Below are 42,272 nucleotides of genomic sequence, written 5' to 3'. Positions count from 1 at the left end.
CACTCAGCACTCAGCACTCAGCACTCAGCACTCAGCACTCAGCACTCAGCACTCAACACTCAGCACTCAACACTCCCCAATTCAATTATGAAGAAGTGCTTCGGGAGAATTTACTGTATCTTCTGGTATGGAAGTTTCGCCTTCCAATCCATTGATTCGACGGTAAAAATCTTGGAGGTAATTTAAATCTTGGGAAAAAAAGTTTTCCACGATTGCAGGAGTCACTTCTGATAAAGCACCCAAGTGGGTAATCACTCGCGACAATATAATAATTGTGGCATAAACGGGATTTGCTTTAACACGTGGGTCACGCAAGGGTGCAATCTCGTCTATCGCCGTTGATAACCGCATTACACCTTTGCGATGGAGGTTGCCTTCAGAGTCTAGATACCCCTTTGGCAGTGTAAATTCAAACTCTGTGGGAAACATAATCCTCCTAATTATTTCACGCGTTTAAATTCCTCAAAAGCAACCTCCACTTCCTCAATTTCGATGTCATGGCTGCGGGCGTTGACATCGGCAATCTTGTAACTTGCAGGCCAAGCACCGGCTAATTCAAATCTAGCTACTTCTTCATTTGCCTGATTATAAATAGACAAAGCAACAAGTCTACGTTGCTCAGACCAATTACCCTGTTGGACTTTTTCAAACCACTTCCAAAAATCCATAGATTTAGTGGTACCTCTACGCAGAATGAGATTACCACTCTTGGGGTTGCTAGGAAGTTTAGTTCTCACCACCTGACCTTTTGACTGCCCTTTTGTACCCCAGGTTTGAGAAGTGACTTCAGTAATTTCAATTACCTCTTGTGTTCTTTTGAAGCCTTGACACTCCAAAAAGAAACAATTGGCATCGTTTTGACCTTCTAGTGTCAGTTCTAAATAGAACCGATGGGCCGTAAGAACTTCTGGAATTCGACTTGCGGATTGTACCACTGTTATACCAATTCAAAATTCACGCATTCAAAATTCACACATTCAAAATTAAGAAAGCCAGACAGAAGAAAGGTTTGAGAGTATGTATCTGTCGCATTCTTTTTTCAAATTGGTGTTAATTACTGCAAATGCTAATTATTTGATCCGTTTAATTCCTTCGTGAACCAATTCAACAGTTTCATTTGCCATATCTCCACCAGAGGCTGTTAAGGTAGGCCCGGTGTATTTACAGGGATAACAATTGACAATGTTCCACCGTGCCTTTTCAGAGCCTTGTTGGTCGTAAGCAACCACCGAACCAGTCTTACGATTCTGTGCCCACTTCCGAGGGTCTCCCATATCTTCGTTACAGTCTTGATACCATTTATAAAGGTCTATATCATCAGTGGCGATGACTTTTACTGTGATATTAGTAAATTTAACAACAGTTGGTGTAGCTTGACGCATTAGTTTTGCGCCCTTAGATGAACCGTGAACTTCTTGCGCTGGTGTATTCTCAACGCCTAGTCCGCTAATTTCTTTAATGAACTTATCAGTAATTCCATCAGCCTCGAAGTAAAATTTACAAGAGGTTAAAAATTCGCCTGCCATACTTTTAGACTCCTTTATGTGTAATTAATTTGGGAATGGGGATGAGAGAGATGAGGGGGATGAGGGAGGCAAAGAAAATAACCATGCCCAATGCCCAATCCCCCATGCCCTATTCGCTATCTTCAATGCCATTCCATTGGCTGATGCGGAAAACAACAAATTCAGCTGGTCTGACGGGACAAACTCCGACTTCAATATATAAACGTCCTAAAATTCTGGTTTCTGGTGGGTTCAATTCTTCGTCACACTTGACATAAAATGCTTGTGCTGGAGATGCCCCAAACAAAGCACCTTCACGCCAGATACGTTCTAAGAAGTTACTGACGGTGCGGGTAACACGCGCCCATAAATCTTGGTCGTTCGGTTCAAAAACTACCCACTGAGTTCCTAATTCTAGAGATTTTTCGATATAGCTAATTAGCCGACGCACACTGATGTAACGCCACTCTGTTTTATCTGGCTCAACTAGAGTGCGTGCGCCCCAAATGCGGATACCTCGATTGGGGAAGCTGCGAATACAATTTATCCCCAAGGGGTTTAATAGTTCTTGTTCGCGGAAGTTAGTGTCATAACCCAAACCAATTACGCCTCTGGGAACTTCATTTGCTGGGGCTTTATAAACTCCTCTAGTTTCGTCGGTACGGGCCCAAACACCCATCACATGACCACAAGGAGGTACTAAAATTGGATTACCGCGATCGCGTGGATTCGGTACTTTGATCCAAGGATAATAAAGGGCCGCAAACATCGAACGACGGTTAAATCTGTTCAACCATTCCACTACTTGCTGCGGTTTAACGGCTTCCGGTGGTGCATCCAGTACAACCATGCGGTTGGGCGGATTGGGAATATCGCCACTGGCAGAACCCTCGCACATACTAATCATCAGTTCGATGATGCCGTGGACTTGATCTAAATTAAGCACTTGCTCTTGATAAGCCCGCATGACATCAGGACAGGCCAGCATCGTGATTTCATCAACTTCAAAGATACCGCGTACCCCGGTGCGATCGTCTCGAACCCCTTCTAAATTTTGTGAAAATCTATCGGGTGGAGTGGCGACAATAGGCGGCGCTAGTTCATATTGACCATTAACCGGACGACGAGCTAAAGGCTGTCCGCTTTGAGTAATATCTTCTACAGTGACATACATAGAATTTCTCAATGCCGCCACCGCATAAGTTGCGGCTTGAGCACCAGGCTCGCGGTTCATGGTCAAATTCTCATATTCCTCTAAAACTTCATCTCCCCGACGAATCTCAATTGTGAAGTATTCCCCTGTATTTGGAGGAGCTTCTCCTTCAGTACCTTCAGGTAGGGCACGTGGCGAACCTTCAATAATGACAATATTTACTAATCCACCTGCTGCTTGCTCAGGGCGCAGAGTAAAGCGCAGGGCTGGACGATTACCTCGAGCGTTGATTCTTAGAATAGCCGGTTCTGCAGTCGCGGGTTTGGGTGCGCCTGGTAATTGAGTACCGATGCTTGTCACCCAGCAGCGACCACCACCATTCATAAAGTAGCCGTAAACTGAAAAGGGTAAATAGGCGTTGAAGTCGGTGAACCCATCAGAGTTGGGACGGGCAAAGTAGTTGAGATATTGCATCCAAGTGGTCACCAACACGGGCTTGTATAACTCAGCCCCACCGCGAACGTCCTCTGTAAAGCCGACAAATCCGGCAACTGCCGTGCTAACACCTTCAATTGGTCGGCTACCGCGGTCAATTTCTTCAATATAGACACCAGGAGCAAAGTAATCAAGTCTAGCCATGAAAGTCTCTCCAAGTTATTAAAAATCTAATTATTCAGGAGTTAGAAATATTTCTTTGAAAGTATTACTTTGGTTATCTACCAATGCATTGACGTTTTGGGGTAAATAGCCAGGATGATTCAGAGTCAAAACATAATTACCTAAATGAAGGTCTTCAAAGAAGAACAACCCTTCTTGGGTGGTTAATATGGACTTTTCAGTTCCTCTCACAGCCACTTCTGTCGCTACCAGCGGCAAATTTGTCACCGCACTTTTGACAATACCCGCGATCGCAACTCGCCTGGTTAATACTAGACTGTCACTATCGCGAGACGATTGATTTCGCAAATTGAAAATTCGCTCCCAAACCAAAGGTACTGGAGTAGGTTGTGGCTCGAAGGGTATTGTAACTGTCAAATATAAGGCTGAACGCAATGGCACATTGAGAGCGCTCCATAAAGAGCCAATCTCAATTGGCGGCTCTAAGGCAACTGTCAGGTTCAAATTCCCATAGCCCCGCAATTCAGGAACCAAAAACTCCTCTTCCAAGGTGCGATGGCGTAACAGCACAGTCAACGCCTCACTAATAAAGTGATGCTCACCTAAAGCTGTTCTATCCCAGGCTGTTAATAGCAGCGAAACATCAAACCAAGCGGGTGCCCAATTTACAGTAGCAGGTTGTAGAGCGCGTGTTAGCTTGCGTTCAACTTGCCTGCCAGAATGTTGTACCTGCTTACTCTCACGTATATCAAAAATGTATAAATTGAGAGTCGGGCCTGCTCCCTCTTCCCTTCGATTACCAGGATGGCTAAAGTCAATTTGCTCTGTACTGGTAAGTGAGGTTCCTCCAGCTAGAATTTCGGCTAAAGTTTGAAGAACGAAGATAAGCATCAGGGTGTTCTGCTGGTAGCTAATCCAGATGCATCTACAGTATATGTATTAGGCTTTTAAAGTTAATTAGACTTTTGTCGATATTTTTGGATTAGGCATTGGGCAAAACAGTTCCGTTAGCGTCAGCGGGGCGTTTAGCCCGTTTCGAGTTCCTCGGCAAGCGAGTAAAGAAGTGAGATTTCCCACTCAGCACTCAGCACTCAGCACTCAGCACTCAGCACTCAGCACTCCTGAAGGGCATTGGCAGAGGGTAAATACTTACTGCAACTTCTCCCTTACTCCCCATCTCCCCCAGAATGATGATTGAGGAGCTGGAAAATATTAGTTTCTCAAGAATCCGAAAAGCAGCAACTTCAGTTTGTAGATTAGTCTGGAGCGGTTCTTAATTGATACATTACATTTTTTTATTGTCGGGTGGGCATCTTGCCTTCCCTAGTTAGAGTGAAACGCCCATCCCAGAAGATTTATCGAAGTGTTACAAATGATAACTACTACGTACCAATCTATACTTATAAAAGTGAGATCCGCTGTGAATATAAACTTAAAAATTCTTGTTTGTATGAATTATCTTAAAAGAGAACTTAACAAAAAAATAAACTTTCTTGAGACTGCATAATTTTATACTGGTCAGCAGAAGAGTAAAAACATTTAGTTGCAAAAAGCGAGTGAAGCTATGACACTAGGCTTTTCTGTACAAAAACTAGAAAGTGGCTCTAATTATTTGAGTTCCTCAGACATCCAAAGCTTTTGTCAGCTAGAGTCTGAGCAGTTAACTAGTCAATATCCAATTTTTTTCGCTCGGATTGTCTATCATGATTCATTGTTAAAAGCTCATCAAGAAGTTATAAATTATGGTCAAGACCAAGCTCCTTTTTCCCCAAAAACTTTAGCTTATTTGCGGTCAGAATCATGGCTTACAGATTTTCCGCCTGCTTTGACTTTACATGAATTTAGACTTAAAGACTTTTCATCCATTTCTTACATTTGCCCTATAGGCTATAGAAATCAAAAACCTGAATACATTCAAATCATTACTCATGAACCTCTCTCAGAGAGTTTGCAATTGTACGTAAAACGCTTTGCTATGCTTCTGAATAAGTATGTAGATATTTCCTTGGACTATGGAAGACAAAAAACTGAAATTAAACTACTAGAAGATATCCTGCATCGAGTCGGACATCAATTGCGTAACTCTTTAGGACTCATCGGATTATATGCACACAATCTATGCTTAGGGTTAAAGGATAGCCCTTGGCAAGAGCAAGCAACAATCATTGGCGAAAGCATACAAGATTTAGATACTAATTTAAGCGAACTGATTGATTGCGGTCAAAGTGTAAAATTAAGGGTAAAATTTCAAGATTTAAGAAGTTTAGTAGTTGAAAGTATCACAAGTTTACAACCTCTAATTAATCAAAAACAACTTAAAATATCGATTCCAGATACATCGACAATACTGAAGATAGACAGATTACAAATGAAACAAGTGTTTGACAATATTCTTAGTAATGCTGTTCATTTCAGCCCAAATTTAGGAACTATTACCTGTAGCTGGCAAATTTTTCAAGATGAAGTTTTAATTAAAATCTCCGATCAAGGCCCAGGATTGTCTCAAGAAGATTCACAAAAAGTATTTACCCCATTTTATTCCCGGCGTAAAGGAGGCACAGGACTGGGGTTAACTATTGCTAAAAAAATCATTTTGGATCATCAAGGAAGTATCTGGGCACAAGTTTTATCAGAAAGTGGTGCACAATTTTCTGTAATTTTACCTCGACCAAGGAATGGATAAATAATTCGTAATTTAAAGATATGGCTAATGATAATAAAAAACTTTCAGTTTTGCTGGTAGATGACGAAGAACGCTTCCGTCAAGGGTTACGTACTCTCCTAAATTTTTATAGTATTAATTCTGCATTACCTATAGAAGTTATGGGTGATGCAGATTCTGTTGAGCAGGTTTTGAAGTTTACAACCCAGAAGTGTCCAGATTTAATTTTGCTGGATATGCAATTGAAAGGATGTGATGGAATTACAGTTTTGGCACGTCTTAAAGAAGCTGCTTTTACTGGCAAGGTTTTAGTATTGTCGGCTCATCAAGAAGACGACTGGATTTTTAGAGCAATGCAGGCGGGAGCCGCAGGTTATGTGTTTAAAAATCGTGTGGCAACCCAATTGTGTGAGGCTATTGACACTGTAACAAGATCGGAAATTTATCTACCTTCAGAAGTTGCTAGTCGATTTTTTCGGTTTTTTCAGGCTTATTCAGATTCTTGTGTAAAAGCATGTCATGAGGTACATTTAACCGAAAGAGAACAAGAAGTTTTATACTGGTTAACTCAAGGTGCTTCTAATGAAGAAATCGCTAAACATTTATATGTAACAGTTGCTACTGTTAAGGCGCATCTCACCAGTATTTTTGAAAAATTGAAGGTTACTAGTCGGACTCAAGCGATTGTGGCTGCCATCAAGCTAGGATTAGTTCACACTTGAGCACGACGGAAGTAATCGGCGCAATTTACGAAACTCTTTGTATATGCCTTCATTTGAATCTTTATATCAAGAATACCCCTGCTCGTACAATTCTCCCTTAAGTTGCGATCGCCCCTTCCAAACGGCGCAGCAAATCAAGGGTGCTAAGTTTTGCTTGGAATGTGGTTTTCCAGCAACTTTACCACAGGAGGCTGAAATTAAAGGAAGTCAGGGAACTTATCAAATAGCTAGTTTTGTCGGTGTGCGGGGTTTAGGCCGTTTATACTCAGCTGTTCAACTTAAAGACAAACAACCTGTAATCATCAAAGAATACCTGCTCCCCAATCGTTCTTTTAATGAAAGTGAGACTCAAAAGCGGAAAGAGACTTTTAAACGGGTGGGTGGGGTAAGTTTAGCCGATAGTCGAGTTCAAAACTTCCGTCTTGTGGAAACTAAAGAAGCAATCGCAGATGCAAAAGGAGAACGCTGCTATTTAATTACTCAAGGCATAGAGTCATCCCAAACTTTAGGTAAGTATCTCATAGAGAAGGGAGCCATGACATCTTCTGATGTGCGTGAAGTACTAAATCAAGGTTTACAAACTCTCCAGTTTTTCCACACCCAAAAGCTGCGTTTTCCATCCAATCAAACACAACTGGGTATCACTCATGGCAATATCAATTTAGATAGTACTTTAATTAAAGTAGAAAATAATCAAAAGTTTTCTATATACTTTTGTGATTTAGCTATCTGGGAAAACTTATTTATTCCACCGATTATTCCTCAACCTGCTCCCGCCAGGACTGGCCAAGATTTAGAATCATTAGGATTGCTAGCCTTTTCTTTATGGGTAGGGCGGACAACTAATTTTTCATCCAACCAGCCTCTCGATCCTAGAGATAATCAACAATGGCCGGATACCGATAGCCATTTAAAGCAATTTATTTATCGTTTAATCGGGCTGGAAACTCCTTTCGAGAGTGCAGAAGCGGCTCGTCAAGCACTGCTAGAACTTCCTCAAGAAGATCGTGCTAAAAGTTCAATTTCAGTGCGATCGCCAGGTTCTCAAGAAATAAAAAAGCCTTTGCCAATCCCCTTACTTTTGCTATTAATCCTGGCTTTATTACTACTTGGTGGGGGAATTTGGTATTGGCTTTGGGGTAGGAAAACAGTTAGTCCTAATCAATATATACAATGGTCTAGACTTGTGCGGAATTTTTCAGAAGTTCCCAACGTTCCTTCTGGACAATTTACTTACACAGGAGAAAAAGATAGTACATGGAGTTTTGTTTTGACGCAATTAGTGGACAACAGTCGTTTAGGAGATTTATTGACCCGACCAAAGTTAGATGCAACAGCAACATTTGACTATAAATCTGTTTTGTCATCAAATATAAATAATCCGATTAAAAGTCTCGAAGAAGTCCAAACAAACAAAAAAGATTTTGCAATTACTAGTTTGGTAGACAACATTACAGATAAACTTAATAAAGAACCAGTAGCTTATGATGGGTTACTTGTTTTTGTAGCATTTAATAAAAGAGACTCAAATCTTGCTAATGCTCTTGGGGGGCAAATCAATCTTGAGCAATTGCGTCAAATTTACACAGGCAAAATTACTAATTGGCAGCAGATTAGTCCCAAACTTCCAAATCTGTCTGTGAAACCTTTTGCCCCAACTGAACCGGAAGCAATCAGTAAATTTCAAGAAATAGTTCTGAAAAATGCCCCTCAAGACGAAGCTTTATTTGCAGCAAAAGTTACTAAACTTGATACAACAAAAACTCAAAACCTGATACGTAGTGAGATTTTAGAAGGGCGAAGCACTGGTATTATCAGTTTTGGCATTATCAGTAAAACTTCGACTCAGTGTACTGGCTATCCGCTAGCGATCGCAGATGGCAAAAAATCGGCTATTCAACCTCTGTTTCAAAAGCGCGATCGGCGCTCAATTAATCCCTCAGATGACTTGTGTCAGCATGATGATTATTATGCTGATGTCACAACTTTCCAAAGCTACCCTCTGGGATACCCTATTTTTGTAGTGTACTCTAAAGACAGCAACCGCCTGCCTGGTGGTTCTACATTTGCCCAGATGCTAACTACTCGTCAGGGTCAGTGTTTACTTAGTAAAGTAGGTCTTGTAGCTTTACAACCTATGCCTGATGATATAAAATCTTATGCCTGCAAATCGGTGCCCTAATCCCAGTTGCGAATATTTTAACCGCGCCCTGCCTAACAATGCTAAGGTTTGTCCCTGGTGTTCTACTCCTGTGGGTAATGTAGTTGCCCCTACATCACAACCGCCTAGTCAACCACCGCCCAATCAACAACCGCCTGTTCAGTATCAGCGCCCAGCCACAGACCAACCTAACTACCAGGTTCCCCAACAAGCCCCCGTTGATTATTCAACAGTCTATCAGCCAAGAGTTTCCTATCAACCAACACCGCCTGTTTATACCCCTCCCTCTCAAAGAGCGCCAGCTTTAAAGCTGATTCATAGCACCGGCAGAGAATTTCATCTCGTTGGGGAAGGAGGTTATATTGGTCGCCGCAGTCAGAGTCCAGGAATAGCGCCACCAGAAATTGACTTGACTGGTATTCCCAGTGAGGGAATAGTCTCTCGTCGTCATGCGCGAGTCGATTGGGACTGGTCGCAAAATTCTTACATGATTGTTGATATGAGTACAAATGGTATTTATTTAAACAACAATCCTCTAACTCCTGGTATGCAGTATCGCCTACTTAACGGTGATTCACTGAGATTTGGTCAGGACAACCTAGTTAATTTCACTGTATATATTGTGTAGTATAAAGCTGATTTTATAACTTTTAATTAACAAGATTTGGGGCTTAACAACAAGCTTAAGCCCTTTGTTAAAGGTAGACAAACTTCTGGGCTAAATAATTTATTGACATACTCCCCCGAATTGAATTCGGGGGATTCTGGGGTCAAACAGCAATAGCAGTCTCCGACCGTCTGACATCACCTAAGCGATCGCGCAGAAATAAGTTACCTATTTGCTGAAGGAGAAGAAAGATTAAAATCCTTTTGAGGTATAATCCGGTAATTCCAGTCCCCATCAAACTCAGACTTTTCTAGGCAAACGCTGCATAGTTGCTTGTCGCAGAGGTGATTCTGGATCTCCACGAGTTACTGGGTCAATTAATGCCTCCAGGTCTGGAATTAAGGTCTTATCAATATCTTGCAGACGTTTCCTTCCACCAATACCACGAATCCTTTTCTGAAACCGGGTGTGTTTGAGCGGAGTATCTACCTCAATTTCAAGCTCACGAATTCCAACTCTAATCGTTTTTGCCGATAAACCCGTCGCTTCTGAAACTTGGCTAATGCCCCCTCTGCCTAATGCAATGGCTTCTGTGGCTGCCCTTCATACGTGTTAGCCTCTCATTCAAATGAGGTGAAAGGCAATCAAACTTAGCTTTGAGAGACTCGTTGTTGGCATAGCAGATGCTTACCAGATTAATCTTGTCTTGTCAAATCATCAGGTAAGTTATTCTTGCGCGATTCCTAACCCAATGGGTAAACCTGCTGTTGACAACTCATTTTTACCTTCTTAAATCTAAAATTCGGTCATTAGTCATTTTCGGTTATCACAAAGGACAAAGGACAATGGACAAATGACGGTGGACAAAGGACAAAGGAAAAATGAGCAATGTATTTCGGGAATTTCTGCAAAAAGTAGGCAGTGGAAACCACACAGCCGAGAATTTAACTCGCGCCCAAGCAGCCACCGCTACTAAAATGATGCTGCTGGGTGAAGCGACACCAGCCCAAATTGGAGCCTTTTTGATTGCTCACCGAATCAAGCGTCCTACGGGAGAAGAGTTAGCCGGAATGTTGGATGCTTATGAGGAACTGGGGCCAAAACTGCAACCCATAGCCTCTGGGCGCCCAGCGATCGCTCTTGGCATACCATACGATGGTAGAACACGCACAGCACCAATTAGTCCGGTAACAGCTTTACTACTCGCCGCAGTAGGACAACCAGTGGTAATGCATGGTGGCGATCGCCTACCAACTAAGTACGGCTTACCCCTGATAGATATTTGGCAGGGTTTAAGAGTCGATTGGACTACCTTACCCCTAGCACAAACTCAGCAAGTGTTTGAGCAAACGGGAATCGGCTTTATTTATTTACCTCAGCATTTTCCCTTAACTACAAGTATTTGGGAGTACCGCGACCAACTTGGCAAACGTCCGCCGTTGGCGACAATGGAACTAATTTGGTGTCCTTATGCTGGGTATGTTCACCTAATTGCTGGGTTTGTCCATCCGCCGACAGAAGGGATGTTTCAAATAGCTTTAAGACTACGGGGAGTAACAAAATTTACTTTAGTTAAAGGATTGGAAGGGAGTTGCGACTTACCGCGCGATCGCACTGCAATCATCAGCTTATCTGCATCTATAGCATCCCACGAGGTAGAACGATTGCACCTCGTACCACGTGATTACGGCTTTACTACCAAGAACGTACCCCTTGGAACTACTGAAGAACTGGTGGCAGATATTCAAGAGGTTTTGGCAGGTAAACCAGGTGAATTGATGCAAACAGCCTTGTGGAATGGCGGATTTTATCTATGGCGGAGTGGTATTTGTCCAGATATGGCAAAGGGTTTAGCGAAAGCAGAAGAATTATTAACCAATGGTGTAGTAGCAGCTAAACTCCAAGAACTGAGCCAGGTAGTAAATTCAGTATCAGCAGATATACCCTTTAGGGTGTCAACGACTTCTCCAAAATAGATTTTTGTTCCAACCAATCCTGACCCACTTGGATACTGATATCCGAGCCAAGGTTGCCAGTGCTTTCCACGCGCACTTCTCCAAATCCTAAAGTGCTGCGAATTGATTCAGCACTGTCACCATCACCTTGTTGGGCGACAATATGAGTTACATCTAAAGGTTCACCCCATGCTTTGGCCACATAGATATTGCGGTATCCAGATTTTTCCAAAGCTCTAATTAATGGTTGGAGGTTAGAGCGATCGCCACCTGTACTATCTTGAATTGCTACACGTAAAGAGCGGGGGTCAGTCGCAGTCGCCAGCTGTTCCTGTTCTGACTCCAAACCAAAGTGTTGAGCCATGAGTTTGGCAATACCATCTTTGTTGGGCAACCAATAACTAGCATCAAACTCGCCTTTCTCGCTAAAGCGACCTGGCAGCATTAACATTTGCATATTAGAGCGATTTGTCCGCACCCCAAAACCCACTAACGCCACTAACTCTTCAACCGTCAAGTTAGTATCAATGTGTTCTTTCACGACATCAAGAACTTTAGGTAATTGAGCAACAGTAGCTGGGTTGAGTGTTTGCTCCATCAAAGCGCGGATGACCATTTGCTGGCGCTGAATCCGACCAATATCACCGAGTTCGTCATGGCGAAAACGCAGCAATTGTAGTACCTGATCGCCATTGAGATGCTGCTTACCCGCCTTCAAATTGATGTACAAATGCTGAGAATCATCTTGGTATTTCATATCTTTAGGGACGTAGACAGTCACGCCACCCAAAGCATCAATCAGCTTGGCAACTCCCAAAACATTAATTCGCACATAGCGATCAATTCCTGCCCCTCCTAAGAGATTACTGACAGTTCTGGCAGTCAAAGCTGGCCCACCTTCAACGTTGGCGGAGTTAATTTTTTTTACTCCATAACCCTCTATTTCCGTGCGGGTATCTCTGGGAATGGAGAGCATATTTATTTTTTTCGTCTCTGGATCAAATTTGACCAAGAGCATCACATCAGAAAGACCATCAAAGGAGTTGACTTGGGGCAGGTATTTGAGATTTTTGGTATCTTCAGGAGGGTTTTGGATATCTGGGGGAAGTACGCTCATTCCCATCACCAAAAGATTCACTGGACGAGTTAATTCTGAAAATCGCAGCACACCTCCAGAAATGCGATCGCTATCAAAAGCCGCCTCATCCTTGGGAGTTAGCTGCGCTTGTTGCAAAGGCGTACTGGTCAAAGACACTGCTAAAAGTGCCCCCGCAGTTGCTGATACCATCGCAATACCACTCATACCTACCCAAAACCACAGCCAACGTCCTGATGTCGAGTTTTGGGAAATTTTTTTATTGGACTTTGAGGCTTTTCCCGACTGGTTTTCTTCCGCCGAACTTCTTTGAATGGTCACAGACTTCCTCACACTTACTCACTAATCAAATTCAGTAATTTTGCAGACTAAAAACATCCAAACAAATCAACCCATAATAGCTAACTCTTAATTATCGGTGCTAACTTTTTAATGTAGTGTCAACCACAACACTTATAGCAGCATTTATTCTTTTTTTGGGACAACCGGGAGATGTTTTACTGAAGTATGGTAATAATAAACTGGATTTGACTAGATATATAAATAAATCAGCCATAAATTTCCCAAAAATCAGTAAAAATACCGACAAATTTTCACCATAAAAAATTAAGATAAATACTTGCCAAGCACTCGTTCAGCTAAACTACTAAACCCTGGTAAACGACCAGATTTGCCCTGCATTAGGCGCAAAATCAACCAAACACTTACTAAAAAGTAACCTGATGTGAGAAAGCTATTGAGGATAAATAGACGTAGCGGAAAAAAATCTGAAGTTGCTGCTCCGGTGGCCAATAATAGATAACTCAACAGCCAAGTAAGTGCCAAAGTAATAGACAGACGACTAATAGCAAGTTGTTCCCGACTACCCTGGCCCCGATAGAGCGTCCACAAGGATGGGAAAAAGCCGACGATCGGAACTAAATGTAAAAGCAACTGTATTTTGGGCATTGGGGATGGAGCATTATTATTCTTCTCCTGCTCCCCTGCTCCCCTGCTCCCCTGCTCCCCCGCTCCCCACTCCCTATTCTCTTTTGGTTCAAAATTCTCCATTGGGGTTAGTCTAACTCCTAAACTAGAAGGATGAACAAGACTCATATAGTTAGAGATAATAAGCTGTAAAGGAAAATTTCATTTAGTTCTATTCCGCAATCAGCTCAAAATGCAGACACGTAAGCTACTCGACTGGTGGCAAAGATTCACTCCAATAGCGCGAATCGGGGCGATCGCGTTATTCCTTCCGCTGCTAGTTCTCAATGGTTGGGCACTTTCGGTATTTTTCAATTATTTCCATTCTCTCATAGTCATTTTAGTCGCAGCCTCAGTGCTAGCATTTCTGCTCAACTACCCCGTGAGCTGGATGGAGCATCATGGTGCAAAGCGAGAGCAAGTCGCTATCTTAGTATTTCTCTTGGCTTTATCGATTTTATTGGCGTTGGGTGTGACACTTTTTCCCCTGGCTCTTACCCAAGCTCAACAACTGGTGGCGCGTTTGCCAGAGTTAATCGACTCTGGACGCTCTCAGTTAATGATATTAAACGGAAAAGCTGAGACTTTTGGCTTACCGATTAACCTCGATGCTCTGGTGGTGCAAATCAACGATCGCGTCAAAGGACAATTACAAGCGATCGCAGGACAAGTTTTAAATCTGGCTGTACTCACAGTTACTAGTCTGCTAGATATTCTCTTGACGATGGTTTTGACTTTTTATCTTTTACAGCACGGGGGTGAACTCTGGGAAAGTTTAGTCGAATGGCTACCTAATAAATTTCGCGATCCTTTCTCTAAAACAGTCCGCTTAAGCTTCCAAAATTTCTTCATCACCCAGTTGATTTTATCTACCTGTATGGCTTCAGCCCTTATTCCTACCTTTTTGTGGCTGAAAGTGCCATTTGGATTGCTATTCGGACTAACTATTGGTCTGATGGCTCTCGTCCCCTTTGGTGGTTCTGTAGGCATCGCCCTGACTACACTATTGGTAGCGTTGCAAGATTTTTCAATGGGTGTGAGAGTGTTGATCGCAGCGGTAATTGTACAGCAAATTCTCGAAAATTTAATTGCCCCCCGAATTTTAGGCAGTTTTACTGGTTTAAATCCAGTTTGGATTTTAATTTCAGTCTTAACAGGGGCAAGAATTGGTGGACTGTTGGGTGTAATTGTGGCAGTACCTACAGCTGTTGTGATTAAGACTGCTTTAAGTGCCTTGCGTCCTGGTAGCGGGACAAACGACAGCACCATTGGGGAGATAACTGCATCTGTTCCAGCAAATGAGTCCTCGAAAGCTGACGCCAACAACACTTTGAGCATTTCTGAAGCGACATTGCCCTAATAGTTGTCTTTGCTCTCGATATACATAGGATTCACATGAGTACAATCACTACCAAAGAGGGTATGCAGATATACTATAAGGACTGGGGAACAGGGCCCACAGTTATTCTCTCGCACGGCTGGCCGCTTAATGCTGATAGCTGGGAAATCCAAGCGCTGTTCCTGGCATCGCAGGGCGATCGCGTCATCACCCACGATCATCGTGGGCATGGCAGATCGAGTCAGCCCTGGAACACCAATACTCATGCAGACAGGCTCAACGCCGACCTGCTGTCGTTCTGCAAGGGGTGACACCGAGCCACTGATTTAAAACATTGATGTTGAAGACCCAAACGGGTGCGTTCTCGTTTTTTCGCAACCCGTTTCGGACAACTCTTTCAAACTCAACAACTACAGCACTCATAATCATAAAAAAACTAGCAAGAAAAATTGCAGTTTTTACGGGTGCATCCAAAAGAATCGATGCCTCTATTGCCAAACATCTTGCAGCCGAAGGTGCAATCGCAGTACAGGCAAATGTTGCAAAAAAGGCAGAGATCGAACATCTTTTGGAATTATTTTTTACATAAATCTAAATTTAAGGTCATAAAGAATTTGTCAATCAGCATATTTGGCAAGAATACACCTGGTTGGGCATTGATGATGTAGGTAGATGTAGAGCCGATTTCTTCGTTAAAAATGACTTTTCTTAGCACTGACATAATTCACGCCTTGAGAGTACAGCCTGAAATGGACTCTGCAAAAATTGCTATTTGCTGAGTAAATTGGGATATAGATGCAGAAAAATTTTCTGTGTAAACTTGACCAGCAAATGGTAATGAAAAACTATTATCAAGATTTTTTAATTCGTAATTGGGTGGAAAGCGATCGCACAAGAGCCGCTGAAGTGATCAGTTATGTATTATCAGAATACGGTCTGGGTTGGGAACCAAAGGGTGCTGACCAAGATGTGCTGCGCGTAGAGGAATGTTATTTAGCTACTGGGGGAGAGTTTTGGGTAATTGAACACCAAAGTCAGTTAGTAGGTACTGGAGCATACTACCCCATACACCGAGGCGAAAAAGCTGTAGAAATCCGCAAAATGTATCTTTTGCCCAGCATCAGGGGTTTGGGATTAGGGAAATATTTGTTACAACAGCTAGAAGCAGCGATCGCAAAACGTGGTTTTCAACAAATTTGGATTGAAACCGCCAGCGTTTTGGTGGAAGCAGTCAAGCTGTATGAAAGCAATGGCTACACTCCAGCAACGGGAGTAGAAACAACAAGGTGCGATCGCGTGTATGTTAAGTCATTGGTCATTGGTCATTAGTCATTGGTCATTGGTCATTGGTCATTGGGCACTTGTACTAAGCTTTGTCGTTGACGCAGCCTCTCCAAGAGTTGTATTGGTCAATGGTCATTAGTCAAGAGTTACTAGCTAAATAATAAAAATGACAAAGGACAAAGGACAAAGGACAAATGACAAAGGACAAATGACAAATGACAAATGACAAATGACAAAGGACGATTCTAAATGCACGCTTGGATTAAAAATCTCACAGGCTTACTCAATCTTTTTCTCCAATCCCATTGCCCCCTATGTCAACGCGCAACTTCCCAAGAATTCTGTCAGAACTGCACCAGACAACTGCAAAAATGTCAACGTAAAGACCCGATTTCTTTATGGCAAGAGCCTATACCTGTGTTTGGCTGGGGGGAATATGGTGGCCCAGTGAAACGAGCGATCGCAGCAATGAAATACGAAAATCAACCCCAAATAGCTCGTCCTTTGGGTCAATGGTTAGGAGAAGCATGGTTGTTAAATTCACCAAGGCGAGATAGCCAGCCTGTAGTAGTTCCTATCCCACTCCACGCTAGCAAACAAAAACAACGTAAATACAATCAAGCCGCACTGATAGCCCAAAGCTTCTGCGAAATTACTGGATTAAAATTGAAACTAAACGGTTTAGCAAGAGTGCGAGAAACTGAAGCGCAGTTTGGTTTGTCGGTATCTAAACGAGAAAAAAACTTGGACAAAGCTTTTGCTATTGGGCAAGAATTTCGCCATCGTCCTCCAAATGTCCCTGTCCTGTTAGTGGACGACATTTATACTACTGGTGCTACTGCCAGGTCTGCTGTGCAAACACTTCGTCAGTATGGAATTGTGGTTTTAGGATTAGTAGCTGTAGCCACTGCCGTCAAAGACGGGTAAATCAAGAATTAACGCGCAAGCTTCGACTAATAAGTGGATACATTGACCGAATTAACCTATTTTTGTAGAAAAATTGCTTAAAATGTATGAATAAAGTTTTTGCGGCAGGTTTAAAACAACTCATCATCATTCCTGCCACATTGCTGGCAATAGGCATTAGTACAAATGCAGCTTTTGCTCAAAATAAATTATATAGTCCAATTCCTTTATCTAACAGTACTGAACTTTCCGATAGCCTGTCCGACAAAGACATTCCCACAGGTCAAGGCGGGTTTGCCCGTGATTACACTGTGAAGTTGCAGAAGGGCGATAATTTAGCAGTTGACCTATCATCGGAAAACTTTGACAGTATCATTACACTGCTGGCACCTGATGGTTCGACTCTGGCAGAAAATGATGATGGTCCTGATGGTAGTAGCAATTCCTTACTCTTTACTCGCATCGTAGAGACAGGGAATTATGTTATTCGTGTGCGGTCTTTTGGGGAAACTGGGGTTGGGACTTTTAAACTCAAAGTGACGAAGTTGCAACCGATTAAATGAAGTGGGCATTGGCCAAACAGGGCATGGAGAAGAGATGAGGGAAACAAGGAAGAGGGGGGAGATAAGGGAGAGATTTATTCAATAATTCCCCCTTGTCTCCCTATCCCCCTCATCTCCCCCTGCTCCCCTGCCTCCCCCACTCCCCATTTCTTAAAAAACGGTTAATACACAGAGAAATAAGGCTTCAGTCCACTCAACGACTGCGCCGTAGGTATCTCCAGTGTGTCCACCTAATTTGTGGTTGAACCATGCACCAGTTAAAGTGGCGATCGCACTTCCAACAACTATGATTGTCAGTGCGAAAAATAGCTGCTGTTTATCTATTAGCCAAAGTAAACCACTCAAACTAAACAACAACAACAATCCCGGTAACAAATCTTTGTAAGAACGAATGGCTTGTTTGTGAAATGCGCCTTTACCAGTTGCTTTCAGATAAGGATATCGGGCGATCGCTAGTTGCTGTCCCCAACGTCCCCAGCCACAAGCAGCCATCAGCAATAACCAACGGTTTTCTGGTATATCCGCTAAAGCTGTTATTTTCAGTATCACCAAGGCGATCGCAGCCATTGCTCCAAAGGCTCCTGTAGCACTATCTGCCATCACCTCCAGTCGCCGATCTGGGTCACCCACTGCTAAACCATCGGCAGTATCCATTGCCCCATCTAAGTGCAATCCTCCAGTTATGGCAATCCAAACACTTACTACCAAAGTACTACGAGTTAGCACGGGCATACCAATATAATCTATTCCCGTATCCAGTAACCCTAAAATTCCCCCAATCATCAACCCGACAAGGGAAGCAAGACGTGCCACTCCCCGAAAATCCAATCCGTTTAAAAAAGGTAGTGGAATAATTGTGTAAAATATAATACTAGCTGCCAGCTTTAACAGCAGCTTTTTCCACCACTGTTGCTGTTTCGTCATCTAAATTACATTATTTTTTGGTAAATTGCTAGATAATAGTCTTTATTTCGGTACAACCAACATCAGTAGACTTTAAAACTTTAGATAAGATTTACTTCCATTAAACATTCTCGTTAAAAATTTTGTTATGCTGGTCTAAGTGGCAATTAAATAATTGGAGTAATTCCTTATACATAAACAAGTATTTAGGAAGTTAAAATTCCATTAGGGAGTAAAATTTGTGTTTTGTATTCGTCAACTAAAAACTTACTCCAAATTATTAGACGATTGTCCCATAAAATTGATATTTTTTTAAATGTAGGGAGTAAACAAGCTATTCAATTATGACAGTTTAGCTATGTTGTTGCTCTTTTTAGCTCAATCGCAATTTTCCTATGAGTCACCATCTACCCGACACCAGGATACCAGCTCCGTGCATTATTAACACGGGCATCATTGTGAATAAGCTCGACATCCGGCGATTGCTGGCAGATTTAGGTCGAGTCCACTACATCTACACCCAAGAAGATAAGGTACTGAGCGAGGGTGAAGGGGATGTGATGGAAGTTTTTGCCAATCCGCAAAGGTCTACCTTAGTGGCTAACCGCGCGCTATATCTGAATGTTTGTAGTTTTGATTACTTGGAACTAAAACAGTCGTCGCAACAAGAAACCTACTTCGATTTGATGCAAGAAGGAGTGTGTCTGCGGTTAATTCCCCGATCGACACCTTTACAAGAGCGACGAGAGCGAAGCTTCAATGTCAGCGCTATAGAAGCGATGATGGAACAAGTACTCTCAGCCAGGTGGGATGCAGAAATTGACGATGACTGTTCTGATTCTTTCTAAATAACAATTATTTAGACTATATACTCGTAAAGTTGGTAACTAGGTTAGTAATGAATGCTTAAGTGTTCGCTAAAACTCAATTACCAATTTTGATATTTGTCGATAATTTAGCCAAATAATATTAATCTTGCCCTAATACCATTTGGTTTTATGGCTGCTAGTTATGGATTTCTGAAACTCTTTACCGATTAGTGTTTCACAATCCAAAATCTAAAATCTAAAATTCTAAATGGCATGAGTGCGAATTTTTCTTTTCAATGTCTTGCTTGCTGTAGTCAGACAAAAGCTAGAGCAGGAGTGTTTTTCACCCCTCACGGTCTTGTAGAAACCCCCAGATTTATGCCAGTGGGAACGCTGGCAAATGTCAAAACTATTACTCCATCTCAGCTACGAGATACTGGGGCGCAAATGATCTTATCCAATACTTATCATCTTCACCTACAACCAGGAGAAGCGATCGTGGCTGGGGGTGGTGGGTTGCATAAATTTATGGGTTGGAACGGCCCAATGCTCACAGATTCGGGTGGGTTTCAGGTCTTCAGCTTAAGTGAGATGCGAAAAATTACTGAAGAAGGCGTAACTTTTCGCTCGCCCCATGATGGACAAATTATTAACTTAACACCAGAGCGCTCCATTGAGATTCAAAATACTTTGGGGGCCGATGTGATTATGGCCTTTGATGAGTGTCCGCCCTACCCAGCGACTCGCCAAGAGGTAGAAACTGCAACTGAGCGCACTTACCGCTGGTTAGAACGCTGTATAACAGCTCATCAACGCAGCGATCAGGCGTTGTTTGGGATTGTCCAAGGGGGCGTGTATTTGGATTTGCGTTGCCGTGCGGCGGAAGCTTTGGCTAAGTTGGATTTGCCCGGATATGCCATTGGTGGCGTGAGTGTGGGCGAACCGCCAGAATTGATGGCTGAGATTGTCAAAGTGACAGCACCGCTTCTACCCCCTGAAAAACCGCGTTACTTGATGGGTGTGGGTACTTATCGGGAAATGGCGATCGCGATCGCATCTGGTATAGATTTATTTGATTGCGTCATTCCCACTCGCTGGGCAAGACATGGTACAGCGATAGTCCAAGGCGGACGCTGGAATTTAAAAAATGCTAAGTTTCGTGACGATTTTACGCCATTAGATGAAACTTGTCCGTGCTACACTTGTCAAAATTTTAGCCGTGCTTACATATCTCATTTAGTGCGATCGCAAGAAATTTTGGCTTATACCTTGTTGAGCATTCACAACATTACTGAACTAATTCGCTTTACGCAAAAAATTAGAGAAGCAATATTGATCGATCGCTTTGCCGCAGAATTTGGTCACTGGCTCAACGAAGAAAGGGGAGATGAGATAATCGAGAGCGGAAGAGCAGAGGATTAATCACAAATGACAAATGACCAATGACCAATGACCAATGACCAAACCATGTTAAGATACTTCTCAATTATGAAAGCTATGTTGGATAGGTGGATTTAAACAAACATGGAAGCAGCACTTTTATTAGCAAAACTGCCAGAAGCTTACCAAATCTTCGATCCTTTGGTAGACGTTCTCCCAGTTATCCCCGTATTCTTCTTGTTACTTGCTTTCGTTTGGCAAGCAGCTGTGGGATTTAGATAAGTTAATCTATTGTTCAATTTATAGGACAGGTAGAGTACCTGTCCTATTTTTTTTGCAGCGCCGTGTTTGATAAAGTTAATATTTATTAATATTTTGCAACAAATTATTATAATAAATAAGATGTTAATCAAGCTATGTCAATATCAAGCCTTGAAAGCCAAGCTTATAGTTAAGGAGGAATTAGTTGTGGGTAATATCAAATTCATCAAAGAAAATAAAGAAGTAGTGGCGGCAGATGGTGCTAATCTCCGCCTCAAGGCGATACAAAATGGCATTGACATATATAAATTGATTGGCAAGATGACTAATTGTGGTGGTAACGGTCAGTGTAGTACTTGTGTTGTGGAAATAGTCGAAGGACTAGAAAATCTTTCCCCCCGCACAGACGTAGAAAACCGAAAATTCAAGAAAAAGCCGGAAAATTACCGCCTTGCCTGTCAAACTTTAGTGAATGGCTCAGTCAGCGTAGTCACGAAGCCTTAAGTTCTCAAATCTGTCATGTATCCAGTCAGTAGTCAAAATACTTACCAAAATTGAGTTTCCCCTCTACGAGACGCTACGCGGATATTTTGAATTTTGAATTTTAAATTGGTATAACTCTGTCATCGTTGATGCTATCCTAATGTTGTTGACTGGAAATTTAAGAGAGGCTTTCTTGCCATGCAAGTTAATGACCTGGGATTCATAGCGAGCATTTTGTTCGTACTAGTCCCTGCTGTGTTTTTACTAATTCTGTACATCCAAACTGCTAGCCGCGAAGGTGGAAAAGATAGTTAAGAATTTGTGTATAAAATAAATAACCCCTGCGCCAATAGTGTAGGGGTTTTTATTTATCAACTATCAATTTAGTGCTGTTAGCGTAGCCTGTGGTCGGTGCTGAATAGTAAAGACAAGACAAATCTTATTTCTTTACTATTTTATGATAACAATTATTATACTCAGCACTGTTTACTTTAAGCGATTGTCCGCGCCAACAATACTGGACAAGTGGCATTGACTCGAACATAGTCAGACAAGGAAGATCCGATGAGCCGATCTATATCAACAAAACTCTTAGCGATCGATGGACGACGATCTGGAGAACCGAGCAATAATAAGTCTATATTCAACTCTTCTGCCAATCGACAAATTTCTTCACCAGGCTTGCCACTGCTGATATAAGAACGAGATTGGATACCTTGTTTTTCAGCTTCTGCAACAGCGGCTGCTAAAACTGGATTTTTATCTGAATTAACCTGGGTTATTTCCGATTTTTTACCGCCAAAATCTGTACTAATATTTGCCAAAATTAATTCGCCTCCCGGAATATCTCGGAGTAAAAACAATGCCAATTTCAAGCAATTTTTTGCTGAATCAGAATTGTCTATTGCCACCATAATGCGCTTAATTCTTTTAACATAAATGTCATCTTTTACCAGCAACATGGGGCGAGAAGATAGTTGGAAAACATATTGACTGACTGAGTTTGATAAAATCGATTGCAGCCGTTTCAGTCCGCGTGAACCCATAATAATCAAGTCAGCGTCGATTTCATCAGCAACTTGGCAAACCACATCTTTAGGGTCGCCTTCACGCAAAATTGAAGAAACTTGGCTAGGATCTAAGTTCAAGGTTTGAATGGCATTCGCCAGAATTTTACCACCATTTTCCCATTTAGCTGTCATGGTAGTAGCAGTTCTTTGTGCAGGAACAACATGCAAAATTGTAACTTTTGCAGATTGAATTGAAGGGATTTCTTTCAGGGTTTTGAGCATTTCCTCTGCGTGTCCCAATCCCGATACAGCCAGCAAAATTCTTCTGATCATTTTACGTAATTTTTGTGAAGTTTACTTTTGTTTTCGCTGTTGGTACTTGGCTCTGGTCGGATTTTCAGCACCTTACTTGACAACCTAGTTAGTAAGTCGGAACAAATAAACTTTGTTTTTTAGTATTTAACACTTAAACAAACGGCAAAGGATAAAAAACTAAATAAATGTTTAAGTTTATTTGCACTTAGTTATTTAAACTTTTAACTAGACTTCAACTATTAAGCATACTCTCAATGTAGCCCGATGAACTTAATAAATTATAATGTTAGTTATTATTTTTAATCTATGTTAAGTTTTTTTAATTAAGAGTTGGTTAAGTATTGCAAAGAAATGCTAAAACAACTCTTCAGCAAAATTGATTTAGTGTAATCTTTAACAGGCGATCACTTCCGACTTGAATAGTGTACACTCCTGCTGAATTAACCATATTTTCTACCTTTTTTAAGTGTTTTGCAATTTTGGTAACTCAGATAAAATTGCTATATCCGAACACCCGCAAAATGCAGGATAACAACATCCGAATTCGGATATTTTAATAGTCGGAATTATATTTAAGGCTATATTGAAACCCTCCAAATATAATCTGAAGGGTTTGTTTGATTGCTTGTGAGATTTGCTTAACTTAGAAGTGCCCCTGGTTGTCCGTTTTGGACTACAAACGAAGCTAGGGTTTTGACAGAGGCATTGATGTCAACGATACTTGATACAACGCGATAGTCACTTTGCCAGCGTTTTGGAGTCAGGTTGCAGCGGACGTATCCTCGGTAAGCACCGTCAAAGAACTTAGTATGAGGATTGTTGCTTAGGGAAGCTTGAGCTGGAGCAATGAATGCCGTGGGAAAATCAGATGTAATTGAAGTTCCTACAAACTCAGTGCCTACAGTCGGCGAGTTTGGGTTATTGAAATCAAGCTTGAGGTCGTGTACCCAACTAGAATGGATGTCTCCAGTAATTACCACCGGATTAGAGGGTTGGCGCTGGTTGAGAAAACTCAAGAGCCGATTACGTGCAGCCACGTAACCGTCCCACTGATCTACATTGAAGACACTGACACCTGGACTACTATTGAAATTGTACTCGGCTAGCATGGTCTGTTGAGCAATCACATTCCAGCGCGATCGCGATTGGTCTAACCCTTTTCGTAGCCATTGCTCTTGTTCTGAGCCGGTCATTGTAGCATTGGGATCAAAAGCTTGGGAACAGCGAGGCTTCACTCCGTCATCACAAGGTTGATTAGTGCGGTATTGCCTGGTGTCTAAGACGTTGAACTCAGCTAAATTACCGAAAGTCAACCGCCGATAAAGCAGCGCGTCTGGGCCCTTGGGCAATGAAGACTGACGTAAGGGCATGTGTTCGTAGTAAGCTTGGTAGGCATTGGCTCGGCGTTTTCTAAAAGCTTCTTGGGTCTGGTTATCTTCCGGGATTAAGTTGGCGTAGTTGTTGTCAACTTCATGATCGTCCCAAGTGACAATCCAGGGAAAAGCCGCATGAGCAGCTTGGAGATTTGGGTCAGTTTTGTACAGGGTGTGGCGATCGCGGTAGTCGCCAAGAGTGATAATTTCTGGACTATTATGCTGGCGCGGGCCACCAGATTGTGGCCCGTATTCATAGATGTAGTCACCTAAATGAACCACAAGGTCGAGGTTTTCCTCAGCTAAATGCCGATAAGCCGTATAGTAGCCATTTTGCCAGTCTTGACAGGAGACAAAAGCAAAGTTCAGTTGTTGGGTATAGCTATAAAATGCTGGTGCTGTGCGAGTCCGTCCAATGGAGCTAACTTCCTTACCTGCTTGAAATTGATACCAGTACCAACGGTCAGGGTTTAGCCCACGGACATCAACGTGGACTGAGTGTGCTAACTCTGGTGTCGCTAGTACTGTTCCTCGCCGCACAACCTGTTTCATATTTTCATCAAGGGCAACTTGCCACCGCACTGGAACATTTACCAGTGGCATTCCACCTCCAGAGAGTGGATTTGGAGCCAGTCGTGTCCAGATAACAACACCATCCGGCAAAGGATCGCCAGAGGCAATACCAAGACTGAACGGATAGCTAGAAAACCTTGAGTTAGCCAATATCGGATGCCATTGACTAGCTATTGTTAACCCCGTTAAGAATCCTGCACCCAACAAAAAACTCCGCCGTCTGCACCGATTTGCTAGGAGGCGTGTGCCATCCATAAGTTCCATATTCACCCCTATTCAGATGTAAATACAGTTGGCAAACTTTAGGAAGGTCAGTTGTGAAAAGCACAAATAATGGCTTGATTTGACTTGTTTCCTAATTGCTGCTCAACCAAACACAAGGAACTTAGCAAACTAGGATCAAGCAGAAATTAAGATTTTGTTAAGTTTAAAATTGAATTAGAGGATTGGGCATTGAAACTGGGATAAATTTGTGGCCCATTTAGACCCACCAGCAAAATAGTAAAGAATTTATGACAGTTAACGATGCAGCTTTAGGAGGGATTGAAAGAGTTAAGCAATTGCTGACGCATGGAAAGGTTGAAGAAAAAATTGATGCCCTTCTAGATGCTTTTGAGTATGGAGAAGCTGGCTTAGACTTGATTATTCAAGCTTTACAGAACTCAGAAGTTGATGTTCAAGAAGCAGCTTATTGGCTACTTCAAGAAAGTACAGAGCCAAAAACTAAACTGGCATTACAGCTATACAACCCATATTTATTTTTTGAGTATCTTTTTACTATTGAAAGGTATACAGATGAAGTTTGCAGGATAGCTTGTGTAGATATAAATCAAGAGTTGCAAACCTTAGTTACTTGTAATTATGACAACATAGTTCAAGTGTGGAATATGCAAACAAAACGAGTAATATGCACATTTCAGCCAGAAGCAACGAAGGAATTCGATCAAATCGCGATCGCACCCAATAATCGCGTTTTAGGACTTTGGAATTGTAATGATTATGCTGAAGTGTGGGATCTAAAAACAAAAGAAAAAATCTTCAGTACACATCGGCGCTCAGATTGGTTTTGGTATATTGCCTTTAGCCCAGATGGTCAATCATTTTTAAATGCTGTTGACGGAGAAATTTTTGAATTGTGGGATATACAAATAGGAGAAATAATTTTCTATATTTCTATGTTTGAACTGGGTCATAATTTTATCTATTCAAATTCGCAAGTTTTAATAACTCCAGAACAAGGCTTTTACCAAAAGTATAAAATATGGGATTGGCAAACACAACAAGTAATTTGCACCTTAAGCCTTTCAGGGTATATGCCTGTAATTACTGTTAGCCACGACCAACGCTTTTTACTTAGTGGTAGTCGAGAAAATGGAACCATTAAAGTGTGGAATATTCCGACAGGATATGAACTTTGTAGTCTCACAAGTCACTCATCGTCAATTACTCGTCTTGCAATTAGCTCAGATGGACAAAGACTATTTGTTTGGAGTGGAGACAGCACCGTTGAGGTGTGGGGAATTTAATTATTCACAGTGATTTGAGATAGTTTTACTTCAAAATTCCGAATTCTACTGTAGAAATTACGAATTATTTAAAACCTGCCATTTCCCTGAACAATGTGCTTAACGGTGGTCAAAGTTTCCAGGCTGATAAATCCCCGACGATGACCTTTTTGGTTAGACATGCCGAGAAATACTGAATCTCCCCGCGAAGGGTTACGGGAAAAACGCGGAGAAGTGTTGATGTAGGTAGAGGCACTAGTAACTCCTAAGGCAAACTGCCGACTTTCCTGGTAGGATTCAGTCACGATGGAGTCGGCATGACCACTGCTGTATTCATTAATCCAGGCGATCGCAGCCTCTAAGCTATCCACCAGTTTAAAAGCTACTGTCCTCGTTAAATAAGGGTTTCCCCATTCGCCTTCCTTCACTAGCTGCAATTGGGGAAAGGCTTGTACTAGTTCAGCATCTCCTTTAATTTCAAAGCCTTTTTCTATCAAGCTATTCCATAAAACGGCTAAAGATGATGGCAAGGCTTGACGATGAATTAGTACCTTTTCAATGGCGTTGACTTGATCGGGTTCACTTTGATGGCTATTAAGAATCATCCAACGCACCATTTCCAAGCTGCTATTCAGCGACCAGTAGAGGTAACAGTTACCCATCGCTGACTTTAAAACTGGGCAAGTTGACTGTCGGACTACCTGCTGCACTAAGCTAGAACGTCCGTAGGGAATCACTAAATTCATGTACTGGTCTTGGGTGACTAAATCCCGAATCGAAGCACCATGTTCGGCTGTAATCAGTTCTACACAACCTGGTGTGAGTCCAACTTCTGCGATCGCATTTTGCAGTGCCTCAGCGATGGCGGTGTTGGAATGGCTAGCTTCGGTGCTGCCTTTGAGAATTATACAATTGCCAGTTTTGATACAAAAACCCGCTGCGATCGCCCCTAAATCGGGAAACGCCTCATAAATAAATCCAATCACTCCCAAAGGCATTAATTGGGTGTAACTTTGGGAATCTTCCAGTTGATAATCAGCAGTTCTGACGCGTCGCAACGGATCTGATAGTTCCCCCAACCGTTGTAAAATGTCTACTGTCATCTCTAGCCTTGTGGGAGTCAGCTTCAGCCAATCCAATATCAGCTCAGGCACTGCCATTTCCCGACTGGCTTCTAAATCCAAGGTATTAGCTTCTAGAATGTCATCAAATGAGCGCTCAATCGCCTTGGCCATTGCTAATACTGCACGACTGCGGTCTGCTCCCTTTGTGAGTCCCAACTTTAGGGAAGCTTGATAGGCTCGTTGGGCACTAGTAATCGGTTCGGGGTGGTCATCTAAAACTTCAACAGTCATTGAGTTAACGTCTGTAGGTAAGCCAGACCATTAGCGCTGGCAGAATAGCCAATAGCACCGCCACCATTGCCCAAGCAATAATGCTGGAACCATTTGCCAATCGCAGTGCTAATGGCAGCCATATAATCACTAGCACGAAAATAATGCCAAGTGCTATAGGCAGATAGCTTTCTCCCAAGCGGGGATGGACAACATGCCAACTATTTCCCATCCAACGCCAAGCCCGTTTGTAGGGATAGGTGGTAGAAAGCTGTTCTAGGACATGACCATTATCCTCTACCACAAAGATTTGCTGACAGCGATCGCAACCAAATGCTTCTGTCAGCGTAATCGGAATTAACTGACCCCGGCGACGACAGGGACAGGGGTATTCGGTATTGAAATCGATTTTTTCGGGTTTTTGAGATTGCACAAGCGTTCTAATAACTTGAGCGTGTTTTACATGAACTGCGAGAATATAATGCCTTAGAGGCTTCTGTGTTTATATACATAGAAAAGCGATACAAACATTGTCCTGATTAAATATAGTAGATGCAGCTAACTTTAAGTATACTAGTTGCCAAATTAGTACGGAGTTATCTATTTGTAGTCTTTCCCCGTAACTGGCGATCTTGTTTAAAAACTTCCTTCTTTTCATCTGTCGCTTTCAAGGTAATGTGGTTGCGTTTTTGGGGATTTATTATGCTGACACACCTGGTACAATTTTAAGCATAGGTAGCAACCACTCCTAAAGCAAATCCTTTGGGAAGGCTACGCTCGTAAACAATACACATCAACAAACCCGCTAATTCCCCTTTAGGCCAATATATATTACTATCGGTTCTCAAGGTTAGATCGATATTAGATCCAATCTCTATTCCTTAAAGTTCACAAGCGTTTGCAAAGCGGGAATTGCTAAAACATCTATTATTGTAATGTGTAACTCTTTGTCCAAATATCCAAATATGTAGATTGTGGCTAATCTTGACCGATCTGTCCATATTTGGAGCAGTTTACAAGAGTGCAGAGCTAATCTACGAACACTTCAACGCACCCTAAAAACACTAAACCTCTTGGAATTGTTAAATTCAAGAGGTTTTAGTTGGAAGCGGGTAACGCGATTCGAACGCGCGACATTCACCTTGGCAAGGTGACGCTCTACCACTGAGCTATACCCGCGATCATCACCCAAATACTAATATCTCAGATTTATTTGTCATTGTCAACCCCTTAATTTGGTCATTGGTCATTGGTCATTGGTCATTGGTCATTAATTGATGCTTAGTAACTTTAAACAAATGACAAAGGACAAATGACTAATGACGGATTAGCCGAGTTCTTCTGACTCCACAGTTAAATTGCCGACACTGGTACTTTGAAAAGAGGGTGGTAAAGACTGGCTATTACGAGAATATGGCTCTGCCAGGTTAGAACGCAGTTGCCGCATCAGGCTAGCCATTTCTAGGGCATTCAGAGCGTAATCCCAGCCATGATTACCTTTTATGCCTGCCCGTTCTAGGGCCTGCTGCATAGTATCTACTGTCAAAATGCCAAAAATTACTGGCACCCCAGTTTGAAAGCTAGCGGCGGCAATGCCTTTAGAAACCTCTGAGGATACGTAATCAAAATGGGGGGTTTGTCCTCGAATGACTGCGCCAAGACAAATTACAGCATCATAACGATGGGAAATTGCTAATTGGCGAGCTACTAAAGGTACTTCAAAACTTCCCGGAACCCAAACATAGTCCACTTGATTACCTTGGGGATTAGGGTCTACACCGTGACGTTTTAAACAATCTTGACATCCCTCTAGCAGCTTTCCGGTAACGAGGTCATTGAATCGACCAATCACCACTGCAAACCGCAAAGGCTCCGTTTGGGTAAAAGTTCCCTCGAAAACTACCATGACTGCCTCTTTATCAACTATACTTTTGGCCAATATACATATTCTTATTTAAATGTAGAGGAGCAGGAAAGCGTGGTCAGGATGAGGTTATCAGGAAAAAGAAAAAATCCCTTGTTTCCCTTAACCTTTGACCTTGGCTTTTCTGCCCCTCTAGTTCTTATATTATGTGCCTGCGCCAGAGCGAAGCCGTCGCCTACACAACAAAAAAGTTTAACAAACCAACTAAAAACACCAAACCAATCCAGACACCAGAACCAAGCCAGAGCAGTTTTTTAGATTCACCCCAATTTTGGGGAGTGGCGTAAGCAACCGGAACTCCAACAACGAGGACAAAAGATAACACCACTAAACCTATCAAGGCAAATTGGAATATTATGGTCATTTTTGCTTCTCCCAATACAGCGAAATACTAAGGATAGAATATCCTAAAGGGCGACACTGACACTTTCTTATTATTTTTAAGCTAGCAGAAATTGCAACATTTTTGTCATTTGTTCTTTGTCTAAGTATCAATGACTAATGACTAATGACTGTAAAACTATGGATTTAATTCTTTGCCACACAACAGCAGATTTTGACGCATTAGGAGCAGCAGTAGGGTTAACACGCCTACTATCGGGAAGCAAGATTGTGCTAACTGGCGGCTCTCATCCTACGGTACGGGATTTTTTAGCATTGCATCGGGATGAATATCCTCTGATTGAACGCCGTTCGGTGAATCCAGAAAAAATTCGCTCTTTGACTGTGGTGGATACACAACAGCGCGATCGCTTGGGTAAAGCTGCCCAGTGGTTAGATTTACCTAGTTTAAAAGAGATTATAGTTTATGACCATCACTTAGGACAAGAATCAGATATTCCCGCGACGCGATCGCATATTGACTCAGTAGGAGCCGCCACAACTTTAATCGTTGAGCAATTGCAACAACAGGAAATTTCCTTGACTCCTGCCGAAGCAACTGTGATGGCTTTGGGTATCCACGTTGACACTGGCTCTTTGACATATGACCAGTCCACACCACGGGATGCCTTAGCTTTGGCTTGGTTGATGCAACAAGGGGCTAGTTTATCAGTAATTTCCACCTACCGTGACCCCGGATTATCTCCGCAATTGCAGCAGCTATTAACTGAGGCACTGGAAAGTTTAGAAGATATCTGTCTACATGGATATACGGTTGCTTGGGTAACTTTGAAAACTGAGGCTTTTGTGCCAGGGCTATCGAGCCTAGCTTCGGAACTTGTGGAATTAACCGAAATTGATGCCCTACTGTTGGCTAACGAGTATCCTTTAGGTGAAGAGGATTCACGCTTAACTGTAATTGGGCGATCGCAAATTTCCAAAACGAATCTTAACCTATTATTCCAACTCTTGGGTGGCGGCGGTCATTCGCAAGCCGCATCGCTAAATCTAAGGGGAGTTGATTCGCAGGCAATATTAAAACAACTCCTTGACGGGATAAAAGCACAAATTCCCCATCCCCTCACTGCTAGGGATTTGATGTCTTCTCCTGTCCGCACGATTCTGCCTGAAACCACAATTGCCGAAGCCCAGCGCATTTTATTACGCTATGGACACTCTGGTTTATTCGTAGTCGATACTCAAGGGCAACTAGTAGGTATTATTTCGCGGCGGGATATTGATATCGCCTTACACCACGGATTTAGTCATGCACCAGTCAAGGGCTACATGACCAAGAATCTCAAAACGATTACACAAGATACGACATTACCACAAATTGAGTCACTGATGGTGACTTATGATATCGGACGCTTACCAGTATTGGAAAATGAGCAGTTAATGGGCATTGTCACCCGTACTGATGTCTTGCGGGAATTGCATCAAGAAAGGGATAAAGACCAAGAGAAAGAGCAAAAATTCAAAATTCAAAATGACGCTCACAGACTCGCTAACGCTGCGCTAACAAAATTTAAAATTCCTCTCAGCACTGAATTGCAAAATCGCCTTGCTCCCCAACTGTGGCAATTACTCACTACAGCATCGCAAGAGGCAGAAAAACGGGGTTGGCATCTTTATCTAGTAGGCGGTGCGGTGCGGGATTTGCTATTAACAAAAGCAGTAGCGGGCACTTTGATGATTAAAGATATCGATCTTGTGGTTGATGGCTTTCATAAATCAGCAGATGTCGGTGCTGGTGTGGAATTAGCAAAGGCACTCCAACAACTTTACCCTATGGCTCGCTTAGAAATCCACGGAGCTTTTCAAACTGCGGCTTTGTTGTGGCACAAAGACCCAGAATTAGATTCTCTCTGGGTAGATATTGCCACTGCTAGAACAGAATTCTATCCTTATCCAGCCGCAAATCCAGAAGTTGAGGCGAGTTCCATTCGTCAAGATTTGTATCGCCGAGATTTTACCATCAACGCCCTCGCCTTGCGCCTGACTTCCCCTCGTACTGGTGAATTACTCGATTTTTTTAGTGGATTACTGGATTTACAAGCTAAACAAATTCGGGTTTTACACGCCAATAGCTTTATCGAAGACCCCACCCGGATTTTTCGTGGCGTGCGCTTTGCGGTGCGCTTCGGATTTCAGATAGAATCGCAAACTGAAGAGTTTATCCGTTATGCCATCAACAGTGGTGTTTACGATCGCACTGCTCAAGAGAATAGCAGAACTCCAGCCCTGCAAACTCGACTGAAAACAGAATTAAAACACATCCTAGAAGCCCCCTACTGGAAATCAGCTTTACAGTTACTCGATAACTTAGAGGCATTGCAATGCATCCATCCTACCCTGAAGCTAAACGCAGAACTCTTGCGACAATTACGTTTGCTAGAACGCTGTTTGCGGCGATTTGACCCGCAACCAACCCTCATTCATTGGGAAATGCGTTTAGAAGCGTTAATCGCCCATCTAGCACCACAATATCGGGCAAAAGTAGCAAAGAACTTACAACTGCAAGAAGATGGTGTTAAACGCTTGCAAAACTTGGCTTCCGCTCAAACTGAGGTAATGGAATCTTTACCTAAGTGTCAAAGTCCTAGTCAAGTAATGCAGTTGTTGCGACAGTACGATTTACCAATGCTGATTTTAATCGCTGTGCAAAGTCCGCCATCGCTTAGACATCAGATTTGGGAATATTTAACTGTTTGGGCTAATGTGCAGCCACTATTGAATGGCAATGATTTAAAAAAACTAGGTTACAAACCAGGACCTCAATATCGACAAATATTAGATGATATGCTTGCTGCTACCTTGGATGGAGTAATTAAAGATAAGACTGAAGCTGAGGAGTTTTTAGCAGAACACTATCCTAAATAAAATAGCTCTGGTCTAAATTGTATCTGGATTGATATTTAACTCCCGCAGTTTTGCTGCTAAACGTTCAGCTTTTTGTTCGGCTTGTTCAGCTTTTTGTTCAGCTTGTTCAGCTTTTTGTTCGGCTTGTTCAGCTTTTTGCTGTACCTGTTCTGCCGTTTCTTCCGGTGTTGGTATTAGTTGCCCTTCTCGTGTAAAAAACCGCAATAAACCTTCATAAACTCCCAAATATAAATCTAGTTGATGACTCCACAAATATCCTTGTTCACTTGCTTGTAGAGGTTGATATTCTCCATCTACTAAATGAAATCCCGCAAATTCTTGTGTGTAAGGGTCAAACCAAAAATAATCGGGTGTGCGGAAGGTATCTTGATAAATTGTTTTCTTTAAATCTTTGTCAGTATTCGCTGTTGAGTCAGACAAAATTTCTAGAATTACATTCGGATATTTGCCATCTTCTTCCCAAACTACCCAGCTTTTACGGGTTTTACGTTCACATCCCAGCACAACAAAAAAATCTGGTCCTCGGAAGTGTTCTGATTTGCGTTGGCGTGGACTGTAGTAAATAGTCAGATTTCCAGCTGCATAGAAATCATTTCTATCTCGCCATAGCCATTTTAGGCATTTGAGTAAGAGCATGATTTGCTCTAGATGAAGTTCGCTTTCCAAGGGAGGTTCATCGCTATATAAATCACCAGGAGGGAATATAACATCTTGACAGATGCCTTCTTGAGAATCTAATTCTTGAGCAATAGTCATAGAATGGATACGGCACCAAGTAGTTATGGATTGATTTTAGCAGTGTTATGGTTAGCGAGGCCTAGCGTACTGTAGGTAATCGCCTATTATTAGGGTAATGGTAAATAAACTATTCTGTCTTGATATTCATCGTCTTCTGATGCCAAAGCAATTATTATAAGTTCTTCTATATTTTCACCAATACTTAAATTTGGATTGAGGATGAAAATTCCTGGTAAGTGACGATTAACAGCGATATGGTCAGCTAAATGTACTGGCATATAAGTTCGGTTATTTGTCACTAAGATAAAATTCTTATCCTCATACCAACACAGGATTTCTAGATCAAGTATACTTTTTAGTGGAGTTCCTATTCTCCTATCATTTTGATTGCAATATCAGCTTCTCGTAGTCTAATTTGATTTGGATATACAGGATTAATATTTTCATCAATCAGATATTGCAGTGTCATGCTTGCTGTTTAGCTTGTCTTTCAATTCGGAGTTGGCGCAGTTTTTCTGACACTGGCGGGGGATTAAGCCGCTGTTGTTCTCGCATTCTATGACCATGTTCTATCCAGTTTTTCATGTAAGCACTGACAGTTTCTTTGTTTTGGAGATAATAAAGAATTGTTGCATATACTTGCTCTAAAGATATTGTTTGATAGATTTGGGCAATTTCTTCTGAAGAACGTCCACAATCAATGTATTCATAAAGAATTGTTTCAATTCCAATTCTTGAGTCTTTGAGTCTAATATCTTCAGAAGAGAGAAAGTTGAAATACTCTGCAATATGTTTGGTAGACATAGATTGACCTATATTCATAGTTAGTTATTATATATAGTAATTTTTTTGTTCAAGTGATAAGCTTAACGGCATAGCTATCGCTTACCGCTCTACATTAACGCTTGGGAAACAATGCGATCGCATCCTCGCTTTCCGAAATACCTTAGTGCTACACTGTAGTCAATATCAAACCTCATCACAATTCCAATGAGATAGCACAAATGAAGTAGTACCAAACACCTGTTGCACTAAAGCAACAAATGTCAACAAAGAATAAACGCAACTAGTTTGACAGGGTTACTTCACATAGTCATGTACTAAAAATATTGTCATCACTCCTATCTACATAGAACCGTTTGACTAATGTCTGAGGCTGAGTTTTTTTGTGTCTAATCTACTCGTAAATTTGGGAAACACGCGGGTGGAAGTTTGCGAATTGAGGTTTGAGAAGAATGCCGAAAAAATCAATATTGTTAGCTGAGAATTTAGCTTACGAACTCAGCGTGGATAGCACTTTGTTTCAAGGAGTTCAGGTAAGTATTGAAGTAGGTGATCGCATCGCTTTAGTAGGTTGCAACGGAGTAGGAAAATCAACCCTTTTCAAGATACTTGCAGGTCAAATTAACCGATATACAGGTTCAGTTTGGTGTAATGGTATTGTCTACTATTTGCCACAAATTAGCACTATCAGGCAAGAAATTACAGCAGATACAGTACTTAATTTTTTGATTTCTATCTCTGATGAATGGTGGAAGATTGAGGATATTTTGCAAACACAATTTCACACAAAAGTTGACTTATCTTTACCAATTGCTAACTTGAGTGGTGGAGAACTTACTAAACTGTTTTTGGCGATCGGTTTAGCTCAAGAGCCAACCTTGTTATTACTTGATGAGCCAACTAATCACATGGATTTGCAAGCATTAGAAAGCTTAAGACACTTTCTTTTGAATTTCACAGGTGCGTATGTAATTGTCTCTCATAAGCCTTTTTTCTTAGACCAAGTAACAGAAGTTACCTGGGAACTTATACCTGTTGGCTTGAAAATATATGGCGGTAATTTCTCGTACTATCGAGAACAGAAAGAAATAGAGTTAGAAGTAGCATTGCGATCGCACGAAGCCGCCAGAAAGGAACTCAAACGTACCCAAGCCACAGCGATGCAAGAACAGCAACGCGCAGCCCAATCTAGTCGCAACGGTCGCGCCAAGTTTCTGAATGGTAGTATTGATAGAATGGCAGCAGGACTGATTAAAACCAAAGCTGAGGTGTCTACCGGAACTGCGAAAAACAAACATGAAGCAGCAGTAGCAAAGGCTAATCAAAAGGTTGCACAGACAAAGGTCAAAACTGCCAAAGTAACAAGTATTCAGCTAGAAGAAAAAAATCAAAAGCGCCGAAATCTAATTAATATCCAGGGTGCGAATCTTAGGATATCAGAGCGTCTATTGATTCAAAATATTCAACTGCATATATCATCTGGCGATCGCATAGCCATTATCGGCGCAAACGGTTCTGGTAAATCGAGTTTGGTAAAGGCAATTTTGGGAAGGGAAAACCAAGCTGCGATTTTAGAATCAGGTGAAGTTTTGCTTGCACCAGCCATGAAAGCTGTATATCTCGATCAAACCTATGAATTGGTAAATCGTCGATACACAATTCTGGAAAATATGCAAGCTGCCAATCCTCATCTCAGCTATCAGCTTTTGCGTCAACAACTAGGACACTTTCTGTTTAAATATGATGACGTTCACAAAAACGCCTCTGTGCTGAGTGGAGGTGAATTGGCAAGATTAGCGATCACTATGATTAGTATCTCAGAAATCGATCTACTGATTCTCGATGAGCCAACTAATAACCTGGATATTGAAACTGTTGAACAAATGGTAGTAGGTATCAATGATTACCAAGGAGCGCTTTGGGTAATTTCCCACGATATCGATTTTCTCAGCCGGATAAACATTACCCAAGGTTTCAAGTTGAGGGAACAAACTTTGCAAATGACAACTTATTTACCGAGTACACCAGAGCAATATTATCGAGAGTTGCTAGGAATATCATAAATAAAGTGATCGCCTTATGTAAATTTCTAGCTCAACAACAGAAGCCGTAAAGCATACAGGCAAGTTATAATTCTCTTGCGGATCAACGTAACAAAAATTTATGAGTAACCCCATTGTGCAAGCCTTTTTCGTAGGCAGAGCAGTAGCTGAAGTAGTTAATGAGCGTTTAGAAGTCGCCTTGACCGATGCTTTGAGCGATCTGGGCAAATTTGACGCAGAAGCTAGAGAGCAGTTGCGCCAGTTTACAGAAGAAGTCCTAGAGCGGGCAAATCGGGCAACAGAAGCAGCTAATGCCAGTCAACCTACCACAGGTACTGGACAAGCCAGTTCTGATTCCGGTGACTTGCAAGCAGATATTGATGAATTACGAGCCGAAATTGCCCTGTTACGAACAGAATTGCAACATTATCGTAGAGCTTCTGCATAAATTTTAGTCATTAGTCATTGGTCAAAAATTATGTACAAATGACAAAAGACAAATGACAAAGGACATTTAAGAAAAAAACAGTTTAGGAATCAGAGTGTCTTTTCTTCCAAGTGATTCGGTCGCAAACCAACGGTACACAAAGTATATGGAACAAGGTTATTCAGAGAAAGCATACCGTTGGAATCGGGAAAAATACTCTAGCAAACGGCGTTTTGTGGACATTTGGTCTTTTGTCTTGACCTTACTGTTCAAACTTTGGCTATACAACAAATCTTGGAGTTATCCGGGAGGTGTGACTGATGTAAAGCAAGCTGCAAGACGCAAAACCCAAGCGGTTTGGATTCGCAATACTCTACTGGATTTAGGACCAACCTTCATCAAAGTTGGGCAACTGTTTTCTACCCGTGCTGATATATTCCCTGGTGAATATGTAGAAGAACTAGCCAAGTTACAAGACAAAGTACCCGCATTTAGTTATGAGCAAGTAGAAGCGATCGTTGAGAAAGAACTAGGCAAGAAAATTCCTGAACTCTTCGATAATTTTGAACCTATTCCCTTAGCTGCTGCTAGTTTGGGGCAAGTACACAAAGCTGTGCTACATACTGGGGAATCGGTTGTTGTCAAGGTGCAACGTCCTGGACTAAAGAAATTATTTGAAATAGATTTACAGATTCTCAAAGGAATTACCCGCTACTTTCAAAACCATCCTAAATGGGGGCGGGGACGAGATTGGTTGGGTATTTACGAAGAATGTTGTCGCATTCTTTGGGAAGAAATTGATTATCTTAACGAAGGTCGTAACGCCGATACTTTTCGCCGGAACTTTCGCGGCTACGATTGGGTGAACGTCCCCAGAATATACTGGCGTTATGCTACTTCCAGAGTGCTAACTTTAGAATATCTCCCTGGAATTAAAATTAGTCAATACGAAGCTTTAGAAGCAGCAGGTTTAGATCGAAAGGCGATCGCTCGTCAAGGCGCTCAAGCCTACTTACTACAATTACTCAATAGTGGCTTTTTCCACGCCGATCCTCACCCAGGCAATATTGCTGTTAGTGCAAATGGTGCTTTAATATTCTACGATTTCGGCATGATGGGGCGGATTAAGTCCAACATCCGCGAAGGATTGATGGAAACACTGTTTGGTATTGCCCAAAAAAATGGCGATCGCGTTGTGCAATCTCTAATCGATTTAGGCGCGATCGCCCCAACCGATGATATGGGCCCAGTACGGCGTTCCGTCCAGTATATGCTGGATCATTTTATGGATAAGCCCTTTGAAAATCAATCAGTCGCGGCAATCAGTGACGACCTTTACGAAATAGCTTATAATCAGCCATTTAGATTTCCAGCAACTTTCACTTTCGTGATGCGAGCCTTTTCTACCCTAGAAGGGGTAGGCAAAGGCTTAGATCCAGAGTTTAACTTTATGGAAGTTGCCAAACCGTATGCAATGCAACTTATGACCGATATGAATGGTTCTGAGGGGAATAGCTTTCTGAACGAATTAAGTCGTCAAGCAGCTCAGGTAAGTAGTACCGCCTTTGGTCTACCACGTAGATTAGAGGATACACTGGAGAAGCTAGAGCAAGGAGATATGCGCTTGCGCGTTCGGTCTATAGAAACCGAACGCCTGCTGCGGCGACAGAGCAGTATTCAGCTCTCAATAAGCTATGCTCTGTTAATCAGCGGTTTCACACTTTCAGCTACTATTTTAGTGGTTAAGGATTATGTATGGTTGGCACTGCTGCCTGGTTTAATTGCAGCGGCGCTTTCGGCGATCCTGATCCGATTACTTTTACGCCTCGACCGTTACGATCGTATGTATTAATTGTTGCAAAAAAATTATGAAACTTAATTTCACGGGTTTTAGCGATCCGGGACTTATTCGTTCTAATAATCAGGATGCTTACTATATAGACCCAAAAGGACGATTTTTCGTTGTCGCCGATGGTATGGGTGGTCATGCCGGAGGTGAGGAGGCAAGTCGCATTGCCACTGGAGAAATTCAGGCGTATTTGGTAGCAAATTGGGAAACTTCTAAGTCTTCTCAAGAATTGCTAGAGCAAGCTTTGTGGGGAGCCAACGAAGCGATTTTGCAGGATCAGCAAAATCATCCCGAACGCGCCGATATGGGGACAACGGTTGTAGCAGTAATTTTTCGCTCTCCAGAGTCGCCTTGGTGCGCTCATGTTGGCGATTCACGGCTGTATCGCTTGCGAGAGTCGCACCTAGAACAAGTAACGGAAGACCACACTTGGGTAGCACGAGCAATCAAAATCGGTGAGATCACCTTAGATGAAGCACGATTACATCCTTTTCGCCATGTATTATCGCGCTGTTTGGGGCGCGAAGACTTGCATCAAATTGATGTGCAACCACTAGATGTAAAAATTGGCGATCGCTTGCTGTTATGTAGTGATGGTCTTACAGAAGAACTTGTCGAACAGAAGATTGCTAGCTGCCTTCAAAATAGTCCTTGGCTTGATAAAGCCGCCATCTCTCTTGTTGAGGCTGCCAAAGAGCATGGAGGACATGATAACATCACAGTTGTTATCGTCTCGCTTGAAGAAAATAGTCATTAGTCATTGGTCATTGGTCATTGGTCATTGGTCATCGGTCATTGGTCGATGCTTAGTAACTTTAAACAAATGACAAAGGACAAAGGACAAAGGACAAATTTGGTAAATATACTCAGTAATTTGTTCAGCGTGAGCATTTTTCCTTTTTACAATTTGATACAAATATTTTTAGCCTCTAAAATTACCTCAAGAGGCTAAATTTGTATAAATTGGTAAATTGACATCTTGCACGTAATAAGGTAACGCGACTATAATTCACGCTTATTACCATTAATTCCCCAACCTCCTTAAAATCTCCACTTTCCGAAGTTTCCTCCACGCTTGGAGAGACAGTATCTTAGGCTTTTTAAACACAAAGACTAAGACAGGTTTTGCATAGCACCAGATATTCTCTTTAAAGGAGATTTGTGCAAAGCAGAAAAGAATTAGGGAGGTAGTTATACCTATCTGAGACTAAATAGAGCTTATTTTCCGGAATATGGTTCAGCTGACTTGGGTGGTATATCAGTAGGATTAGGTGCAAGATATCAGAGCAGAAAAAGTCCACATTTTGGATGTGGGCAATCTGTCAAACAATTGTTATCTTTCGTAATACGGAGGAACAAATGTTGGACAGATATGAGTCCAAATATTATCCTATTTGGACTTCTGTGAGTGATATCACCTTTACGCGTTGTTTTTTCGGAGTAATTTATTATGAATCAACCAATGAAACTATCCTTGGAACAGCAATTCAGTATCTGCTCATTTGCTACTCAGGTGCAGGATATGAGCCACGATCAAGCTAAAGATTTTTTAGTCAAGCTCTATGAGCAAATGGTCGTGCGCGAGGCAACTTATCAAGAGCTTCTTAAACACCAGTGGGGCTTAGATTCCGGTTCCACTATGGCATAGAGTCGTTCTAATGTCGCAGTGGGCGACCTCCTTCTCTTGCTTGGTTCCAAGGAGGAAAAGAGCTGGGGATGTCGGGGCGTCAACTTCGATAAGTAATTCCACAAGAGTGGTACAAAAGTTAAATTCCCGAAATTAACTAAGAATGAGTAAACATTGTCTACAGCATATTTGCTGGAGTCTAGACTTAACTTTAGCTAGCTTTGCAGGCTAAATCTGTTGTTTGCTTTAGCCAAACCTCTTTTTGTTTCGTCTCGTCTGAGAATCTTACCTGCATAAATTTACAATCTACTGAAATATTTGCACAGGAAGATTCAGAGAGAATTTGGATTCCACTGCTTTAGCAGCTAGTAATTTCACTCTTTATACATATAACTAGAACTTACATCTTTATATATATTTTGTTTATAAAACGTTACATTGTTTGAGTGACCACCTTTTATTTTCATATAAAACACGTAACATTAACAATTATGCCTAGCTGGAAAGATCGTATGGAGAATCTGTATCAATACTTTCCAGTTTTGTTAGAATTTGAGGCTTAATCTTTTCGTACTCGTTTTTGAGTAAACTTTTACTGATTTGCGGGTCGGCAGAGGACATCAACGTATTGCTCATTGTGACCCACTCTTGCAGTCGTTGGCGCTGGGCAGAAGCGATGCTGGAAAGTAAGATGTGGGTACAGGGATTTGGTGCTTCTCGTGCAAAGAATAACAAGCGGTAATAACCTGTGTGCTTTAGTAACCGGGCAATTTCTTGACCAAGGCTGGTTTTGAGATCGAGGTAATAAGGCAACCATTTAGCACCATGCTTGCGGTTGTAAATGACAGTAATCCATAACAGCATCGGATGGGGGATAGAGATGAACAGAAATTGGTTATAGCGGGTACAGAGTAAGCGTTTTTGAATTTCCTCTTGCGGTAGCATCACCCACAACGCGGGTAAAACTTCCCCATTGGTATGAATGGGCTGGGGAAACACAATATCGGCAATTGGTTTCTTTTGGGGCCAGGAAATAGCACGAGCGATTTCATCGTTTGACCAGGATACCCGCAAATCGGCTTTGGTCTTTTGTTCGAGCTCAGTGCTAGCTGTAGTCGTAGGAACTAGGGCATGGTCGACTTGCTGAATTTTGCGTGTATGCTCAGGCTTTTCTAAAGATGCTAAAACTTTGAGGATTTCAGCAATAGTTTGGGGGCGATCGCGTGCTACTTTAGCTAGACAACTCATCACTAAATTTTCGATTTCTTTTGGTAGTTCTAATCCAGGCGCAGCCTCAGCAAAAGAACGTGGTTTTTGGTAGTGATGTGTTTTATACCACGCACCAAAAGAGTGAGTTGGTGCCACCAGTGGCATTTTGCCCGTGAGCATCTCAAACATCATGACGCCCAAACTATAAATATCAGCACGGTTGTCTAATTCCTTACCCTCCATCTGTTCGGGAGAAGAATAAGCCAATGTCCCCAAATAAAATTTTGTATGGTCGCCATCTGACTGTAATAACTTAGCAATACCAAAATCTAGAACCTTGACCAATTCTCCAAAACTGGGATCTTGAATCACCAGCATATTGCTTGGCTTAACATCACGATGGATAATTGGGCAAATAGTGCTATCAACCGGGATGCCATCATGGGCACACTGTAGCCCCAGGCTAAGTTGACGCGCCATACTGAGGAATCTTGCTAAAGGCAATCGTTGCTTGCGAATAATATTGTTCAGGCTTTGTCCTTGTAAGTATTCCATGACGTAGAAGGGGATGTTATTGTCATCTACCCCATAGTCCATAACTCGGACAATATGGATACTTTTTTGCCCTAGTAAAGCACAGGTTTTTGCTTCTCGCTCAAAGCGGTCTTGCAATCGCATCTTTTCATTTTGGATTGATAGAGCTAGAAACTTAACTGCAACAGGTACACCTCCCAACAATGTATCTTTAGCACGATAAACCCGACCCATTGCTCCAGTACCAATTAACTCTTGGAGTTGGTAGCGTTTGCTGAGTAAGCGACCAATGTTGGGGTCTGACATAGAAAATTCGACTCCAAAAGCAGGTTGTAAGCCCTGACTATCTAATTAGTATTTAAGAGCTTGAGACTCAAGCACAGCGAGAAGTT

At 42.0% G+C, this 42,272-nt stretch carries 42 protein-coding genes and 1 tRNA gene; 23 read left to right on the top strand and 20 right to left on the bottom strand.

All coding sequences use genetic code 11. The features are described 5' to 3' along the window. Positions 1 to 81: 81 nt before the first annotated feature. The 5 genes from HWQ58_RS13755 to HWQ58_RS13735 form a co-directional block, all read right to left on the bottom strand. On the bottom strand, positions 82 to 429 hold the full coding sequence (locus HWQ58_RS13755) for a hypothetical protein (protein WP_251959044.1): 348 nt from the start codon (positions 427 to 429) through the stop codon (positions 82 to 84). An 11-nt stretch (positions 430 to 440) separates the two neighbouring features. Then, the gene (locus HWQ58_RS13750) at positions 441 to 935 is read right to left on the bottom strand and encodes a phage tail protein (protein ID WP_292779117.1); all 495 of its coding nucleotides are present in this window, start codon (positions 933 to 935) and stop codon (positions 441 to 443) included. Positions 936 to 1,070: 135 nt separating this feature from the next. Further along, positions 1,071 to 1,526, bottom strand: a complete 456-nt coding sequence (locus HWQ58_RS13745) for a phage tail protein (RefSeq protein ID WP_094331970.1) — start codon at positions 1,524 to 1,526, stop codon at positions 1,071 to 1,073. A 109-nt stretch (positions 1,527 to 1,635) separates the two neighbouring features. Next, the gene (locus tag HWQ58_RS13740; protein ID WP_292863083.1) at positions 1,636 to 3,297 is read right to left on the bottom strand and encodes a phage tail sheath C-terminal domain-containing protein; all 1,662 of its coding nucleotides are present in this window, start codon (positions 3,295 to 3,297) and stop codon (positions 1,636 to 1,638) included. A gap of 30 nt (positions 3,298 to 3,327) precedes the next feature. Next, complete coding sequence (locus HWQ58_RS13735; RefSeq protein ID WP_292863080.1) at positions 3,328 to 4,167, bottom strand: Pvc16 family protein; 840 nt, start codon at positions 4,165 to 4,167, stop codon at positions 3,328 to 3,330. 673 nt (positions 4,168 to 4,840) lie between these two features. Between HWQ58_RS13735 and HWQ58_RS13730 the strand changes: the two genes are divergently transcribed. From HWQ58_RS13730 to HWQ58_RS13710, 5 genes are all read left to right on the top strand, one after another. Next, a complete protein-coding gene (locus HWQ58_RS13730; protein WP_292863077.1) occupies positions 4,841 to 5,959 on the top strand; it encodes a HAMP domain-containing sensor histidine kinase in 1,119 nt (372 codons plus the stop codon). Positions 5,960 to 5,979: 20 nt separating this feature from the next. Beyond that, positions 5,980 to 6,660, top strand: a complete 681-nt coding sequence (locus HWQ58_RS13725) for a response regulator transcription factor (RefSeq protein ID WP_292863074.1) — start codon at positions 5,980 to 5,982, stop codon at positions 6,658 to 6,660. Positions 6,661 to 6,703: 43 nt separating this feature from the next. Beyond that, the gene (locus HWQ58_RS13720) at positions 6,704 to 8,842 is read left to right on the top strand and encodes a substrate-binding domain-containing protein (RefSeq protein WP_292863071.1); all 2,139 of its coding nucleotides are present in this window, start codon (positions 6,704 to 6,706) and stop codon (positions 8,840 to 8,842) included. Continuing rightward, positions 8,820 to 9,449 carry an FHA domain-containing protein gene (locus HWQ58_RS13715; RefSeq protein ID WP_292863068.1) on the top strand — a complete coding sequence of 210 codons (630 nt, stop codon included), beginning with the start codon at positions 8,820 to 8,822 and terminating at the stop codon, positions 9,447 to 9,449. The genes HWQ58_RS13720 and HWQ58_RS13715 overlap by 23 nt, the downstream gene beginning before the upstream one ends. 860 nt (positions 9,450 to 10,309) lie before the next feature. Then, a complete protein-coding gene (locus HWQ58_RS13710; RefSeq protein ID WP_292863066.1) occupies positions 10,310 to 11,404 on the top strand; it encodes an anthranilate phosphoribosyltransferase family protein in 1,095 nt (364 codons plus the stop codon). Here HWQ58_RS13710 and HWQ58_RS13705 read toward each other — a convergent pair. Together HWQ58_RS13705 and HWQ58_RS13700 are read right to left on the bottom strand one after the other, a co-directional pair. Then, positions 11,376 to 12,800, bottom strand: a complete 1,425-nt coding sequence (locus tag HWQ58_RS13705; protein WP_292863063.1) for an LCP family protein — start codon at positions 12,798 to 12,800, stop codon at positions 11,376 to 11,378. The genes HWQ58_RS13710 and HWQ58_RS13705 overlap by 29 nt on opposite strands. A 285-nt stretch (positions 12,801 to 13,085) precedes the next feature. Beyond that, complete coding sequence (locus tag HWQ58_RS13700) at positions 13,086 to 13,427, bottom strand: hypothetical protein (RefSeq protein ID WP_292863089.1); 342 nt, start codon at positions 13,425 to 13,427, stop codon at positions 13,086 to 13,088. Between the two features lie 211 nt (positions 13,428 to 13,638). On the opposite strand from HWQ58_RS13700, the gene HWQ58_RS13695 reads away from it, so the two are divergent. Genes HWQ58_RS13695 through HWQ58_RS13685 form a run of 3 tightly spaced genes read left to right on the top strand, consistent with a single transcriptional unit; the run spans position 13,639 to position 15,373 of the window. After that, complete coding sequence (locus HWQ58_RS13695; protein WP_292863059.1) at positions 13,639 to 14,805, top strand: AI-2E family transporter; 1,167 nt, start codon at positions 13,639 to 13,641, stop codon at positions 14,803 to 14,805. A gap of 35 nt (positions 14,806 to 14,840) precedes the next feature. Continuing rightward, on the top strand, positions 14,841 to 15,095 hold the full coding sequence (locus HWQ58_RS13690; RefSeq protein WP_366837905.1) for an alpha/beta hydrolase: 255 nt from the start codon (positions 14,841 to 14,843) through the stop codon (positions 15,093 to 15,095). A 26-nt stretch (positions 15,096 to 15,121) separates the two neighbouring features. Beyond that, complete coding sequence (locus tag HWQ58_RS13685; RefSeq protein ID WP_292863056.1) at positions 15,122 to 15,373, top strand: hypothetical protein; 252 nt, start codon at positions 15,122 to 15,124, stop codon at positions 15,371 to 15,373. Here the strand turns inward: HWQ58_RS13685 and HWQ58_RS13680 are convergent. Beyond that, entirely contained in the window at positions 15,359 to 15,505 is a 147-nt protein-coding gene (locus tag HWQ58_RS13680; protein ID WP_292863053.1) for a hypothetical protein, read from the bottom strand. The genes HWQ58_RS13685 and HWQ58_RS13680 overlap by 15 nt on opposite strands. 116 nt (positions 15,506 to 15,621) lie before the next feature. On the opposite strand from HWQ58_RS13680, the gene HWQ58_RS13675 reads away from it, so the two are divergent. From HWQ58_RS13675 to HWQ58_RS13665, 3 genes are all read left to right on the top strand, one after another. After that, positions 15,622 to 16,113, top strand: coding sequence for a GNAT family N-acetyltransferase (locus HWQ58_RS13675; protein ID WP_292863050.1), 492 nt, complete (start codon positions 15,622 to 15,624; stop codon positions 16,111 to 16,113). A 204-nt stretch (positions 16,114 to 16,317) separates the two neighbouring features. After that, positions 16,318 to 16,995 (top strand): ComF family protein, encoded by a 678-nt coding sequence (locus HWQ58_RS13670; protein ID WP_104908223.1) that lies wholly within the window; start codon positions 16,318 to 16,320, stop codon positions 16,993 to 16,995. An 86-nt stretch (positions 16,996 to 17,081) separates the two neighbouring features. Next, complete coding sequence (locus tag HWQ58_RS13665) at positions 17,082 to 17,537, top strand: PPC domain-containing protein (RefSeq protein ID WP_292863047.1); 456 nt, start codon at positions 17,082 to 17,084, stop codon at positions 17,535 to 17,537. Positions 17,538 to 17,687: 150 nt separating this feature from the next. Here HWQ58_RS13665 and cobS read toward each other — a convergent pair whose 3' ends face one another. Further along, positions 17,688 to 18,461 carry an adenosylcobinamide-GDP ribazoletransferase gene (cobS, locus tag HWQ58_RS13660; protein WP_292863044.1) on the bottom strand — a complete coding sequence of 258 codons (774 nt, stop codon included), beginning with the start codon at positions 18,459 to 18,461 and terminating at the stop codon, positions 17,688 to 17,690. A gap of 374 nt (positions 18,462 to 18,835) precedes the next feature. Here cobS and HWQ58_RS13655 point away from each other — a divergent pair, with 374 nt between their 5' ends. The 5 genes from HWQ58_RS13655 (at position 18,836) to psbM (ending at position 21,688) form a co-directional block, all read left to right on the top strand. Beyond that, entirely contained in the window at positions 18,836 to 19,288 is a 453-nt protein-coding gene (locus tag HWQ58_RS13655; protein WP_094347994.1) for a hypothetical protein, read from the top strand. A 234-nt stretch (positions 19,289 to 19,522) separates the two neighbouring features. Then, complete coding sequence (gene tgt / locus HWQ58_RS13650) at positions 19,523 to 20,671, top strand: tRNA guanosine(34) transglycosylase Tgt (protein WP_292863041.1); 1,149 nt, start codon at positions 19,523 to 19,525, stop codon at positions 20,669 to 20,671. A 102-nt stretch (positions 20,672 to 20,773) separates the two neighbouring features. Continuing rightward, positions 20,774 to 20,911 carry a photosystem II reaction center protein K gene (locus tag HWQ58_RS13645; RefSeq protein WP_006195022.1) on the top strand — a complete coding sequence of 46 codons (138 nt, stop codon included), beginning with the start codon at positions 20,774 to 20,776 and terminating at the stop codon, positions 20,909 to 20,911. Positions 20,912 to 21,097: 186 nt separating this feature from the next. Further along, on the top strand, positions 21,098 to 21,394 hold the full coding sequence (locus HWQ58_RS13640; RefSeq protein ID WP_292863038.1) for a 2Fe-2S iron-sulfur cluster-binding protein: 297 nt from the start codon (positions 21,098 to 21,100) through the stop codon (positions 21,392 to 21,394). Between the two features lie 177 nt (positions 21,395 to 21,571). Next, a complete protein-coding gene (gene psbM, locus HWQ58_RS13635; protein WP_084227279.1) occupies positions 21,572 to 21,688 on the top strand; it encodes a photosystem II reaction center protein PsbM in 117 nt (38 codons plus the stop codon). A gap of 176 nt (positions 21,689 to 21,864) precedes the next feature. Here psbM and HWQ58_RS13630 read toward each other — a convergent pair whose 3' ends face one another. Together HWQ58_RS13630 and HWQ58_RS13625 are read right to left on the bottom strand one after the other, a co-directional pair. After that, on the bottom strand, positions 21,865 to 22,716 hold the full coding sequence (locus HWQ58_RS13630) for a universal stress protein (RefSeq protein WP_292863035.1): 852 nt from the start codon (positions 22,714 to 22,716) through the stop codon (positions 21,865 to 21,867). A gap of 620 nt (positions 22,717 to 23,336) precedes the next feature. Then, positions 23,337 to 24,908 carry an alkaline phosphatase gene (locus tag HWQ58_RS13625; protein WP_292863032.1) on the bottom strand — a complete coding sequence of 524 codons (1,572 nt, stop codon included), beginning with the start codon at positions 24,906 to 24,908 and terminating at the stop codon, positions 23,337 to 23,339. A gap of 248 nt (positions 24,909 to 25,156) precedes the next feature. Here HWQ58_RS13625 and HWQ58_RS13620 point away from each other — a divergent pair, with 248 nt between their 5' ends. Beyond that, the gene (locus HWQ58_RS13620; protein WP_292863029.1) at positions 25,157 to 26,170 is read left to right on the top strand and encodes a hypothetical protein; all 1,014 of its coding nucleotides are present in this window, start codon (positions 25,157 to 25,159) and stop codon (positions 26,168 to 26,170) included. Between the two features lie 68 nt (positions 26,171 to 26,238). Here HWQ58_RS13620 and HWQ58_RS13615 read toward each other — a convergent pair whose 3' ends face one another. The 5 genes from HWQ58_RS13615 to psbZ form a co-directional block, all read right to left on the bottom strand. Beyond that, entirely contained in the window at positions 26,239 to 27,504 is a 1,266-nt protein-coding gene (locus HWQ58_RS13615; RefSeq protein ID WP_292863026.1) for a glutamate-5-semialdehyde dehydrogenase, read from the bottom strand. Positions 27,505 to 27,508: 4 nt separating this feature from the next. Continuing rightward, positions 27,509 to 27,916, bottom strand: a complete 408-nt coding sequence (locus HWQ58_RS13610; RefSeq protein ID WP_094348002.1) for a hypothetical protein — start codon at positions 27,914 to 27,916, stop codon at positions 27,509 to 27,511. Between the two features lie 674 nt (positions 27,917 to 28,590). After that, positions 28,591 to 28,662 (bottom strand) — tRNA-Gly (locus HWQ58_RS13605). A 148-nt stretch (positions 28,663 to 28,810) separates the two neighbouring features. Next, on the bottom strand, positions 28,811 to 29,389 hold the full coding sequence (gene ribH / locus HWQ58_RS13600; protein ID WP_292863024.1) for a 6,7-dimethyl-8-ribityllumazine synthase: 579 nt from the start codon (positions 29,387 to 29,389) through the stop codon (positions 28,811 to 28,813). Between the two features lie 193 nt (positions 29,390 to 29,582). Further along, entirely contained in the window at positions 29,583 to 29,771 is a 189-nt protein-coding gene (gene psbZ / locus HWQ58_RS13595; protein WP_292863021.1) for a photosystem II reaction center protein PsbZ, read from the bottom strand. Positions 29,772 to 29,929: 158 nt separating this feature from the next. Here psbZ and HWQ58_RS13590 point away from each other — a divergent pair, with 158 nt between their 5' ends. After that, positions 29,930 to 32,671 (top strand): CBS domain-containing protein, encoded by a 2,742-nt coding sequence (locus tag HWQ58_RS13590; RefSeq protein WP_292863018.1) that lies wholly within the window; start codon positions 29,930 to 29,932, stop codon positions 32,669 to 32,671. A gap of 12 nt (positions 32,672 to 32,683) precedes the next feature. Here the strand turns inward: HWQ58_RS13590 and HWQ58_RS13585 are convergent, their stop codons facing one another. From HWQ58_RS13585 to HWQ58_RS13575, 3 genes are all read right to left on the bottom strand, one after another. Further along, a complete protein-coding gene (locus tag HWQ58_RS13585) occupies positions 32,684 to 33,427 on the bottom strand; it encodes a Uma2 family endonuclease (protein ID WP_292863015.1) in 744 nt (247 codons plus the stop codon). Between the two features lie 89 nt (positions 33,428 to 33,516). Further along, a complete protein-coding gene (locus tag HWQ58_RS13580) occupies positions 33,517 to 33,687 on the bottom strand; it encodes a hypothetical protein (RefSeq protein ID WP_292863012.1) in 171 nt (56 codons plus the stop codon). Between the two features lie 187 nt (positions 33,688 to 33,874). Next, positions 33,875 to 34,231, bottom strand: a complete 357-nt coding sequence (locus tag HWQ58_RS13575) for a DUF433 domain-containing protein (RefSeq protein ID WP_292863009.1) — start codon at positions 34,229 to 34,231, stop codon at positions 33,875 to 33,877. Between the two features lie 413 nt (positions 34,232 to 34,644). Here HWQ58_RS13575 and abc-f point away from each other — a divergent pair, with 413 nt between their 5' ends. The 5 genes from abc-f (at position 34,645) to HWQ58_RS13550 (ending at position 40,158) form a co-directional block, all read left to right on the top strand. Beyond that, complete coding sequence (gene abc-f, locus HWQ58_RS13570; RefSeq protein WP_292863007.1) at positions 34,645 to 36,255, top strand: ribosomal protection-like ABC-F family protein; 1,611 nt, start codon at positions 34,645 to 34,647, stop codon at positions 36,253 to 36,255. A gap of 100 nt (positions 36,256 to 36,355) precedes the next feature. Next, positions 36,356 to 36,682, top strand: coding sequence for a DUF6825 family protein (locus HWQ58_RS13565; RefSeq protein WP_104908240.1), 327 nt, complete (start codon positions 36,356 to 36,358; stop codon positions 36,680 to 36,682). A gap of 145 nt (positions 36,683 to 36,827) precedes the next feature. After that, positions 36,828 to 38,513 (top strand): AarF/ABC1/UbiB kinase family protein, encoded by a 1,686-nt coding sequence (locus HWQ58_RS13560; protein ID WP_292863004.1) that lies wholly within the window; start codon positions 36,828 to 36,830, stop codon positions 38,511 to 38,513. Between the two features lie 16 nt (positions 38,514 to 38,529). Beyond that, positions 38,530 to 39,267 carry a Stp1/IreP family PP2C-type Ser/Thr phosphatase gene (locus HWQ58_RS13555; protein ID WP_292863001.1) on the top strand — a complete coding sequence of 246 codons (738 nt, stop codon included), beginning with the start codon at positions 38,530 to 38,532 and terminating at the stop codon, positions 39,265 to 39,267. 693 nt (positions 39,268 to 39,960) lie between these two features. Further along, positions 39,961 to 40,158, top strand: a complete 198-nt coding sequence (locus HWQ58_RS13550) for an NblA/ycf18 family protein (protein WP_292862999.1) — start codon at positions 39,961 to 39,963, stop codon at positions 40,156 to 40,158. Between the two features lie 474 nt (positions 40,159 to 40,632). Here the strand turns inward: HWQ58_RS13550 and HWQ58_RS13545 are convergent, their stop codons facing one another. Further along, on the bottom strand, positions 40,633 to 42,186 hold the full coding sequence (locus HWQ58_RS13545) for a serine/threonine-protein kinase (protein WP_292862997.1): 1,554 nt from the start codon (positions 42,184 to 42,186) through the stop codon (positions 40,633 to 40,635). Positions 42,187 to 42,272 lie beyond the last annotated feature (86 nt).

The sequence above is a fragment of the Nostoc sp. LPT genome, assembly GCF_017115165.1.
Taxonomy (GTDB): Bacteria; Cyanobacteriota; Cyanobacteriia; order Cyanobacteriales; family Nostocaceae; genus Nostoc.
This window is presented reverse-complemented; position numbering and strand designations above follow the sequence as displayed.

Bases quoted from the DNA above. Each gene is read 5' to 3' on its own strand.
- HWQ58_RS13755 (WP_251959044.1), bottom strand. From the start codon at position 429: ATGTTTCCCACAGAGTTTGAATTTACACTGCCAAAGGGGTATCTAGAC.
- HWQ58_RS13745 (WP_094331970.1), bottom strand. From the start codon at position 1,526: ATGGCAGGCGAATTTTTAACCTCTTGTAAATTTTACTTCGAGGCTGAT.
- HWQ58_RS13740 (WP_292863083.1), bottom strand. From the start codon at position 3,297: ATGGCTAGACTTGATTACTTTGCTCCTGGTGTCTATATTGAAGAAATT.
- HWQ58_RS13735 (WP_292863080.1), bottom strand. From the start codon at position 4,167: ATGCTTATCTTCGTTCTTCAAACTTTAGCCGAAATTCTAGCTGGAGGA.
- HWQ58_RS13730 (WP_292863077.1), top strand. From the start codon at position 4,841: ATGACACTAGGCTTTTCTGTACAAAAACTAGAAAGTGGCTCTAATTAT.
- HWQ58_RS13725 (WP_292863074.1), top strand. From the start codon at position 5,980: ATGGCTAATGATAATAAAAAACTTTCAGTTTTGCTGGTAGATGACGAA.
- HWQ58_RS13720 (WP_292863071.1), top strand. From the start codon at position 6,704: ATGCCTTCATTTGAATCTTTATATCAAGAATACCCCTGCTCGTACAAT.
- HWQ58_RS13715 (WP_292863068.1), top strand. From the start codon at position 8,820: ATGCCTGCAAATCGGTGCCCTAATCCCAGTTGCGAATATTTTAACCGC.
- HWQ58_RS13710 (WP_292863066.1), top strand. From the start codon at position 10,310: ATGAGCAATGTATTTCGGGAATTTCTGCAAAAAGTAGGCAGTGGAAAC.
- HWQ58_RS13700 (WP_292863089.1), bottom strand. From the start codon at position 13,427: ATGCCCAAAATACAGTTGCTTTTACATTTAGTTCCGATCGTCGGCTTT.
- HWQ58_RS13695 (WP_292863059.1), top strand. From the start codon at position 13,639: ATGCAGACACGTAAGCTACTCGACTGGTGGCAAAGATTCACTCCAATA.
- HWQ58_RS13690 (WP_366837905.1), top strand. From the start codon at position 14,841: ATGAGTACAATCACTACCAAAGAGGGTATGCAGATATACTATAAGGAC.
- HWQ58_RS13685 (WP_292863056.1), top strand. From the start codon at position 15,122: ATGTTGAAGACCCAAACGGGTGCGTTCTCGTTTTTTCGCAACCCGTTT.
- HWQ58_RS13680 (WP_292863053.1), bottom strand. From the start codon at position 15,505: ATGTCAGTGCTAAGAAAAGTCATTTTTAACGAAGAAATCGGCTCTACA.
- HWQ58_RS13675 (WP_292863050.1), top strand. From the start codon at position 15,622: ATGAAAAACTATTATCAAGATTTTTTAATTCGTAATTGGGTGGAAAGC.
- HWQ58_RS13670 (WP_104908223.1), top strand. From the start codon at position 16,318: ATGCACGCTTGGATTAAAAATCTCACAGGCTTACTCAATCTTTTTCTC.
- HWQ58_RS13665 (WP_292863047.1), top strand. From the start codon at position 17,082: ATGAATAAAGTTTTTGCGGCAGGTTTAAAACAACTCATCATCATTCCT.
- cobS (WP_292863044.1), bottom strand. From the start codon at position 18,461: ATGACGAAACAGCAACAGTGGTGGAAAAAGCTGCTGTTAAAGCTGGCA.
- HWQ58_RS13655 (WP_094347994.1), top strand. From the start codon at position 18,836: ATGAGTCACCATCTACCCGACACCAGGATACCAGCTCCGTGCATTATT.
- tgt (WP_292863041.1), top strand. From the start codon at position 19,523: ATGAGTGCGAATTTTTCTTTTCAATGTCTTGCTTGCTGTAGTCAGACA.
- HWQ58_RS13645 (WP_006195022.1), top strand. From the start codon at position 20,774: ATGGAAGCAGCACTTTTATTAGCAAAACTGCCAGAAGCTTACCAAATC.
- psbM (WP_084227279.1), top strand. From the start codon at position 21,572: ATGCAAGTTAATGACCTGGGATTCATAGCGAGCATTTTGTTCGTACTA.
- HWQ58_RS13630 (WP_292863035.1), bottom strand. From the start codon at position 22,716: ATGATCAGAAGAATTTTGCTGGCTGTATCGGGATTGGGACACGCAGAG.
- HWQ58_RS13625 (WP_292863032.1), bottom strand. From the start codon at position 24,908: ATGGAACTTATGGATGGCACACGCCTCCTAGCAAATCGGTGCAGACGG.
- HWQ58_RS13620 (WP_292863029.1), top strand. From the start codon at position 25,157: ATGACAGTTAACGATGCAGCTTTAGGAGGGATTGAAAGAGTTAAGCAA.
- HWQ58_RS13615 (WP_292863026.1), bottom strand. From the start codon at position 27,504: ATGACTGTTGAAGTTTTAGATGACCACCCCGAACCGATTACTAGTGCC.
- ribH (WP_292863024.1), bottom strand. From the start codon at position 29,389: ATGGTAGTTTTCGAGGGAACTTTTACCCAAACGGAGCCTTTGCGGTTT.
- psbZ (WP_292863021.1), bottom strand. From the start codon at position 29,771: ATGACCATAATATTCCAATTTGCCTTGATAGGTTTAGTGGTGTTATCT.
- HWQ58_RS13590 (WP_292863018.1), top strand. From the start codon at position 29,930: ATGGATTTAATTCTTTGCCACACAACAGCAGATTTTGACGCATTAGGA.
- HWQ58_RS13585 (WP_292863015.1), bottom strand. From the start codon at position 33,427: ATGACTATTGCTCAAGAATTAGATTCTCAAGAAGGCATCTGTCAAGAT.
- HWQ58_RS13580 (WP_292863012.1), bottom strand. From the start codon at position 33,687: ATGCCAGTACATTTAGCTGACCATATCGCTGTTAATCGTCACTTACCA.
- HWQ58_RS13575 (WP_292863009.1), bottom strand. From the start codon at position 34,231: ATGAATATAGGTCAATCTATGTCTACCAAACATATTGCAGAGTATTTC.
- abc-f (WP_292863007.1), top strand. From the start codon at position 34,645: ATGCCGAAAAAATCAATATTGTTAGCTGAGAATTTAGCTTACGAACTC.
- HWQ58_RS13565 (WP_104908240.1), top strand. From the start codon at position 36,356: ATGAGTAACCCCATTGTGCAAGCCTTTTTCGTAGGCAGAGCAGTAGCT.
- HWQ58_RS13560 (WP_292863004.1), top strand. From the start codon at position 36,828: ATGGAACAAGGTTATTCAGAGAAAGCATACCGTTGGAATCGGGAAAAA.
- HWQ58_RS13555 (WP_292863001.1), top strand. From the start codon at position 38,530: ATGAAACTTAATTTCACGGGTTTTAGCGATCCGGGACTTATTCGTTCT.
- HWQ58_RS13550 (WP_292862999.1), top strand. From the start codon at position 39,961: ATGAATCAACCAATGAAACTATCCTTGGAACAGCAATTCAGTATCTGC.
- HWQ58_RS13545 (WP_292862997.1), bottom strand. From the start codon at position 42,186: ATGTCAGACCCCAACATTGGTCGCTTACTCAGCAAACGCTACCAACTC.